This is a genomic window from Streptomyces sp. NPDC048254 (assembly GCF_043201895.1).
Taxonomy (GTDB): Bacteria; Actinomycetota; Actinomycetes; order Streptomycetales; family Streptomycetaceae; genus Streptomyces.
The window spans coordinates 681,525-737,762 of sequence record NZ_JBICZJ010000001.1 but is presented as its reverse complement, the minus strand read 5'-3'; the positions used below and the strand labels follow the sequence as shown (position 1 = coordinate 737,762).

50 protein-coding genes and 3 pseudogenes (2 of these 53 running past the window's edge) are annotated in these 56,238 nt (G+C 71.2%); 18 read left to right on the top strand and 35 right to left on the bottom strand.

Annotation, left to right across the window (positions count from 1 at the left end):
• Positions 1 to 4,724, top strand: the 3' portion of a protein-coding gene (locus ACGFZQ_RS03350) for an NB-ARC domain-containing protein (RefSeq protein WP_393838936.1). The gene continues 1 nt to the left of window position 1, outside the view; the window shows 4,724 of its 4,725 coding nt (coding positions 2-4,725); only part of the start codon is in view: it crosses the left edge, with 2 bases visible at positions 1 to 2; the stop codon is at positions 4,722 to 4,724.
• 3 nt (positions 4,725 to 4,727) lie between these two features.
• On the opposite strand, the gene ACGFZQ_RS03345 is transcribed toward ACGFZQ_RS03350, so the two are convergent.
• Entirely contained in the window at positions 4,728 to 5,585 is an 858-nt protein-coding gene (locus tag ACGFZQ_RS03345) for an NAD-dependent epimerase/dehydratase family protein (RefSeq protein WP_393838935.1), read from the bottom strand.
• 131 nt (positions 5,586 to 5,716) lie between these two features.
• On the opposite strand from ACGFZQ_RS03345, the gene ACGFZQ_RS03340 reads away from it, so the two are divergent.
• The 3 genes from ACGFZQ_RS03340 to ACGFZQ_RS03330 all read left to right on the top strand — a co-directional run bounded on the left by ACGFZQ_RS03340 (position 5,717) and on the right by ACGFZQ_RS03330 (position 7,274).
• Positions 5,717 to 6,565 (top strand): helix-turn-helix transcriptional regulator, encoded by an 849-nt coding sequence (locus tag ACGFZQ_RS03340; RefSeq protein ID WP_351731041.1) that lies wholly within the window; start codon positions 5,717 to 5,719, stop codon positions 6,563 to 6,565.
• Positions 6,566 to 6,679: 114 nt separating this feature from the next.
• A complete protein-coding gene (locus ACGFZQ_RS03335) occupies positions 6,680 to 7,015 on the top strand; it encodes a hypothetical protein (protein WP_393838934.1) in 336 nt (111 codons plus the stop codon).
• A 61-nt stretch (positions 7,016 to 7,076) separates the two neighbouring features.
• Positions 7,077 to 7,274, top strand: coding sequence for a hypothetical protein (locus tag ACGFZQ_RS03330; protein ID WP_393838933.1), 198 nt, complete (start codon positions 7,077 to 7,079; stop codon positions 7,272 to 7,274).
• A gap of 84 nt (positions 7,275 to 7,358) precedes the next feature.
• Here ACGFZQ_RS03330 and era read toward each other — a convergent pair whose 3' ends face one another.
• Positions 7,359 to 8,327, bottom strand: coding sequence for a GTPase Era (era, locus tag ACGFZQ_RS03325; RefSeq protein ID WP_351731032.1), 969 nt, complete (start codon positions 8,325 to 8,327; stop codon positions 7,359 to 7,361).
• 142 nt (positions 8,328 to 8,469) lie between these two features.
• On the opposite strand from era, the gene ACGFZQ_RS03320 reads away from it, so the two are divergent.
• Both ACGFZQ_RS03320 and ACGFZQ_RS03315 read left to right on the top strand, forming a co-directional pair.
• Complete coding sequence (locus ACGFZQ_RS03320) at positions 8,470 to 9,780, top strand: ammonium transporter (protein WP_393838932.1); 1,311 nt, start codon at positions 8,470 to 8,472, stop codon at positions 9,778 to 9,780.
• Entirely contained in the window at positions 9,777 to 10,115 is a 339-nt protein-coding gene (locus tag ACGFZQ_RS03315) for a P-II family nitrogen regulator (RefSeq protein WP_393838931.1), read from the top strand. The genes ACGFZQ_RS03320 and ACGFZQ_RS03315 overlap by 4 nt, the downstream gene beginning before the upstream one ends.
• Here the strand turns inward: ACGFZQ_RS03315 and ACGFZQ_RS03310 are convergent.
• The 7 genes and pseudogenes from ACGFZQ_RS03310 to ACGFZQ_RS03280 all read right to left on the bottom strand — a co-directional run bounded on the left by ACGFZQ_RS03310 (position 10,009) and on the right by ACGFZQ_RS03280 (position 16,110).
• Complete coding sequence (locus ACGFZQ_RS03310; RefSeq protein WP_393838930.1) at positions 10,009 to 11,067, bottom strand: WxL protein peptidoglycan domain-containing protein; 1,059 nt, start codon at positions 11,065 to 11,067, stop codon at positions 10,009 to 10,011. The genes ACGFZQ_RS03315 and ACGFZQ_RS03310 overlap by 107 nt on opposite strands.
• A gap of 79 nt (positions 11,068 to 11,146) precedes the next feature.
• Positions 11,147 to 12,481 carry a beta-xylosidase gene (locus ACGFZQ_RS03305; RefSeq protein ID WP_393838929.1) on the bottom strand — a complete coding sequence of 445 codons (1,335 nt, stop codon included), beginning with the start codon at positions 12,479 to 12,481 and terminating at the stop codon, positions 11,147 to 11,149.
• A gap of 154 nt (positions 12,482 to 12,635) precedes the next feature.
• Positions 12,636 to 13,103, bottom strand: a complete 468-nt coding sequence (locus ACGFZQ_RS03300) for a hypothetical protein (RefSeq protein WP_393838928.1) — start codon at positions 13,101 to 13,103, stop codon at positions 12,636 to 12,638.
• Between the two features lie 457 nt (positions 13,104 to 13,560).
• Entirely contained in the window at positions 13,561 to 13,911 is a 351-nt protein-coding gene (locus ACGFZQ_RS03295; protein ID WP_393838927.1) for a cytidine deaminase, read from the bottom strand.
• A gap of 60 nt (positions 13,912 to 13,971) precedes the next feature.
• Positions 13,972 to 14,942, bottom strand: a pseudogene (locus ACGFZQ_RS03290) (S66 peptidase family protein).
• Between the two features lie 131 nt (positions 14,943 to 15,073).
• Positions 15,074 to 15,283 carry a DUF397 domain-containing protein gene (locus ACGFZQ_RS03285; protein WP_393838926.1) on the bottom strand — a complete coding sequence of 70 codons (210 nt, stop codon included), beginning with the start codon at positions 15,281 to 15,283 and terminating at the stop codon, positions 15,074 to 15,076.
• On the bottom strand, positions 15,280 to 16,110 hold the full coding sequence (locus ACGFZQ_RS03280; protein ID WP_393838925.1) for a Scr1 family TA system antitoxin-like transcriptional regulator: 831 nt from the start codon (positions 16,108 to 16,110) through the stop codon (positions 15,280 to 15,282). Before ACGFZQ_RS03280 ends, ACGFZQ_RS03285 begins: the two co-directional genes overlap by 4 nt.
• Positions 16,111 to 16,469: 359 nt before the next feature.
• Here ACGFZQ_RS03280 and ACGFZQ_RS03275 point away from each other — a divergent pair, with 359 nt between their 5' ends.
• Genes ACGFZQ_RS03275 through ACGFZQ_RS03265 form a run of 3 tightly spaced genes read left to right on the top strand, consistent with a single transcriptional unit; the run spans position 16,470 to position 18,799 of the window.
• Positions 16,470 to 16,778, top strand: coding sequence for a hypothetical protein (locus ACGFZQ_RS03275; protein WP_393838924.1), 309 nt, complete (start codon positions 16,470 to 16,472; stop codon positions 16,776 to 16,778).
• Complete coding sequence (locus tag ACGFZQ_RS03270) at positions 16,775 to 17,638, top strand: radical SAM protein (RefSeq protein WP_393838923.1); 864 nt, start codon at positions 16,775 to 16,777, stop codon at positions 17,636 to 17,638. Before ACGFZQ_RS03275 ends, ACGFZQ_RS03270 begins: the two co-directional genes overlap by 4 nt.
• A gap of 18 nt (positions 17,639 to 17,656) precedes the next feature.
• Complete coding sequence (locus tag ACGFZQ_RS03265) at positions 17,657 to 18,799, top strand: methyltransferase domain-containing protein (protein WP_393838922.1); 1,143 nt, start codon at positions 17,657 to 17,659, stop codon at positions 18,797 to 18,799.
• A 39-nt stretch (positions 18,800 to 18,838) separates the two neighbouring features.
• On the opposite strand, the gene ACGFZQ_RS03260 is transcribed toward ACGFZQ_RS03265, so the two are convergent.
• The 4 genes from ACGFZQ_RS03260 to ACGFZQ_RS03245 are packed head-to-tail and all read right to left on the bottom strand — an operon-like array spanning position 18,839 to position 22,094.
• Positions 18,839 to 19,198, bottom strand: coding sequence for an MmcQ/YjbR family DNA-binding protein (locus tag ACGFZQ_RS03260; protein ID WP_351731019.1), 360 nt, complete (start codon positions 19,196 to 19,198; stop codon positions 18,839 to 18,841).
• Positions 19,195 to 20,496: a hemolysin family protein gene (locus ACGFZQ_RS03255; RefSeq protein WP_382540086.1), complete on the bottom strand. Its 1,302-nt coding sequence runs from the start codon at positions 20,494 to 20,496 to the stop codon at positions 19,195 to 19,197. The genes ACGFZQ_RS03260 and ACGFZQ_RS03255 overlap by 4 nt, the downstream gene beginning before the upstream one ends.
• Before the next feature lie 18 nt (positions 20,497 to 20,514).
• Positions 20,515 to 21,012 carry an rRNA maturation RNase YbeY gene (gene ybeY / locus ACGFZQ_RS03250; protein WP_351691360.1) on the bottom strand — a complete coding sequence of 166 codons (498 nt, stop codon included), beginning with the start codon at positions 21,010 to 21,012 and terminating at the stop codon, positions 20,515 to 20,517.
• A 14-nt stretch (positions 21,013 to 21,026) separates the two neighbouring features.
• Positions 21,027 to 22,094 (bottom strand): PhoH family protein, encoded by a 1,068-nt coding sequence (locus ACGFZQ_RS03245; RefSeq protein ID WP_393838921.1) that lies wholly within the window; start codon positions 22,092 to 22,094, stop codon positions 21,027 to 21,029.
• A gap of 251 nt (positions 22,095 to 22,345) precedes the next feature.
• Here ACGFZQ_RS03245 and ACGFZQ_RS03240 point away from each other — a divergent pair, with 251 nt between their 5' ends.
• Positions 22,346 to 23,035: an FAD binding domain-containing protein gene (locus ACGFZQ_RS03240; RefSeq protein WP_393838920.1), complete on the top strand. Its 690-nt coding sequence runs from the start codon at positions 22,346 to 22,348 to the stop codon at positions 23,033 to 23,035.
• Between the two features lie 256 nt (positions 23,036 to 23,291).
• Here ACGFZQ_RS03240 and ACGFZQ_RS03235 read toward each other — a convergent pair whose 3' ends face one another.
• Positions 23,292 to 24,467, bottom strand: coding sequence for a carbohydrate kinase family protein (locus ACGFZQ_RS03235; protein WP_393838919.1), 1,176 nt, complete (start codon positions 24,465 to 24,467; stop codon positions 23,292 to 23,294).
• Positions 24,468 to 24,563: 96 nt separating this feature from the next.
• A complete protein-coding gene (locus ACGFZQ_RS03230) occupies positions 24,564 to 25,547 on the bottom strand; it encodes a 5-dehydro-4-deoxyglucarate dehydratase (protein WP_393838918.1) in 984 nt (327 codons plus the stop codon).
• Positions 25,548 to 25,656: 109 nt separating this feature from the next.
• Between ACGFZQ_RS03230 and ACGFZQ_RS03225 the strand changes: the two genes are divergently transcribed.
• The gene (locus tag ACGFZQ_RS03225) at positions 25,657 to 26,436 is read left to right on the top strand and encodes an IclR family transcriptional regulator (RefSeq protein WP_393838917.1); all 780 of its coding nucleotides are present in this window, start codon (positions 25,657 to 25,659) and stop codon (positions 26,434 to 26,436) included.
• 70 nt (positions 26,437 to 26,506) lie between these two features.
• Here ACGFZQ_RS03225 and ACGFZQ_RS03220 read toward each other — a convergent pair whose 3' ends face one another.
• Positions 26,507 to 27,403: a recombinase family protein gene (locus ACGFZQ_RS03220; RefSeq protein ID WP_393838916.1), complete on the bottom strand. Its 897-nt coding sequence runs from the start codon at positions 27,401 to 27,403 to the stop codon at positions 26,507 to 26,509.
• A gap of 290 nt (positions 27,404 to 27,693) precedes the next feature.
• Positions 27,694 to 28,599, bottom strand: coding sequence for a helix-turn-helix domain-containing protein (locus tag ACGFZQ_RS03215; protein ID WP_393838915.1), 906 nt, complete (start codon positions 28,597 to 28,599; stop codon positions 27,694 to 27,696).
• 158 nt (positions 28,600 to 28,757) lie between these two features.
• On the opposite strand from ACGFZQ_RS03215, the gene ACGFZQ_RS03210 reads away from it, so the two are divergent.
• From ACGFZQ_RS03210 to ACGFZQ_RS03200, 3 genes are read left to right on the top strand one after another with little or no spacing between them, the layout of a single operon-like run.
• A complete protein-coding gene (locus ACGFZQ_RS03210) occupies positions 28,758 to 29,549 on the top strand; it encodes an SDR family oxidoreductase (protein ID WP_393838914.1) in 792 nt (263 codons plus the stop codon).
• Between the two features lie 40 nt (positions 29,550 to 29,589).
• On the top strand, positions 29,590 to 30,501 hold the full coding sequence (locus ACGFZQ_RS03205) for an SDR family NAD(P)-dependent oxidoreductase (protein ID WP_393838913.1): 912 nt from the start codon (positions 29,590 to 29,592) through the stop codon (positions 30,499 to 30,501).
• A 29-nt stretch (positions 30,502 to 30,530) separates the two neighbouring features.
• Positions 30,531 to 30,764: a tautomerase family protein gene (locus ACGFZQ_RS03200; RefSeq protein ID WP_393838912.1), complete on the top strand. Its 234-nt coding sequence runs from the start codon at positions 30,531 to 30,533 to the stop codon at positions 30,762 to 30,764.
• A gap of 416 nt (positions 30,765 to 31,180) precedes the next feature.
• Here ACGFZQ_RS03200 and ACGFZQ_RS03195 read toward each other — a convergent pair whose 3' ends face one another.
• From ACGFZQ_RS03195 to ACGFZQ_RS03170, 6 genes are all read right to left on the bottom strand, one after another.
• Positions 31,181 to 31,828 carry a hypothetical protein gene (locus ACGFZQ_RS03195; RefSeq protein ID WP_393838911.1) on the bottom strand — a complete coding sequence of 216 codons (648 nt, stop codon included), beginning with the start codon at positions 31,826 to 31,828 and terminating at the stop codon, positions 31,181 to 31,183.
• Between the two features lie 3 nt (positions 31,829 to 31,831).
• Positions 31,832 to 32,434, bottom strand: coding sequence for a DUF4158 domain-containing protein (locus ACGFZQ_RS03190; protein ID WP_393838910.1), 603 nt, complete (start codon positions 32,432 to 32,434; stop codon positions 31,832 to 31,834).
• Between the two features lie 286 nt (positions 32,435 to 32,720).
• The gene (locus ACGFZQ_RS03185; RefSeq protein WP_393838909.1) at positions 32,721 to 33,626 is read right to left on the bottom strand and encodes a TIGR03620 family F420-dependent LLM class oxidoreductase; all 906 of its coding nucleotides are present in this window, start codon (positions 33,624 to 33,626) and stop codon (positions 32,721 to 32,723) included.
• 40 nt (positions 33,627 to 33,666) lie between these two features.
• A complete protein-coding gene (locus tag ACGFZQ_RS03180; protein ID WP_393838908.1) occupies positions 33,667 to 35,781 on the bottom strand; it encodes a 3-hydroxyacyl-CoA dehydrogenase NAD-binding domain-containing protein in 2,115 nt (704 codons plus the stop codon).
• Positions 35,782 to 35,793: 12 nt separating this feature from the next.
• Positions 35,794 to 36,996, bottom strand: a complete 1,203-nt coding sequence (locus ACGFZQ_RS03175; RefSeq protein WP_393838907.1) for an acetyl-CoA C-acetyltransferase — start codon at positions 36,994 to 36,996, stop codon at positions 35,794 to 35,796.
• Between the two features lie 89 nt (positions 36,997 to 37,085).
• Positions 37,086 to 38,162 (bottom strand): AraC family transcriptional regulator, encoded by a 1,077-nt coding sequence (locus ACGFZQ_RS03170; protein WP_393838906.1) that lies wholly within the window; start codon positions 38,160 to 38,162, stop codon positions 37,086 to 37,088.
• Positions 38,163 to 38,253: 91 nt separating this feature from the next.
• Between ACGFZQ_RS03170 and ACGFZQ_RS03165 the strand changes: the two genes are divergently transcribed.
• A complete protein-coding gene (locus ACGFZQ_RS03165; protein WP_393839233.1) occupies positions 38,254 to 39,393 on the top strand; it encodes an acyl-CoA dehydrogenase family protein in 1,140 nt (379 codons plus the stop codon).
• A 485-nt stretch (positions 39,394 to 39,878) separates the two neighbouring features.
• Here ACGFZQ_RS03165 and ACGFZQ_RS03160 read toward each other — a convergent pair whose 3' ends face one another.
• A complete protein-coding gene (locus tag ACGFZQ_RS03160; RefSeq protein WP_393838905.1) occupies positions 39,879 to 41,579 on the bottom strand; it encodes a Tn3 family transposase in 1,701 nt (566 codons plus the stop codon).
• Positions 41,480 to 42,898 carry a DUF4158 domain-containing protein gene (locus ACGFZQ_RS03155; protein WP_393838904.1) on the bottom strand — a complete coding sequence of 473 codons (1,419 nt, stop codon included), beginning with the start codon at positions 42,896 to 42,898 and terminating at the stop codon, positions 41,480 to 41,482. The genes ACGFZQ_RS03160 and ACGFZQ_RS03155 overlap by 100 nt, the downstream gene beginning before the upstream one ends.
• Before the next feature lie 404 nt (positions 42,899 to 43,302).
• On the opposite strand from ACGFZQ_RS03155, the pseudogene ACGFZQ_RS03150 reads away from it, so the two are divergent.
• A pseudogene (locus ACGFZQ_RS03150) lies at positions 43,303 to 43,811 on the top strand (MFS transporter); the annotation flags it as partial.
• An 8-nt stretch (positions 43,812 to 43,819) separates the two neighbouring features.
• Here ACGFZQ_RS03150 and ACGFZQ_RS03145 read toward each other — a convergent pair.
• The 10 genes and pseudogenes from ACGFZQ_RS03145 to hrcA form a co-directional block, all read right to left on the bottom strand.
• Positions 43,820 to 44,812 (bottom strand): adenosine deaminase, encoded by a 993-nt coding sequence (locus ACGFZQ_RS03145; RefSeq protein ID WP_393838903.1) that lies wholly within the window; start codon positions 44,810 to 44,812, stop codon positions 43,820 to 43,822.
• Between the two features lie 20 nt (positions 44,813 to 44,832).
• Complete coding sequence (locus ACGFZQ_RS03140) at positions 44,833 to 45,738, bottom strand: ribonuclease Z (RefSeq protein WP_393838902.1); 906 nt, start codon at positions 45,736 to 45,738, stop codon at positions 44,833 to 44,835.
• A 15-nt stretch (positions 45,739 to 45,753) separates the two neighbouring features.
• Entirely contained in the window at positions 45,754 to 46,107 is a 354-nt protein-coding gene (locus ACGFZQ_RS03135) for a histidine triad nucleotide-binding protein (protein WP_393838901.1), read from the bottom strand.
• A 140-nt stretch (positions 46,108 to 46,247) separates the two neighbouring features.
• A complete protein-coding gene (locus ACGFZQ_RS03130; RefSeq protein WP_393839232.1) occupies positions 46,248 to 49,409 on the bottom strand; it encodes a S41 family peptidase in 3,162 nt (1,053 codons plus the stop codon).
• A gap of 109 nt (positions 49,410 to 49,518) precedes the next feature.
• Positions 49,519 to 50,085 carry a hypothetical protein gene (locus ACGFZQ_RS03125; RefSeq protein ID WP_393838900.1) on the bottom strand — a complete coding sequence of 189 codons (567 nt, stop codon included), beginning with the start codon at positions 50,083 to 50,085 and terminating at the stop codon, positions 49,519 to 49,521.
• A gap of 93 nt (positions 50,086 to 50,178) precedes the next feature.
• A pseudogene (locus ACGFZQ_RS03120) lies at positions 50,179 to 50,247 on the bottom strand (VOC family protein); the annotation flags it as partial.
• A gap of 326 nt (positions 50,248 to 50,573) precedes the next feature.
• Positions 50,574 to 51,332, bottom strand: coding sequence for a 16S rRNA (uracil(1498)-N(3))-methyltransferase (locus tag ACGFZQ_RS03115; RefSeq protein WP_393838899.1), 759 nt, complete (start codon positions 51,330 to 51,332; stop codon positions 50,574 to 50,576).
• A complete protein-coding gene (locus tag ACGFZQ_RS03110) occupies positions 51,329 to 52,447 on the bottom strand; it encodes a nitronate monooxygenase (protein WP_393838898.1) in 1,119 nt (372 codons plus the stop codon). Before ACGFZQ_RS03110 ends, ACGFZQ_RS03115 begins: the two co-directional genes overlap by 4 nt.
• Before the next feature lie 85 nt (positions 52,448 to 52,532).
• Positions 52,533 to 53,669: a molecular chaperone DnaJ gene (dnaJ, locus tag ACGFZQ_RS03105; protein ID WP_393838897.1), complete on the bottom strand. Its 1,137-nt coding sequence runs from the start codon at positions 53,667 to 53,669 to the stop codon at positions 52,533 to 52,535.
• Positions 53,670 to 54,686: a heat-inducible transcriptional repressor HrcA gene (gene hrcA / locus ACGFZQ_RS03100; RefSeq protein WP_393838896.1), complete on the bottom strand. Its 1,017-nt coding sequence runs from the start codon at positions 54,684 to 54,686 to the stop codon at positions 53,670 to 53,672. It abuts the gene before it with no gap.
• A gap of 163 nt (positions 54,687 to 54,849) precedes the next feature.
• On the opposite strand from hrcA, the gene ACGFZQ_RS03095 reads away from it, so the two are divergent.
• Together ACGFZQ_RS03095 and ACGFZQ_RS03090 are read left to right on the top strand one after the other, a co-directional pair.
• The gene (locus ACGFZQ_RS03095; protein WP_393838895.1) at positions 54,850 to 55,590 is read left to right on the top strand and encodes an MBL fold metallo-hydrolase; all 741 of its coding nucleotides are present in this window, start codon (positions 54,850 to 54,852) and stop codon (positions 55,588 to 55,590) included.
• A 34-nt stretch (positions 55,591 to 55,624) separates the two neighbouring features.
• Positions 55,625 to 56,238: the 5' portion of a DUF3097 domain-containing protein gene (locus ACGFZQ_RS03090; protein WP_393838894.1), read on the top strand. Its footprint extends 193 nt past the window's final position; only the first 614 of its 807 coding nucleotides appear in the window; it begins with the start codon at positions 55,625 to 55,627; the stop codon falls past the right edge of the window.

Sequence of the window (56,238 nt, the reverse complement as noted above, 5' to 3'; positions counted from 1 at the left end):
TGACTGTGCTTCGTGAACTGACCGAGTGCCTGGGAGACGAGGACGCGGCGCGGGCGCTCCTGGAGTGGGCGAAAGTGAAGGGCGTGACGCTCACGCCGGTCACTCCTCGCTGGAAGCCCTCCGGCAAGGGCTATACGGGCGCGGCGCTGGCGGCGGTGACGGTCACCCCGCGGCAGGGAGCCGTCGTGGTCAAACTGTGCCCCGCCGACCAGCGAGCGGAGCACGCCGTCCACATGCGGGCGTGGCACGTCTCCCGGCTGCGTGGGGACTTCGCCGAGCGGCATCTGACCGAGCAGGTCTTCGATCCGTACTCGGTGGGCGATGGGCGGATGCTGACGTTCCAGAGCCCGGCCGGCGGCAGTCTGCGGGACGTCATGACGCTGGCGCAGCTGTCCGGGGACGAGCTGGGCTGCGCCTTCCGTACCGTGGTCACGGGACTGGTCGACGACTGGAACAGGGGGATCGAGGACCGGCAGGCCGAGTCCGTCGCCCTCTCGAAATTCCTTCAGTCCGAACTCGGCGACCTGATCTCGGTGGACGGCGCGGTGACGCAGTACGTCGCCGGAGTCGACACGCGCTTGCCGGACACCGCGTGGATCGAGGTCGATGGCGTGGTCGTACCCCATCCGCTGCTCATGGCCCGGGGGAACCGGTCGTTGCCCGATCCGGAATTCCCGGTGGTGCGCGGCATGGCCCACGGCGATCTGCATCTGCAGAACGTCATGGTGCCCTACCGCAGAGGGACCCTCCGCTCCGACGCCTATCGGCTGATCGACCTGGCCGACTTCGCCGACACCGCTCCCCTCACCCGGGACGTGGCGACACTGATGTTGTCGGTGCTGGCCGAGAAGGCGCCCGTCGGCCTCCTACCGGAGCAGGAACTCGCGCTGCTGTCCCAGGTGGTGAAGCCACAGGACGCCCATCTCCGGCACATCGTCCCCTGGCTGGCGGACCTCCTGGACGGCGTGTACGCCGCCTGCACCGGATTCGTCCCGGACGGCTGGCGGGACCTGTGGTCGGACCAGCTGCTCCTGTCGGTCCAGGCGACGGCGTTGCGCTTCACCACGTACGAAAGCCTTCGCGACGACGGAAGGTGGCGGTTCTTCCGGCTGGCGGCCCACGCGGGCCGCGAGTTACTGGCACGACACGACGTGAAGCCGCCGCCGTCCGCCCCGGCGGTCCTGCCACCGGCCGCCACGGAGAAGACCGCGACCGAGCCCGGTGCCCGTCCCCCGGAGACCGCCCTCTTCCCCGGCCCGCGCACGAGCGGCGCACGGCGGTTCACCGGTGTCCCGCACATGGCCCCCAAGGTCGCGCCGGACTTCGTCGAACGGCCCGCGGAGGGCGATGCCCTGGTCCGGTCGCTGCTGGCCGCGGCACCGGCCGGCGAGGGCGGAGCGGCCGATGGTGGCGGGGGCGGACCGGCCGACGGTGACGGAGGCCCCGCCGCCGCACCCGCCACCGTGGGTCTGACCTCCTCCGTCACCGGAGTCCACGGAACCGGTGGGTTCGGCAAGACGACGCTGGCCGCCTGGGCCTGCCACCATCCGGACGTACGGGCAGCCTTCCCCGACGGCGTGCTCTGGGTCCAGCTCGGCCAGGACGTGTCACAGCAGCGGACCATCGCCGAGGCGCGCGATCTCGTCAGGCTCCTCACCGGCGCCGAACCCCCGGCCTACGCCACCGCGGAGGCCGCGGGCATCGAGCTGGGCAGGGCGCTGGAAGGGCGACGGGTCCTGCTGGTGGTCGACGACGTGTGGCAGCGGGAGGAGATGGAGCCGTTCCTGCGGGGCGGGAGCGGCTGTGTCCGGCTGGTGACAACGCGCAGGCGCGGCGTCCTGGACGAGTCGACGCCGCTGGTCCGCATCGACCGGATGTCCCCGGCCCAGTCCCTGAACCTGCTGACAGCGGGTATCGACGGAGCCGACAACACCACCGTGCTGCCGCTGTTCGAGCGTTCCGGCCGCTGGCCGCTCGCCCTGGGCCTGCTCAACGGCGTGCTGCGCAGCATGGTGCAGCGCAGCGGGATGGCCCTGCCCGATGTCGTACGCGGCATGATCGACGAACTGCGCCGCCACGGTCTGGGGAAACCCCTCGACGCCTACGCGGAGTCCCACCTCCGCACGGTGGAAGCCACCGTCGACGTCAGCCTCGACGAACTCGCCCGGATCCCGAACACCGGACGCGACTCCCTGGCCCGGCTGCTGGCCATGGCCTGTTTCCCGGAGGACCAGCACATCCCGTACCGCTGGCTCTCCCGGCTCTGGGGAGTCACCGAGCTGACCGCGCGGCGGGAGTGCGTACACCTGGACGACCACTCCCTGCTGGCCCAGCAGGACGCGGAGGGCGTACGGCTGCACGATGTCATCCGTGACGTGCTCAGACGCCGCGACCCCGAGGCGGTACGGCGGGCCCACCGCGCTCTGTTGGACGGGCACGCCCCGCTGTGCGACGGGGAGGGCTGGCATGCGCTGGGCGCACAACGGGCCGACCCCGCGTTCCTGGACAACGTCACCTACCACCTCGCGGGGGCCGACGACTCTGTCGCCCTCGACCGCACCACCACCGACTTCCGTTTCCTCGTCGAACGCGTCTGGCACAGCGGACCCGCGGCCCTGGCAGCGGAAGCGGCGCGCCGCCTGGACCGGTTCCTGCCTCCGGGCAGGGATCCCTATGCGATGGAGCTCGGCGAACTGGTCCACGCGGAGGCCCATCTGCTGGCCGGGCACACCCGGCGCATCGACCTGGCGGCCACCCTGTACAGCCGCTGCCTGGTCGCGAAGCCGGTGGTGGAACGGCTCCACCACACCGACGAGGTCCTCACCGATGGCCTGGTGGCCCGAGCCCCCTTCCCCGACCGTCCCGACGGACGGCTGTGGCGGGTGCTGACCGGTCACACGGGCCCGGCGCACGCCCTGTGCTGGCGGCCGGACGGCCGGGTGCTGGCCAGCGGCAGCGGCGACGGCACCGTGCGGATCCACTGGATCGAGGAGGACGGCAGACCGGACCTGGTCGTGGACGCGGCAGCCGGCTCCGGCGCGGTGATCGGTCTGTCGTGGAGCCCGGACGTGCTCCACCTCGCCGTGGGCACCGACTGGGGCGAAGTCCTGCTGGTGGACCCGGCGGAAGGGCGGATCGTACGGCGGCTGACCATCGGCGACGAGAACCGTCCACGCGTCCTGGCGGCCTTCGCCCCCGACTCCGGGGCAATCGCCGTGGCCTGTGGCAACGACGTACGGCTGTGGCACGCGCCGTTCTCCGAGGACAGCCTGGGCCCGCCGCTGCTCGGTCCCCGCGACGCCCCCTGCACGGCGGTGAGCTGGCACGCCCGGGGAGGGCTGGCTGTCGGCCGCGGCAACGGCCGGGTCGACCTCTGGCAGGAGGAGACGGCGGACGAACCGGCGGTACTCCTCACCAGCCACCCCGCGGTCCAGGACCTGGACTGGCATCCGGACGGCAATCTGCTGGCCGTCGTCGGCCACGCCGCGAAGGTGACCCTCATGGACTGCGGTGGCGGCCCCACCTCCCTGCGGTTCTTCGGGGAGGAGCTCGCCGGTGCCACCTGGGCCCAGGCACTGGCCTGGGTGCCGTCGGGGGACACCCTGCTCGCGGGCGACAACGACGGGACCGTATTCGTCTGGAAGCTCGCCTGGCAGAAGAACACGCCGCGCCTGGAGCTCACCGACAGCTTCTCCGCCCGCAGCGTCCAGGCCAGGACGATCGCACCGCACCCGCACGAGGATCTGATCGCCGTCGGCACCCGTCATCCCGCCGTGCGGCTCTGGATCCCCGACCGCCACCCGGACCCGGACGCGCGACAGGCCGACCGGGTCAACACCGTGGCCTGGTCCCCCCACGGGGCGCTTGCCGCCGGAGACGCGCTGGGCAGGCTGATGGTCGACCCGGGCGACATCCCGGGCCCTCCCACCCGGCTGCATGACGCGGTGTCCGGCCACGACGACAGACGGCGGACCATGACCTGGACCCCCGGCCACGGAGGTGAGCTGCGGGCCCTGGCCTGGGCTCCGGACGGGCGGCGTCTGCTCAGCGTCGGTGACGACGGCCTGCTGCTCCTGTGGGACGCGGACCGACGTGACGTGATCCTCACTCGGGCCCGGAAGCTGGCCTATCCGGCGGCCGTCGCATGGAGTCCCGACGGACTCTGGGCGGCCGCCGGGGACAACGCCGAGGTGCTGCTCTGGGAGACGACGGAGTGGCAGCGGGTCCACCGGATCCCGGTGGGCGCCAGTGTCAACGCGCTCGCGTTCTCGCCCACCGGGTCCCGACTCGCCGTCGCGACCTCGTCCATGGAGCTGCGCGTCGCCCACCTGGACGGGAGCGGCCGCCCTACAGGGACGGTGGCCGCATGGCAGGGTCACGCCAGCTCGGTCGCGGGGGTGGCCTGGTCACCCGATGGCCGAAACCTGGCGACAGCCGGCTACGACGGCCACGTACTGCTGTGGGATCCGGCCACGGGACTGCCGCGTCGCCGTCTCGAAGGGGACGGATCAGCGGTGTGGTCCGTCGCCCTGTCCCGGGACGGCGACCGCCTGGTGGCCGTAACCATGGAGGGCTCTGCCTTCCTGTGGGACACCGGGACGGAGGCCGTGGTGTGCCGGCTGCGCGTGGACAACCACCTGTCCTCCTGCTCCTTCCACCCGCACGACGACCGCGTCGCCCTCGGCGGCTCGGCCGGCCTCTACCTGTGCGAGGTCCTCCGCTAGCGGCTAGAGCGCCCCGGCGTCCCGGGCCGCCCAGACGCTCGGGTAGATCGGCCGGAAGCCGAGGTCCCGGCGGATCTTCTGGGTGGACATGATCCCGAACCACGGGTCGGGGTCGGTGTGGCTGTGCGTGCCCTCGGGCATCTCGACGCCGTTGAGCTGGTGCAGGTCCACGGCCGTGACGGGGGCGTCGTCGGCGATGTTGTAGAGCGGGCCGTTCACCGCCGGGGCGTACAGGAGGCGCAACAGCCCCTGCCCGACATCGGCGTGGTGGCCCATGTGCAGCCGCTGGGTCGGTGCCCAGTGCGCCGCCCAGCGCAGGGAGTCGGCGAGGTGGGGGTCGCCCTCGCCGTAGACGAAGGGCAGCCGCCCGATCCGCACCTCCATGCCGCCGACCAGCGCGAGCAGCTCCCGCTCGGCGATCGCCTTGGACTCGGGGTAGGCGCCCCACATCTCACCGCCGGGCCGGCTCTCGTCGTCCTCGGTCAGCGGGCGGCCGCGTCCGGTGCCGTACACGAGTCCGGTGCTGACCTGCACGAACCGCCGTACGCCGGCGCCGAGCGCGGCCCTCCCGAGGGCCACCGCCGCGTCCCGGTTGACGGCCCGCGCCTCCTCGTCCGGCACCCCGCGGAAGGCGGCGGCGACGTTCACCACCGCGTCCACCCCGGCGACGGCCTTGCCGAGCGCCTCCTCGTCCCGCAGATCGCCGACGACGACCTCGGCGCCGAGACCGGCGAACGGCTCCCCGCGGGCCGCGTCCCGTACGAGCACCCGCACCTGCTCCCCGGGCCGGGTCTGGGCGAGCAACCTGGGCACGAACCGGCGCCCGACCTGTCCCGTGGTACCGGTGACAAGAGTGATCATGGCTCTCTCCTTCTACGCCTTCGCTCTGACGCCACCACCCTCGGCTTCCTCGGACCCTGCCGGGAGAGACCTCCCGATCAGGGGACCGGCAGTCCCTGGATAAGCCGGCCGCCCCGGGCCACCCTGGAGGGGTGAACCGCCCCGAACTCGCCGACTTCCTGCGCCACGCCCGCACCCGCCTCGGCCCCGCCGACGTGGGCCTGGCCCCCGGCGCCCGCCGCCGCACCCCGGGCCTGCGCCGCGAGGAGGTGGCGTCGCTGGCGGGCATGTCGGCGGACTACTACACGCGTCTCGAACAGTCCCGGGGCCCGCGCCCGTCGCGCCAGATGCTGACCGCCCTGGCCCGCGCGCTGCGCCTGACGGAGGACGAACGCGACCATCTCTTCCACCTGACCGGTGAGGAACCCCCGCGCCGGGAGGCGACCGGCACCCATGTCCGCCCGGGGCTGCTGCTGGTCCTGGACCGGCTGCACGACGCGCCCGCGACCGTGATCACCGACCTGGGCGAGGTCCTCGCCCAGAACGCCCTCGCCAGGGCCCTGTACGGCGACGTCTCGGGCCGCCCGTCCCGGGATCGCAACGTGGTCCGCCGCTTCTTCCTGGACCCGGCGTCGCACACCCTGTTCCCGCCGGAGGACCGGCCGGTGCGGGCCCGCGAACACGTGGCGAACCTGCGCGCGGTGGCGGCGGCCCGCCCCACGGACCCGGAGCCGGGCGCCCTGGTGGCCGAACTCCGCGCTCACAGCCAGGAGTTCGCCGGCCTCTGGGCCCAGCACGAGGTCTCGGTACGCCGGGCATCGACAAAACGCTTCCGCCACCCGGCCGTCGGCCTGCTGGAACTTGACTGCGAGGTCCTGCTCGCCGCCGACCACCACCAGCTCCTCGTCATCCACACGGCCCGCCCGGGCACGGAGTCCTACGAACGCCTGCAACTGCTACGGGTGGTGGGACTGCAGGACATGACCCCTAGCCGCTCCTGAGCGCTCGGGTACCTTTGCCGGACGCACGCGCATCCACTCGACCTCGACCCTGCTCCAGTGGGCGGGCAAGTCGGCCGAGGTGTCCAAGGAGCGGTTTCCGAGGGTGCGGCACAAGTGAGCGGCGAGGACATGTGGGAAGCGGCGAAGCGGCGATACCCCCTGGGGAGCGCCGCGCGGGGCAGGGTGAAGGACCGTTTTCCGTTCGGGGTGTTCCTCGAACTCGACGACGCGCCAGGGGTCAACGGCTTCGTCGACCTCCTGTCGTACAACCCCGACGGCACGATCAACGACCCCTGGCCGACGTGTTCTCGGCTGGAGGTGGAGCGGGCGTGGGTCGCGCCGTATCTGCGGGAGCGGATCACCACGCCCGTGTACTCGGTCGCGGATCGCTTCGCGTCCTGGGAACGCCTGGTACGCCGGATGGAAGCCGGCCGGGCGGGCGGGCGGTGACGACTACTACCCGATCAGCGCGTACGGCAACGACCTCGACTCCCGGGACAGCCTGGACGAGGTGATGGAGGCCCTGCCCGCGGCGGCACGCGAGGGTGCGCTCGGCAAGCTGCTGGCCGAGCTGGACGCCCGCTTCGACGCGGCGAGCGTTCCCGACCCGGAGGGTTCGCTGCGCCCCGGGGTGCGGCCGACGAAGGACCACGCGCAACTGCCCCACCGATGGTGCCGCAAGCCACTGCGCACCCCTTGGGACGGCTGATGCGCATCCATTGGGACCGGCTGAGGGGACTGCCGTCGCGCCACCGCCCCCTTCCCGGACGCCCCGGCGGAGCCCCCGGCCCCCTCAGAACCCCAGCCGCCGTAGCTGCTTGGGATCCCGCTGCCAGTCCTTGGCCACCTTCACGTGCAGGTCGAGGAAGACGGGGGTGCCGAGCAGTGCCTCGATCTGCTTGCGGGACTTGATGCCGACCTCCTTCAGGCGCGTGCCCTTGGGGCCGATGATGATGCCCTTCTGGCTGGGGCGTTCGATGTAGAGGTTGGCGTGGATGTCCAGGAGGGGCTTGTCGGCGGGGCGGTCCGGGCGGGGGAGCATCTCCTCGACCACGACGGCGATGGAGTGCGGCAGCTCGTCGCGGACGCCTTCGAGGGCCGCCTCGCGGATCAGTTCCGCGATCATGACCTGCTCGGGCTCGTCCGTGAGGTCGCCCTCGGGGTAGAGGGCCGGGCCCTCGGGGAGGAGCGGGACGAGGAGGTCGGCCAGCAGGCTCACCTGCTTGTCGCCGACCGCCGACACCGGCACGATCTCGGCCCACTCGAAGCCCAGCTCCTTGCCCAGCTGGTCGATGGCGATCAGCTGCTCGGCCAGGGCCTTGGAGTCGACCAGGTCGGTCTTGGTGACGATCGCGATCTTCGGGGTCTTGCGGATCCCGGCCAGCTCCTTGGCGATGAAGCGGTCACCGGGGCCGAGCTTCTCGTTCGCCGGCAGACAGAAGCCGATCACGTCGACCTCGGCCCAGGTGGTGCGGACCACGTCGTTGAGGCGCTCGCCGAGCAGGGTGCGCGGCTTGTGCAGGCCGGGGGTGTCGACCAGGATCAGCTGGGCGTCCGGCCGGTGCACGATGCCGCGTACGGTGTGCCGCGTGGTCTGCGGCTGGTTCGCGGTGATCGCCACCTTCTGCCCGACCAGAGCGTTCGTGAGGGTGGACTTGCCCGCGTTGGGGCGCCCGACGAAACAGGCGAAGCCCGCCCGGTGGACGGTCTCCGACGATTCCGACGGTTCGGTTGACTGGCTGCGAACGCTCATGCCCCCCATTCTCCCTGATCCACGACACCCCGCCGCACCGTGAGAATCCGGTAACCCCGACGCAACGAAACGTCACGGAAACACAGCTGTACGCGACCGGAAACGCGTTCCGGTGAATCTCTGACGAGCCCCCACGACGTTGGAGACGCCCGTGATCCTCTCCGCCGCGCACGCCGACACCGGCGACACCGCCTGGCTGCTCGCCGCGACCGCCCTGGTCCTGCTGATGACCCCGGGCCTGGCCCTGTTCTACGGCGGCATGGTCCGTACGAAGAGCGTCCTCAACATGCTGATGATGAGCTTCGTGTCGATCGCGCTGGTGACGGTGGTGTGGCTGGCGGGCGGGTATGCGCTGGCCTTCGGGGAGGATGCCGGGGCGGGGCTCGTCGGCGGGCTGCGGCACGCCGGGATGCACGGGCTCGGGCCGGACAGCGTGCAGGGCACGGTCCCCACCCTGCTCTTCGCCACCTTCCAGCTCACCTTCGCGATCGTCACGGCCGCGCTGGTCAGCGGCGCGGTCGCGGACCGGGCGAAGTTCGGGGCGTGGCTGGTGTTCGTCCCGGTGTGGACGCTGCTGGTATACGTTCCGGTGGCGCACTGGGTGTGGGGCCCGGGTGGCTGGATCCTGCACCACCTCGGCGCCCTGGACTTCGCCGGCGGCCTCCCCGTCGAGATCACCTCCGGCGCCTCCGGCCTGGCCCTCTGCCTGGTCCTCGGCCCGCGGCTCGGGTTCAAGAAGGACGCGATGCGCCCGCACAACCTGCCGATGGTGATCCTGGGCGCCGGTCTGCTCTGGTTCGGCTGGTTCGGCTTCAACGCGGGCAGCGCGCTCGGCGCGAACGGTCTCGCGGCCGCCGCCTTCCTGAACACCATGGCCGCCGGCTGCACGGGCCTGCTGGGCTGGCTCTTCGTCGAGCAGAAGCGGGACGGCCACCCGACCACCCTGGGCGCGGCCTCGGGAGCCGTCGCCGGCCTGGTCGCGATCACCCCGTCCTGCGGCTCGGTCTCGCTGCTGGGCGCGCTGGTCGTCGGCCTCGCCGCGGGCGTGGTCTGCTCGTACGCGGTCTCCTGGAAGTTCCGGCTGAACTACGACGACTCGCTCGACGTCGTCGGCGTTCACCTGGTCGGCGGTGTCATCGGCACTCTTCTCATCGGCCTGTTCGCGGAGCGGGCCATGACCGGCGGCGCCGAGGGCCTCCTCTACGGCGGCGGGCTCGCCCAGCTCGGCAGACAGGCGGTGGCGGTGGTGGCCGTGGCGGCGTACGCGTTCGCGGTGACGTACGGCCTCGGCAAGCTGCTCGACAGGACGCTGGGCTTCAGGGCGAGCGAGGAGCAGGAGCACACCGGCCTGGACCTTACGGTGCACGCCGAGTCGGCTTACGATCACGGGGTCCTGGGCCACGGCGCCCCGGTCAGCGCGTCCGTCCTCCCCTCCGCCCAGAAGGTCAAGACCCAGCCATGAAGCTCGTCACCGCGATCGTCAAGCCCTACCGCCTCGACGCGGTGAAGACCGCCCTCCAGGGGATCGGGGTGCACGGCCTGACCGTGACCGAGGCCAGCGGGTACGGCCGGCAGCGCGGTCACACCGAGGTGTACCGCGGTGCCGAGTACCAGGTCGACCTGGTCCCCAAGGTCCGGATCGAGGTCGTCGTCGAGGACGCCGACTCCGAGCCGGTGATCGAGGCGATCGTCAAGGCCGCGCGGACGGGGAAGATCGGGGACGGGAAGGTGTGGGCACTGCCGGTGCAGACGGTCGTACGGGTGCGGACGGGCGAGCGCGGCCCCGACGCCCTCTGAGCAGCCGCGGCAGACCGCGGCCCCGGCGGGCCCGGGCGAGCAGCACGCCGCCCGCCACCCCGGCGGCGAAGGCCAGCCCCACCACCAGCCACGGCAGCGCGAGGAACGACGTGCTCGCCGACTCCCTGGTGCCGGTCGCGCTGGCCGTCAGCGTCACGTTCCCCCAGTCGAGTTGGGGCGCGTCCCGCCAGGGCGCGGTGAGCCGCACGCGCTCCCCCGGCAGCAGTTCGGCGGGGATCTGGGCGAGGTCGCGGCTGAGCAGCGTACGGCCGAAGAGCCCCTCGGCCCGCAGCCGCACCCTGGGGTTCAACGTGACGTTCCCCGTGTTGTGCAGGGTGTAGGAGACGGTCGCCGTGCTGTCGCCGAGGCCGGGCACGAGCGGCTGGTGGTGGGTGAGGTGCACGTTCTCGACGGCGACGGCCGGCAGCGTCGGCCCGCTCACCCGCAGATAGACCCGGGCACCGACGGCCCGCCGCACACCGAGCGCGAGGGAGCCGGCCCCCGGATCGACGCGCTCGTCCAGCGCCACGATCGCCCCCGGATGGTCCCCGGGTTCGGCGCCCTGGGGTACCCGCAGGGTGAAGGGGACGGTGACCGTCCGGTGCGGCGCCACGGTGACCCGGGCCTTCGCGATGCTCGCCCAGGCCCCCACCCCCCGCATCTTCTCCTTCACCGTCCGGACGGCGAACCCGCCGTCCCGCGCGGTGTTGTAGGCGTCGGCCGCGTACAGCCGGAAGGTGAGCGGTTCGCCGGTCTTGTTGGCGACGGCCACCTTGTCGGTGATCGTCTGCCCGGGGTCGAGGGAGAGATAGAAGTACGGCCGCGCGGCGATCTTGGAGGCGACCGGGTAGACGGACCAGCTGCCGTTGTCGGCGGCATGCGCGGGAGCCGCCGTGCACAGGAGTCCGAGGAGCAGGCTCAGGAGGAGGACATACGGCTTGACGCGACGCATGGGTGCGGCCCCCGGTCGGAAGCGGGTCGGGTGACGACCGGGTCTTTCGTGGAGGCCCGGTCGCCACAGAGGAGTTGGCTCAGGTGAGCGTCAGGGTCAGGACTCCGGAGTACGACCCCGGAGGCGTGAACGCCGGTACGTCCAGGGAGAGTCCGGCGCCGACCGTGAACTCGCCGCCGGTGACCGTGGCGTCCGGGGTCGACGCGAGGGTCGCCCCGGAACCGCCGACGGCGCCCGCGGAACCGGCCGCACAGGTGCTCGGGCTGCCCGCCTTGGTCGCACAGGACGGGGTCCAGCTGAGCTTCCCGGCGTCGATCTTGGCGCCGGGACCGGTGAAGTCGGTGACCTTGCCGGTGAGCGACCAGCCGGCCGGACCGCCACGGAAGTCCTTGACGGTGACGGTCTGCAGCGCCCCGGTGGACGCCCCGCCCTGACCGAAGTCGACCGCCGACAGCGCGACGGAGTCCCCGGCCTGGGACATGGACAGGGTCCCCGCCTTGACGGTGGTCGTCAGCTTCTGGCTGCCGTCCGGAACCGGCGTGGTGTCGTTGACGACGTAGGCGGCCGGACCGGCTCCCGCCGTGTCGCTCCACGCACTGCCCTCGTACGCCACGATCCCGGTCGTCGTCTTGTCGTTGACGGTGATCGGGGCGCTGAAGGAGCCGTCGGAGCCCGCGGTCGCGGTGGCCGTGTCCGCGGTCTGGCTGGTCCCGGACCGCCCGGCCAGCGTCACAGTCGCGCCCGGCGTGAAGTTCTGCCCGCTGACGGTCACGCTGTCACCGGGGTTCCCGGAGGCCGAACTCAGGCTGATGGCACGGTTGTTGACCGGCGTCGAGTCGGTCGCCGTGACGGTCTCCGACACCGGGGCGGGCGGGTTGGTGACCGTGCAGGGGGTGTCCAGCTCCAGGATGTAGCTGGTGTGGATGTTGTAGTCGCCGGGCGAGAGGGTGATGGCACCCGGCGAGGTGACCGTGAAGGTGCCGGTCATGGAGAACGACGGGAAGGTGCCGTAGCCGGGCACCGGGTCGTTCTTCTTCGGCCCGGTGACCGTGACGGCCCCGGTCTGCGCGCCGCCCAGCGTCACCTTCCCGGTCGGCGTCATGATGTCGGCCGGCAGGGCGAGGGCGGTGGGGTTGTTGGCGGCGGGCGTGACCACGGTGTAGGTCACCGTGACCGTGTCGCCGACCTTCGGGGTGGTGTCGTCCACCGAGATACTGGCGGTGGTGGTGCCGTCGATCGGCGGCAGGCCCGCGACGGCGGGCGGGATGCAGTGCGTGGCGAAGTCGACGTTCGTCCCGGCGGCACCGGCCGGACAGGCCAGCGCGCCCCCCGTCGTGACCGCGAGCGCGGTCGCCCCGAACAGTGAGATCCAGCGCCACCGTCGGGATCTTCGTGATCTTGGGGGTGAACCCATGGAAGCCCCCTCCTGAGGGATGCGGGCGCAGCGGCTCCTCTGCGCCGACAGGGGGCCATTGATGTGGAGGGCGCGTGAGAAGTCAATGGAGATGCCGCAGAAACCTGACGGTTCATCAGCTTCTGCGGCATCCGGAACGGACCCGTCAGCACACTCAGAAGACGAACGGGCCGGGGGACTGGGCGGCGCTGGACGTACAGGTGACGGTGACGCCGAAGATGACCATCTTCAGCGAGCCGCCGTAGAAGTCGAGGCTGTCACCGGAGGCGACGGTGCCGGGCAGCGGGCCGACGGTGACGGCGCTGCCGGCGGCCATGGCCGGGTTCACGGTGCCGCTGAAGACGACGTTGCCGCCGGTGGAGTTGGCCATGGTGAGCGTGGAGGCGATGGAGTTCGCCGACAGGGCGAGCGGGGTGGTGATCGCGCTGGAGGTGAGCGTGAGGGTGGCCGAGGTACCGCTCTGGGTCGCGGTGAGGGTGGCCGCGCCGCCGCCGAAGATGCCGCAGCTGGCGGTGACGGTGGCGGTGGTCGGAGTGACGGCGGCGGCCGAGGGCGCGAAGGCCAGTGCCGTGGCGGCGAGGGCCCCCGCCGCGAGTGCCGCACCGGTGGTCAAGCGTTTCATGGAGATCGGGCTCCCTTCCCGTTACGTGGGAATGCCATGTGGGGATGGCGACCCCGGTCCGGGTGGATGCGGGCACACCGCGGGGCCGAATCTGACGCACCATCACAATCTGACGGTCCGTCGGAACTTACGGTCCTATTGATACGCGAGCGACACAGACGTACAAGGTTGAAATTTGGCCGACTGTAGCGAGGGGGCGGCGGCGAGGGGTGGCTCGGGTGCGTGGGCGGATGCGGGTGGTGGGTGGCTGATCGCGCAGTTCCCCGCGCCCCCTTCAGGTGGGGCCAGGACAGGCGCCCCAAAGGGGCGCGGGGAACTGCGCGGGCAACCACGACGACGCCGCACCCACCCACACACCCCGGCCACCCCGGTCAACCAACTCCCGCCCCTCCCCTGACGGAGTCAGAGAACGCCTCGCTTCTCAGCGGAGCGAGTGGGGTGGGCAGGTGGGCAGAGGTCAGGCGGGGACAGTGAGCCGCACCTCTCCGTCCGGCCCCGCCAGCAGCACCGGCGTCCCCGGCCCTCCAAGATCCCGCACCGCGGCCAGGTCCTCCGCCGAAACCCCCTCGGCCCCCGATACCACCGCCGCCGCCTCCAAGGACTCCGCCCCCGACGCCACCGCCATCGCCACCGCCGTCCGCAGCGCGCTCAGCTTCAGCGAGGCCAACTCCACGGTCCCCGCCACATACGTACGGCCCGTGGAGTCCCGTACCGCCGCTCCCTCCGGCACCCCGTTGCGGGCCCGGGCCGAACGGGCCAGGGTGACGATCTTGCGGTCCTCAGGATCAAGCTCACTGCTCTCGGTCATGCCCCGAGCATACGAACCCCCCGCCCCGGCCCCGCTCTCCTCCCCCGCCCCCGGACGGAGTCAGCCGAGCGTCTGGACGATCTGACTCCGTTCGGCCGTGTGCAGCACCCGCCCCCGCGCGCCGTTCACCAGCGGCAGGTACGGCGGCACATGCCCGCACTCCACGTCGGCGACGACCGGCACCCCGAGCGGCCCGAGCGCGTCGAGCACGGCCTCGTGCTGGCTGAGAGTCGGGCTGCCGGGCGCCCTGGTGCGCCCGACGAGCACGGCGGCGGCCCGGTCGAAGAACCCGGCGAGCCGCATGCCATGCAGGTTCCGGCAGACGGTGTACGCGCTGTCCTCGCACGCCTCTACATAGACCAGCAGCGGTTCGTCCCCGGCGAAGCCGGCGGTGTCCAGGTACGGCGTCCCGGCGAGGCAGGCGAGGGTCTCGACGCAGCCGCCGATCAGCCGCCCCTCGACGTCCACGTTCCCGTCCCCGTCGAGCCGGGTCCAGGTGCCCTCGGCGTCCAGGGTGAGGTCCCGGATGCCGGGCTCGGCGATCCAGTCGTCCCGCCCTCGGCCCGGTGCCGCCCGGGCGGGGTCTGGGTGAACGGCGGCCCCTGCGGCGCGGCCACCACGTCCAGCCAGGACAGCAGCCCCTGCGGCGGCCGGTAGGGCGTCTCCATCAGGCAGTTGCCGTGCACGGTCGCGACCCCGGTGCGCAGGGTCAGCGGGGTGATGAGGGTCGACATGTCCGAGTAGCCGACGACCCAGGTCGGTTCGGCCCGCCTGAGGGCCTCGAAGTCGAGCAGGGGCAGCAGGTCGATTCCGGTCTCCCCGCCCCACGGGGGTACGACGGCCCGGATCGACGGGTCGGTCAGCATCGCGGTGAGTTCGGCGGCGCGCTCGGCGGCCGGTGCGCTCAGGTGCGTGGCGCCGTCCATGCACCGGCCCACCACCACCTCGTACCCGCGCTCCTCGACCGTACGGACCGCCGCGTCGAGCCGCCCGCGAAGCACCTCGGGCACCCCACTGGACGGCGAGGTCACACCGACACGGTCACCGGGCCGCAGGGGGCGCGGGAATCTGATGGTCACAGGACGAATTCGATCACGGATCCAGCACGCCGGACCTTCCCTTGCGACACTGCGCTCCGAAAGGTGCCCGACGCGGCCGGGGTTCAGGCGGCGCCGAAGCCTCCGGCCTTGACGCACCCCATGAACGAGGAGAACGCGTCGGCCGGGAACTGGAGCACCGGTCCGGCAGGGGTCTTGGAGTCACGGACGGGGACCACCCCGCGCGAGGCCACGAGGTTGGCGGCGACCTCGACACACGCGCCGCCGTTTTCGCTGTGCGAGGACGTGAACCAACGCGGGGACTCGGTCGTCACGGGATGCCGCCCTTTCGAAGCTCGTTGATCAAGGCCACGGACGTCGCCTGAGACGGCGCTTCGGCCTGCAATTGATGGTAGGTCCTCAACAGGGTCAGGACGAACGTGCTTTCGCGTTCGAGATGGCCACGATGGGCGGACTCGGCGTACGACATGAGCGAGCGGTCCGGCATCGTCAGCAGGTACACGGGCAGGCTGAACGGACGGCGGGCGCCCATGTCGAACGGGGCGACCTGGAGATGCGTGTGGGGCAGTTCGGCGAACTCCGCCAACCGCGCCAGCTGGGCGTCCATGACGGCGGGTTCGCCGATCGGCCGACGCAGGCAGCTCTCGTCAAGTACCGCGAAGATCAACGGCGGTGGAGTCCGGGCAAGCGCGGCCTGTCGCTCCGCCACGAGCATGACTTGCTCCTCCGCCTGCTCGGCCGTGATCGCCCCCCGCTTGACCGCGCCCTGCGCAAGCACCGTCGCGTACTCAGGTGTCTGGAGCAGACCGGGGACGACGCCCACCTCGTACAGCCTGATCTCCACCGCCTGGGACTCGTGGTCGACGTACTGCGGAAACCCCTCCAGCAGACCCGCGTTGCGGACCTTGCTCCACGCGCGCTCGAAGATGTCACCCGTCTCGAACGCCTTGTCGGCACTACGCGCGAGGCGCAAAGTCGGAAGTTTGCGACCGGTTTCGACCGACGACATATGCGTACTGGAATATCCCATCTTCTCGGCCATGACTTCCTGAGTCCATCCGCGCGCTTCCCGTGAGCTGCGCAGACGAGCCCCGAACGCCGCCTGCGGCGAGCTGTCGGGGTCCAACTCCCTGCGGTTCAAGGGGTTCTCACCAACCTTTCGTTCCTGTCAGGCAAGTTGAATGGTTCCCTACGGCAGGCCACGCTGAACCTCCCTGGTAGTGGATTCACTACGGAGAGGAGTCGCCCCTTGTGCGGCGAGAACAATTCAGCGCGACAGCAGGAGCCCCCACCCCTCCCGGCCACCGGCACCCTCCTGGCGGACGACCGGGATCGGGTCGGCGAGTTCCGCGGTGAGTGGATGGGGCGCTGGTCCCTGCGACCCGAGGGCGGCGGAGTCGAATGGACCGTGGACCCCGGGGAGGTACAGCCGGCCACCCCCGAACAGCGCTTGAGATTCGCGACAGCCCGCGCCAACGCGCGAAGCCGGGGTGAGGTGCTGTGACAGCCCCCGGTCGAGTCCTACGGCTTGTCGAGTGGACGTTGCGCCCCGACATGGACGCCGACGCCCCGCCGACCACCTACACGCTCCGGTGCCTCACCCTCACGGACGACGACGCCGAATGCGGCGCGCTGTCGGACACGACACCGGACCCGACCGGACCGCAGGACTGGGCGTTCGACCACCTGCGCAGGCGCCCCGGGCACACGAGCTTCGCCGAGCTGATCGAGCGTCCTTGGGTGATGTGGCACGGATTGGGACCTCAGCGGAACGACCACAGCGAACGCAAGGAAGGAAACGGCACATGACCGCCCTAGTCGAACTACCCATGTCTCCGCTCGCCGGAATCCGGTCCCTTGAACTGGAGATCACCGGAAAGTGCCAACTGCGGTGCGCGCACTGTCTGTCGGAGTCCAGCCCGCAGGCCACGCACGGCACCATGACGCCCACGGACTGGCGCTCGGTCATCACGGACGCCGCCGCACTCGGCATCCGGACCATCCAGCTCATCGGCGGTGAGCCGACCGCTCACCCGAACTGGCGGGAGTTCACGGAACTCGCGCTGTCGTTGGGACGGCATGTGGAGGTGTACTCCAACCTGTTTCACGTTCGGGACGAGTGGTGGGACGTGTTCGCTCTCGACGGTGTGACGCTCGGGACGAGCTACTACAGCGACGACCCAGAGGAGCACGACAGGATCACGGGCCGTGCGGGTAGTCACGCCCGTACCCGGAGCAACATCGGCGAAGCCGTGCGCCGTGGGATCACGATCCGGGCCGGAATCGTGGACGTCCTTCCGAAGCAGCGTGTCGAAGAAGCCCGCGCGGAGTTGGCGGCGATGGGCGTGGCCGGCATCAGCACGGACCGGGTGCGGGCTGTGGGTCGTGCCATGCCGCCCGGCACGAAACCGACTCTCAGTGAGATGTGCGGCCGGTGTACACGGGGCCGGGCCGCCGTCCTGCCGAACGGTGATCTCGCCGGCTGTGTGCTCTCGCGCGACTTCCCGGTGGGGAACGTGCGGGACACCCCGCTCGCCGATCTGCTCGGCGGGAAGGCGTGGGCGGACCTCGCCATGCGCATTCCCGCTCCGCGGGCAGCGTGTCCTCCGGATGACTCGGGCGACTGCGACCCTGCGAACACCGAAGCGTGCGACCCGGCGTACGACTGACCTGGAAGGCTCAGCGGCATGAACTGGCAGAGCAAGGCGACCGCCCTCGCGGACCTGGTGACCGATCCGGATTCACGGTGGCTCGCTCCCGTGGCACGGGTGCCCCGTCATGAACTGGTCCCCCGATGGTTTGACCGGGACGGTTCGGGCCAGTGGGCGTTGCGCGACGGCCCGAGTGCTCCGGAAGCATGGGCGGCTGCCGCCTACGCCGACCGTTCGCTGGTCACCAGGGTCGGCATACTGCACGCTGACGACGCGGATCCCGACGACCGGCCAACGGGAAAGCCCACGTCATCCGCCACGCACCCAGGTCTGGTGGTGCGGATGCTGCGCCACGGGCGACTCGGGGCCGGGTTGTCCCTGCTCGACCTGGGTACGGGAGCCGGCGGTCTGACCGCTTACGCCTGCTCCCGACTCGGAGACCGGAACGTCACGAGCCTGGACGTGGACCCGTACCTGGTGCGCGCAGCCGGAGAACGGCTGGCGGCCATGGGCTTTCAACCCAAGATGATCACATCAGATGCCACCGCCCATGTACCCGGCTCGTACGACCGGATCGTGTGCACGGTGGCGCTCGCTCCTGGACCGGGGCTCAGGCCGGTGCTCGGTGCGCTGCAGGCCGGCGGCCGGCTCGCCACCACCCTCGCGCGAACCTCCCTGATCGTGACCGGGTGGAAACACCACAACGGTGACGTGGTGGGCCGGGTGGAACGCGACACGGCCGGCTTCATGCCCACCCGGTCCGGCGACGACTACCCGCCCACCCTTGCCGAATTGTTCGCACTCGCCCGTGACACGGAGGGAGAATCACGGAGCACCGGCCGCTACCCCGTGGTGGACGTGGCCAACGCGTGGGAACTCCGGTCCATGCTGGAAGTCACCGCACCGGGCATCGAAGTCGGCTACGAGAGCAGCGGACGCGAGCGGACGGCATACCTGGTCCACCCGGACGGGTCATGGGCGCGGGCATCCGCCGAGTGGATCGACCCGCCGCAAGTGCACCAGAGCGGCCCGCAAAAGCTGTGGTCAGTCCTGGAACGCATCCGCAACCGCCTCAACGCGGAGGGGGCTCTGCCGTTGCTCGGTGCGAACGTCCGCATCACTCCCGACGGCGTATGCCACCTGTCCCGAGGACAGTGGCACACGTCGATGGGCGCATAGGTGGTCAGGCGCAAGGCCTGCCCTCACCCCGGTGGGCGGCTACGCCCGGTCCAGCCGCAGCCGCTCCGCTCTCGGCAGGCCGGCCACGACGAGGTCGTACGAGTCCTCGATGAGCTCTTTCACCAGCCGGTCGGGGAGGTCGCCGTCCACGGTCACGGTGTTCCAGTGGCGCTTGTTCATGTGGTAGCCGGGGATGATCAGGCCCTCGTGGTCGGTGCGCAGCCGGACCGCGTCGTCGGGATCGCACTTGAGGTTGACCTTCAGCGGGCGGGCGTCCATCCAGCTCAGCGCGAACATCTTGCCGAGGACCTTGAAGACGGAGATGTCCGGGTTGAACGGGAAGTCCTCCTCCGCCGCGTTGAAGGAGAGGCAGAAGGCGCGGAGCCGGTCGGGGGTCACTCGGGCTCGTCCTTCGGGTCGTCGGCCACCGGCACCGGCTCCACCAGCACGGTCACGATCTTGTTCCGGCGTCCGGCGGCGGCCTCCGCGGTCAGGGCCAGCCGCCGTCCGTCGGGGAGTTCGACCTGGGCGGCGGCACCCGCGATGGGCACCCGGCCGAGCGCCTTGGCGAGCAGCCCGCCGACGGTCTCCACGTCCTCGTCGTCGTACTCCTCCAGGCCGTACAGCTCGCCGAGATCCGTGATGTCGAGGCGGGCGGTGACCCGGTAGCGGTCGTCGCCGAGGTCGGTGACCGGCGGGAGTTCCCGGTCGTACTCGTCGGTGATCTCGCCGACGATCTCCTCCAGGATGTCCTCGATGGTGACGATCCCGGCCGTGCCGCCGTACTCGTCGATGACGACGGCGACGTGGTTGCGTTCCTTCTGCATCTCGCGCAGCAGGTCGCCGGCGTTCTTGGTGTCGGGCACGAAGAACGCGGGCCGCATGGCGGTGGAGACCAGGTCGGACTCGGCGTCCCGGCTGATGTGCGTCTTGCGGACCAGGTCCTTGAGATACACGATGCCGACCATGTCGTCCTCGCTCTCCCCGGTGACGGGGATGCGCGAGAAGCCCGAGCGCAACGCCAGCGTCAGGGCCTGCCGGATGGTCTTGTACCGCTCGATGACCACCAGGTCGGTGCGCGGCACCATGACCTCGCGGACGAGCGTGTCGCCCAGTTCGAAGACCGAGTGCACCATCCGGCGCTCCTCGTCCTCGATCAGGGACTCCTTCTCGGCGAGGTCGACCAGGGCCCGCAGTTCGGCCTCGGAGGCGAACGGGCCGCGCCGGAAGCCCTTGCCGGGGGTGAGGGCGTTGCCGATGAGGATCAGCAGGTACGGGATCGGGCCCATGATCCTGGCCAGCGGCAGCAGCACGTAGGCGGCGGCCGTGGCCGTGTTCAGCGGGTGCTGGCGGCCGATGGTGCGCGGGGAGACGCCGACGGCGACGTACGACACGAGCACCATCACGCCGATCGCGGCGAGCAGCGCCTGCCAGGTGGCCGGGATCGCCTGGAGGCAGGCGTAGGTGACCAGCGCCGCGGCCGCCATCTCGCAGGCGACGCGGACCAGCAGCGCCACATTCAGGTAGCGGGTCGGGTCGGCGGCGATCTGCGCGAGCTTGGCGCTGCCGCGCCGCCCGGACTTCACGGCCTCCTCGGCGCGGAAGCTGGAGACGCGGGCGATACCGGCCTCGGCGCAGGCGGCCAGCCATGCCACGACGACCAGGGCGATCGCTCCGGCGACGATCTGCGGACTCATACGAGGACGACCACCCGGCTAGGAGACCGTCGGCGCCGGGGAGGGACCGGTCAGGCCCTTCTCCCCCCGCCAGCCGTCCACGATGGCCGCCTGCAGCCCGAACATCTCGGCCTTCTCGTCGGGCTCCTCGTGGTCGTAGCCGAGCAGGTGCAGCACCCCGTGGACGGTGAGCAGCTGGAGCTCCTCGTCCATGGAGTGCTGGGTGTCGGCCTCGGCCCCCTGCTTCGCGGCGACCTCCGGGCAGAGCACGATGTCGCCGAGCAGCCCCTGCGGCGGCTCGTCCTCGTCCTTCGACGGCGGCCGCAGCTCGTCCATCGGGAAGGACATGACATCGGTCGGCCCGGGCAGGTCCATCCACTGGATGTGCAGCTGCTCCATGGCATCGGCGTCCACGACGATCACCGAGAGCTCGGAGAGCGGGTGGATGCGCATCCGTGCGAGGGCGTAGCGGGCGATGTCGAGGATCGCCTGCTCGTCGACCTCGGTTCCGGACTCGTTGTTGACGTCGATCGACATGGCGCTGTGCTTGTCTACTTCCCCTTGTGCCCGGACTTCGAGCGGCCGCCCTGATGCGTGCCGTTCTCCGTGCCGTGCTCGCTGTCGTACTGCTCGTACGCGTCGACGATACGGCCCACCAGCCGGTGCCGTACGACATCGTGGGACGTCAGCCGGGAGAAGTGCACGTCCTCCACACCCTCCAGGATGTCCTGCACCTGGCGCAGACCGGACTTGGTCCCGCTGGGCAGGTCGACCTGGGTGATGTCACCCGTGATCACGATCTTCGACTCGAAGCCGAGCCGGGTGAGGAACATCTTCATCTGCTCGGGCGAGGTGTTCTGGGCCTCGTCGAGAATGATGAAGGCGTCGTTGAGCGTACGGCCGCGCATGTACGCCAGCGGCGCCACCTCGATCGTCCCGGCCGCCATCAGGCGCGGGATCGAGTCCGGGTCGAGCATGTCGTGCAGCGCGTCGTACAGCGGGCGCAGGTACGGGTCGATCTTCTCGTAGAGCGTGCCCGGCAGGAAGCCGAGCCGCTCGCCCGCCTCGACCGCCGGCCGGGTCAGGATGATGCGGTTGACCTGCTTGGACTGCAGGGCCTGCACCGCCTTGGCCATGGCCAGGTAGGTCTTGCCGGTACCGGCGGGGCCGATGCCGAAGACGATCGTGTGCTTGTCGATCGCGTCGACGTACCGCTTCTGGTTGAGGGTCTTGGGTCGGATGGTGCGGCCGCGCGAGGACAGGATGTTCTGTGTCAGAACCTGGGCCGGGGTCTCCTCCGGTCCCTCCCCGTTCTCACTCGCCCGCAACATGGCGATCGAGCGTTCCACTGCGTCCTCCGTCATCGGCTGTCCGGTGCGGAGCACCAGCATCATCTCGTCGAACAGGCGCTGTATGAGGGCGACTTCACGGGCATCGCCGACCGCGCTGATCTCGTTGCCCCGGACATGGATGTCGGCCGCCGGGAAGGCCTTCTCGATCACGCGCAGCAGGGAGTCGCCGGATCCCAGCACGGTGACCATCGGGTGCTGGGCGGGAACCTCGAACTGAGCTCGGGCCTGCTGCTGCGCGGGAGTGTGAGCTGTGGGTGTCTGAGTCATGGGCCGGCGCTTAAGGCCTGCGGTTCCTCCTCATCACGGCCGCGTAGCTGAGGGCGGCCTCGCGATACCAAGCGTACGACGCGGGGCTGACAACGCCGTAGGCCTTTTCACAGCGGAAGGCGCCCCTGGTGCAGCCGTGAGCCCTGCATGCGCTCCTGCACGCCGGGGCAGAATCCGGGCCGTCACTGCCATACGTGGTCGCGGGGCCGCGTTCGCTCCACGCCACCTGTACGTACAGAAAGCAGGTAGCCGTGCTGCTGCGTCTGCCCACGTCGGTGTCCGAGGCCCGGGAATGCCTGGCCGAGGGGGCGATACCCGTCGGCGGTGCGACCCTCGTATGGGCCGTCTGGCAGCGGGACGGCTTCCCGGAACAGGCGGTGTCCCTGCGGAAGGTGCCGGAGGCGACGGCGATCGGGGCCGGGGTACTGGGCGGCGCGGTGCTTCTGCACCAGGTGGACGACCGGGTTCCGGAGGTGCTGCGGAAGGCGGCGAAGGGGGTCGGCACGGGCTCGGTACGCCGGACGGCGACGGTCGGCGGGAACATCGCCGGGTCGAGCCTGCGGGATCTGCTGCCGGCGGCGATCGTGCTGGACGCGTGGGCCGAGGTGCTCACGGCGGACGGGGTGGCCGAGGTGGACCTGTCCGAGCTGGAGGCGAAGGCGCCGGTGCTGCTGGCGCTGCGCTGGCGGGAGCCGGTGAAGGGGGCGTACGCGAAGGTGGCGGACCCGGGGGGCGGCGAGGTACCGACGATCGCCGCGGCGGCGGTGGACACGGAGGGTGTGCTGAGGGTCGCGGTGCGGGAGGGGTACGAGCTGAGCAGGGGGAGCTTGGGCGCCGAGGGGGGCGGGGTGGAGGAACTGTTCGCCGGGGCGTTGGCCGGGGTGTCGGAGGGGGGACGGGAGCTGCTGCGGGAGCAGGTTGCCGGGGTGCGCGGGGGGTAGTTCCGGGGTGGTGGCGCCCCGGTCGTCGACTGCGGGCCCGGTGGGGGCCGATCGCGCCCACGCCGTGGAGCCGCACATCGATACAGCCCCGCGCCCCTTACGGGGCACGTCGTAGCTGCGGGCAGTCGTGCCTCCCCCAGTGCCTTAAGGGCCTGGGAGGTGCCCCCAGGCGGCCCGGGTGGGCGCAGGCGGCACCCGGCAAGCGCCGGTAAGCGCCCCCCGGCCCTCAGCCCCCACGCACCCGCACCCTCGGAAGTCACCCCGCGCGCCCGAACCCGATCGTCGGCACCGCCCTCCGCAGGGGCCACGGCCTCACCTGGTCCTCCTCCGGGACCAGGCCCTCCAGGAACGCGTAGCGCCGCAGCGCCGCCGGGTCCTGCCCCGCCACCGACTGGACCTTCCGCCACCACGCCCCGATCTCCGACCAGCCCGGCGCGGACAGGGAGCCGCCGAACTCCTGGACGGAGAGCGCCGCCGTGAGGCCGGCGAAGGCGAGGCGGTCGGCCAGCGGCCAGTCCGCCAGCGTGCCGGTGACGCACCCGGCGACGAAGACATCACCCGCGCCGGTCGGGTCGAGGGCCTCCACGGCGATCGCCGGGACCTCCGCGGACTCCCCGGTCCGCCCGTCGACGGCGTAGGCCCCCTCCGCCCCGAGGGTGACGACGGCGAGGGGCACGTACTCGGTGAGGGCATGGGCCGCGGCGCGCGGGCAGTCGGCGCCGGTGTACCGCCGCGCCTCCTCCGCGTTCGGCAGGAACGCCTCGCAGTGTTCGAGATCGGCGAGCCCCGCGAGGTCCCACGCACCGGTGTCGTCCCAGCCGACGTCCGCGAAGATCCGGGTGCCCTCGGCGGCGGCCTTGGCGATCCAGGGGTTGCGTTTGCCGGGCGTGAGGGAGGCGACGGCGGCACGGGCGTGGGCGGGGTGGCCGGGGGCGTTCTGCTGCCGGAACAGGGTGTCGGCGGGCGGCTCGTGGCCGTGCGAGACCATGGTCCGCTCCCCCTCGTACGCCATGGACACGGTGACCGGCGAGTGCCAGCCGCGCACCCTCCGCGACGGGGAGAGGTCGATGCCCTCGCCCTGTTCGAGGGCGTCCCAGCAGTACTCGCCGTAGTGGTCGTCGCCGAAGGCCGCCGCGAGGGAGGTCTTCAGGCCGAGCCGGGCGAGGGCGGTGGCCATGTTGGCGATGCCGCCGGGGCTGGATCCCATGCCCCGGGCCCAGGACTCGGTGCCGCGCACGGGGGCGGAGTGCAGGCCGGTGAAGATGATGTCGAGGAAGACGGTGCCGGTGAGGTAGACGTCCCAGGGCGGATCGTCCGGCGTGCGCAGGCCGGCCAGCGGGTCGACCTGCGCGGCGCAGTGCGGTCTTGTTGCTCCTCTGTCGTCGTCGAGGTACTCCGGTTCCTCTCCGGCGAACGCGTTGGACGCGGTCACGGTGCGCTCCCTGGACGTGGTGCGGATCCGGCCAGTCTGCACCATGTCGGGACAGCGGCGGCGGCTCTCGCCGTACGACCGCCCGGACGAGCGTCGCTACCAGCGCGGCACGGTGGGTGTGGTCCACCCCGGCTCGGCCACCGGCATCGCTCCCACGAGGTCGAGTCCGGCGGTCAGCAGGGCCTTGAGGTCGGCCAGGTCGGCGGCCGAGGGGTCGGTGAGCGGGGCGCGCACCGGGCCGACCGGACGGCCGCGCAGCCGCGCAGCCGCCTTGACGAGGGACACGGCGTATCCGGGGACGCGGTCGCGGAGTTCGACGAACGGCACGTAGAAGTCGCGCAGCAGCTTGTCGACCGTGCCGTGGTCGCCGGCGCCGAGGGCGGCGAAGAAGGCGTCGGCGATCTCGGGGGCGAAGGCGTGCACGGCGGAGGAGTAGGCGGGGACGCCGACGGCGGCGTAGGCGCGGGCCTGGATCTCGGCGGTGGCGGCGCCGTTGAAGAAGAGGAAGCCCTCCGGGGCGGCGAGGGTGAGGCGCTGGAGCCGGTCCAGGTCGCTGTGCCCGTCCTTGAGCCCGATGACGCCGGGGATACGGGCGATACGGGTCAACGAGTCGGCCGTGAAGGCGACCTGTCCGCGCTGGTAGGCGATGAGCGGCAGGGACGTCCGGGCCGCGATCCGCTCCAGCTGCGCGACCAGCCCGTCCTGCGGGGCGGCGACGAGATAGTGCGGCAGCACGAGCAGGGCGTCGGCCCCGGCCTCCTCGGCGACCCGGGCGAACCGCACGGCCTGCGCCCAGCCGTACCCCACCCCCGCGACCACCGGCACCCGCCCGCCGGCCTCCTCGACGGAGACGGCCACGACCCGCCGGTACTCGTCCTCGTCCAGCGAGAAGAACTCCCCCGTCCCGCAGGCCGGGAAGAGCGCGCCGGGCCCGGCGGCGAGCTGTCCGCCGACGTACTCCCGGAATCCGTCCACGTCAAGGGACCCGTCGGCGTGAAAGGCGGTGAGCGGGAACGACAGCACCCCGCCCGCCATCCCCTCGCGCAGACTCCGCACCACATCCTCCGGCTGTCCGGCCACCGAATCCATCTCCGTATGTAGACATCATCCACGTATAAGGACCAAGACTAGATATGCGAACACCCCCCGTCAACGGCGCACACCGCCCCCGCCCCTCTACGATCTGCACATGTCCGAGACAGCAGGCGTCCGCGAGGTGAAGTCCGCAGCGCGCACGGTGGAGCTGCTGGAGCTCCTCGCGGCCCGCGGCGACCGCCCGGCCCGCCTCCAGGAACTGGCGGACGAACTCGTCGTCCCGCGCAGCTCGATGTACGCCCTGCTCCAGACGCTGATCACGAGGGGCTGGGTACGCACCGACACGACCGGCTCCCTCTACGGCGTCGGCATCCGCACCCTGCTGACCGGCACGAGCTACCTGGACTCCGACCCGCGCGTCCGCCTCGTACGCCCGTACCTGGACGAGGCGTCCGAGGCGCTGGGCGAGACGATCCACCTGGGCCGCCTGGACGGCCCGGACGTGGCGTACCTGGCGACCCGGGAGTCGCACGAATACCTGCGCACGATCAACAGGGTGGGCCGACGGCTGCCGGCCCACGCGGGCGCCCTCGGCAAGGCGCTCCTCGCGGAACGCCCCGCCGAAGACCTCCCCGAGGGCCCGTACGAGCCCCTGACCCCCAACTCCCGCACCACCCGCGAGTCCCTCACCGCCGACCTCGCCGAGATCCGCGCCCGCGGCTACGCGATCGACCGCGAGGAGGCCGTCCTCGGCATCATCGGCTTCGGCTTCGCCCTGCGGTACGACACCCCGCCCCAGGACGCGATCAGCTGCTCGGTAGCGGTGACCCGCCTGACCCCGGACCACGAGGCGGAGATCGTGACGGTGATGAGAGAGATCCGGGCCAGGATCGAGTCGGCAACAGCCCCCGGCGGCACGGCCAACTGGCGCTGACCGCGGCGCCTCCATCCAGGGGTCCACGTAGTTCTCGCCGAAAAAACAACGCTAAGGACTGAGCCCCAGGTCAGACCGTGGGCTCCAGAGTGGCTGTGGCCGTCTGTTCGTCGTGTTCACGCAGCATGCGCATGACGGTGGCCGGGGCTGGGTGCTGGCCGCGTTTCTTGCCGGTGCGGATGACGAGGCGGGAGGCGATCTCGCGCAGGGACAGGTGTTCCTGGTCGCGAAGTCGGAGGGCGGTGGCGAGCATGTCGTCGTCGGAGACCCTGACGCCACCGATGGCCTTGCCGTTTTTGCGGGCGGTCTCTTGTCCTTCGAGGGTCTTGTCGCGGATGTAGTCGCGTTCGGACTCGGCCATGGCGGCGAAGAAGGCGAACAGGGCGGCCCCGTGGCCGGACGGGTCGTGCTTTCCGGCGAGGGGGCCGGTGAGGAACTCCAGCTCGATTTCCGCGTCCCGCAGTTCCTCGGCAACCTTCAGCAGTTCCAGGGCGCCGCGGCCCAGACGCTTCATCTCGTGCACCACGAGGGTGACCTTCGCTCCCAGAGAGCGGTACTCGCGGGCCGCCGCCAGGGCCGCCTTCATTTCGGGGCGCTCGCGGACCCGGGTGCTGATCTGTTCCTGGAACAGCCGGTGTACGCCGGAGGCTTCGAGGGCGTCGACCTGGGACTGGATTTCCTGCGTCCGGGTCGAGATACGGGCGTACGCGAGCCGGACTTCCATCGGCACGGACGGCGCCGCGAGCTTCTGCACCGGCAGGGCCGTCCAGACGGAGCCGGGATGGCGTACGGCCGGGGTGGCGACGTGTAGTTCGGAGCGGAGCGCGGGGACGAGCTGGAAGCGAGCGGTGTGGTATTCGAGTGCGACCTTGCCGGAGGTGGTGCGGCAGGGCGAGCCCGCCGGGGCCTGGCAGGTGGACATCGGGCAGACGTGCGACTCGACGAGCCGGTACGGGGCGGTGATCACGCCGGGATCGTTTCAGGAATGCGTTTCACTGATCAAGGGGAAGGAAACGACCGGTGAAACAAATCGACCTGCGGCGATGCCGTCGGCTCCAGGTGTTGAAACTGGGACCACCTATGAAACACCCACACTGCCGCGCCCGGTCGACTTGCCGCTGTGGAGACCATCCCGGAGCGTGGGGAAAACGGGAATCAAGGGGGTCATCGTGGGCCCCGGGCCGGAGAACATATCTCTGTGGGGGTAGGGGCCGCCACGCCTTGCTGGGAAGGCGGTCCTCCCCTCTGCGGCGCGGGTCAGCGCTGCGATCCGGATTCCGCCGCGGACGACCTCTCCGGTGCCGTGCCCTCCGTGACGCCCAGCTCCTGGGTCCCTACGACAGACAGCAGTTCGAGCTGCTCGGCTCCCGGGCTTCCGGGCGGGGCGGTGAACCACAGCAGGCGTTGCCGTCCGTCCTCGCTGAGGAGGTTGTGGCAGTCGAGTTCGATGACGCCGAGCATGGGGTGGACGATCCTCTTGTGGTCCATGCGGCGCACCGCGACGTCGTGGGTGTCCCAGAGGGCTGCGAACTCCTGGCTGCTGCGGCGTAGCACGGCGACCATCTTCGTGACCTCCGCGTCCCGGCCGCGCCGGGCGGCCGCTGCCTGGAGGTCGGCCACGAACACCCGGGAGTGGTGCGGGTGGTCCTCGGGCGGGTACATCTCGCGCGCCTGCGGGTCGGTGAACCAGCGGTACACGAAGCTCGCCGCCGGGCCGCGGTGTGCCGGGGACTTGCCGAGCAGGGCCAGGGCCAGGTCGTTTTCCACCAGGGTTTCGTGCAGGTCGGTGATCACGCGCGCGGGGGTGTTGGACAGCCGGTCCAGGAGTCCGAGGAGCGCGGGCTGCACGTGTGCCGATGGTCCGTGTGCTGACGCGGGGACCGGCCGTTCGGCCAGGTGAAACAGGTGGTCGCGCTCGTCGCCGTTCAGGCGCAGGGCTCGGGCGAGGGCGGCCAGGGTCTGGGCCGAGGGCTGCACGCCGTTCTTTGCGCTGCCGCGTTCCAGCTCGGTGTAGTAGTCGGCTGACAGCCCTGCCAGCTGCGCGACTTCCTCGCGGCGCAGCCCGGGAACGCGCCGGCGCGGGCCTTGGGAGAGACCGACCTCGGCGGGGCGGATGCGGTCGCGGCGTGTCCTGAGGAAGGCACCGAGTTCTGGAAGGTTCACCCCTCCATGGTCGCTCGTACGCCAGAGCGCAGCCAGGGGGTGGCATCCCCTGGGTAGACGCAGCCCTGGCTAGGGACGGGGGACCGGCCGATCGTGGAGGACGCAGCAGGGCAACGGCAAGGCCGCGGCCCGACCCCCATCCACCACAGGAGTCAGCTATGCCCAGCCCCACTTCCCTCGACGGGACCGCTGCCTCGGCCCAGCCCTCCGCCTCACCCCGTGTCGCGATCGTCACCGGCGGCTCGCGCGGCATCGGCCGCCGGACCGTCGGCCGGCTGGCCGCCGACGGGTACGCCGTCGTGGTCGGCTATGCCGGCAACCAGGACGAGGCCGAAGCCGCCGTGAAGGAGGCCGTCACCGGCGGAGGCCGGGCGATCGCAGTGCGCGCGGACGTCGCCGACGAACGCGCGGTCGCGGCCTTGTTCGACGCGGCCGAAGCAGAGTTCGGCGGCGGCGGAGGCGTCGATGTAGTCGTGCACGCGGCCGGGCGGATGCACCTGGCTCCGATCGCCGAGCTGGACCTGGCCGTCCTGGACGACCTGCACCGCACCAACATCCGCGGCACGTTCGTCGTCGTCCAGCAGGCCGCCCGTCGTGTGCGGCCCGGTGGCGCGATCGTGACGTTCTCCACGTCCGTGGTGGGGCTGGCCTTCCCGGGCTACGGCGCGTACGCCGCCGGCAAGGGCGCGGTCGAGGCGCTGACGATGATCCTGGCCCGGGAGCTGCGGGGCCGGGACGTCACCGCCAACACCGTCGCGCCCGGCCCCACGGCCACCGACCTGTTCCTGGACGGCAAGGACGAGGAGACCATCGCCCGCCTGGCCGCCCAGCCCCCGCTGGAGCGTCTCGGTACCCCGGCCGACATCGCCGAGGTCGTCGCGTTCCTGGCCTCCCCGGCCGGCCACTGGATCAACGGACAGGTCATCCGCGCCAACGGCGGAATCATCTGAACCGCCCGCAGCCACCCATCGATCAACGAAAGGCCCTGTCATGAGGAACGACGAAACAGGGAAGGTCATCCTCGTCACCGGGGCCTCCAGCGGCATCGGAGCACTGTCCGTACGTGCTCTGGCCCTCGCCGGTCACACCGTGTACGCGGGCATCCGTCAGATCGCTACCCGCAACGCGACCGCGGCGGCCGACCTGACGCGCTACGGCACCGACCACCGGGTCGACGTGCACGCCGTCGAGCTGGACGTCATCTCCCAGGACTCCGCCGACGCCGCAGTCGACCGGATCCTCGTCGAGCGGGGCCGGCTGGACGTGGTCGTGCACAACGCCGGGCACATGGTCCTGGGCGCCGCCGAGGCGTTCACCACCGAGCAGCTCGCGGACCTGTACGACGTGAATGTTCTGGGCACCCAGCGCGTCAACCGCGCCGCCCTGCCGAAGTTGCGTGAGCAGGGCTCAGGGCTGCTGGTGTGGATCGGCAGCTCCAGCACCCGCGGCGGCTGCCCCCCATTCCTGGCCCCGTACTTCGCCGCCAAGGCCGCGATGGACGCCCTGGCCGTCAGCTACGCCGCCGAGGTGCTCCCGTTCGGCATCGACACCGCGATCGTGGTGCCCGGCGCGTTCACCACCGGCACCAACCACTTCGCAGGCGCAGGCGCACCCGCCGACGCCGACCGTGCGGAAGCCTACGACCAGCGTCACCGACCCCTTATGAGCGATCTGGGCAAGCGGCTGGCCGCGCTCATCCCTTCGGACGCCGATGTGGCCGAGGTTGCCGAAGCCGTCGCGCGACTGGTCGCGATGAAGCATGGCACTCGGCCTCTGCGCACCCACATAGACCCCAGCCGAGACGGCAGCGAAGTTGTCTCCGCGGTCGCCGACCGCCGCCGCGCCGACTTCTTCCGCCGCATCGGACTGGACAGCCTGCTCACCGCAGGCAGCTCCCTGTAACGCCCCACTGAGAGAAGGAACAACCAGCCATGCCTTTCGCGAACTTCAAGGTCCTCGAGAAGACCCTCACCCCGAAGCAGAAGGAGGAGATCGTCACCCGCACCACCGAGCTGTATGTCGAGCTCTACGGCGAGCGCGCCCGCAACACCACCATGGTTCTGATCGAAGAGGTCCCCGACGGCGGCTGGGGCATCTCCGGCAACGTGCTGACCCTCGCCATGCTGAGCGGCGAGGCGACACCGACCGACACCAGCGACGCCTGACCGCACCGGCCGGCATTCGGCCAGGACAGCACCTTGAAACCGAGGGCCCCCGGGTCGAGCGTCCGCCACACGGCCTCGTTCATCCGGGGGCCGGTGAGATCAGCGAAGCCCTTCATCGTGTCCCCGTACTCGATCGGTCGGCGGCGGTGTCCACCGGGGCGCGGGGACGGGGCACGGCAGCGGTCAGCGCCAGGTCGAGCCGCTTGTCCATGTCCAGGCGGAAGGTGCCGTACGGGTTGACGTTGGACCAGAACAGCGCGGTCAGGCCGCGCCGGTCCTCGTCGGATCGCGGCGTAGTGCACGGCGCGAGTGGCCTCGAAGTCGCCGGGCGGGTCGTCTTCCGGATTGCGCCAGCGGGCGGCCCCCTCGACGTAGATCTCACGGCGTCGCACGGCGTCCCGCAGCGCGACCAGGACTCACAGCTCGTACGGGATGCGCTCGACCTTGCCCTTGTCGTCGACGACGGCCTCGCGCCAGTCCTTGCGCACCACGCCGTCCATCGGCACGGCGTCCGTGGCGTCGTAGAAGCGGGTCTTGCCGTCGATGTCGGCGTACTTCTTCAGCAGCTTCATGGCGTACATCACCGGCCGGTAGGCGGTGTTGTTGCACTTGAAGCCGAGCGTGTTCAGCAGCGGCGGCAGCATCTGCCGGTAGTACGAGCTGTAGGAGGAGCGCAGCGTGGTGCGGACCTTGGCCTTGAAGACCTTCTCGTTCGCCTTCGCCTCGGCGACCAGCTCGCGCAGCGTCTTCTCCCCGACCACCGGGAACAGGGCCCGGCGTACGACCTCGTCGGGCTTGTCGACTGCGGCCGTCGCCAGCTTGAAGAGGATGCCCTCCTTGCCGCGGACCTTCTTCAACTCGGCGGTGAGCTGCTTCTCCACCCGCCGCTCTGCACGGGCGTTGATTTTGTGGACCAGGGCGACCAGCAGGTCGACCAGAGCGTCGGTGATCTCCGCCTGCCGTGAGGAGCACGGCGCTGCGAGCTGGGTGATCCGTACGTCCTCCGCTGTGTCGCGGAAGTCCGAGGGATACATCTTGATCGCCCGCGCCCGCCAGGCGGCCACCAGCTACTCCGAGCAGTCCGCGAACAGCCCGTCGGGCAGCCCAAACTTGCGCACGTCGTTGAGTTTGGTGATCTCCGTCAGTGAGGAGTCCAGGCCGACCGCGCCCGGGTCGCGCTTGAGCGCGGCCAGCAGGGCGGTGCCCGCTTCGTTGTCCTCGGCCACCAGGGACAGCAGCCGGGTCGTGCCCGCCTCGCCCAGGCGACCGATCGTGCGGGCGCAGAACGTCTTCTCCCACTTGCCCCGCGCCGCGACGAGCACCTTCTCGACCCGAGTCCGGCCCGGCGGCTCGATCTTCCGCGCCCGGCACTCCACCAGCTCGACCGGACAGACCTCCATGGCCAGCCACTCGGCCAGCGTCTTCTCGTCCGCGACCGTCGGCGGTCGAAATCCCAGGGCCTCACGGATCTGCTTGCGGTGGTACTCGGCGGTCCGGCCGACCAGCGTGTACTTCGCGAAAACGGTGGCCGGGACCTTCACCAGATCGGCGACGTACTCCACCGCGGCCGGCGGGACCTCTTCCAGCACATCGGGGAACCGGCCTTCCAGCTCGAAGAACTTCAGCAACAGGCTGAAGCCGAGCCGGGTCGCCCCACTCTTGTTCGCCACCAGGCCAAGCTGCTGGGCACGCCCTGGAGCGGCTGAGCACGGCCCGCGCGCAGGCGAAACCACCTTCCGCGACCGGTTCAAGCGCACGTACCGGGCAGTGGTGATGGGCTTTGCCGCTGTCGATTCTGGCCCGGATCCGGCGCGCTCCAGACGGTCCTGCCTGCGGTTCGTGCCACGGACGGCCTCGCCCCGGCATGGTCTTGAGCCGTCAGCCTCTGGCAGAGCCCGCTCAGAGATGCCCGACGCGGAGGGGGGCCCGAACGTATCGGGGTTGGAGCTGCGTTCGTCATGCGCCGACGAGTGCGGGTGCGAGCTCTCGCCACGGCTCGGTCGGTACGTCGAAGGGTGATTCCATCAGGACCTGGACGCAGACGTGGTCAGCCCCTGCGGCAAGATGCTCGCGTACCCGGCTGAGGATCGCCGCTTCGTCGCCCCATGCGACGAGTGCTTCGGCCAGCCTGTCGGAGCCGCCACGGACGAGGTCCGTTTCGTCGAAGCCGCCCCGCAGCCAGTTGTTGCGGTAGTTCGGCAGACCGGTGTAGATGTCCAGATGGGCGTGCGCCCGGCGCAGCGCGGTCTCGCGATCCGAGGTGAGCACGGCGCCCATCTCGACGGCCACGATCTTGTCCGGCCCCAGAGCCGCCCGCACCTCAGCGGTCTGTGCCGGTGTCACCAGGTAGGGGTGGCTGCCGTCTGCGAGTTCGCGTGCCACTTCCAGCATCCGGGGTCCGAGGGCGGCGATCAGGATGGGTGGGCGTGGTGCGTCGGCCTCTGGGGCGTAGAAGGTTGCTCCCGCCATCGCCGTGAGGTACTCGCGCATGGCGGAGACCGGTTTGGTGTAACTGCCCCCGCGCACCCGCTCGACCAGTGGCCGGTGGCTGACTCCGAGCCCGAGTACGAACCGCCCGCCGTGGGCTGCGGCCAATGTGCGGGACGCCGCGTTGGCCGCGACCGCGTCACGTGCCCAGATGTTGGCGATGCCGGTCGCCACGCGCATGCGTCCGGTGGCGGTGAGCAGCAGCCCTGCCTGGGTGAAGGCCTCACGGCCGTAGGCTTCGCCGAACCACAGGGTGCCCCAGCCCTGGGCTTCGAGCTCGGCCGCGATCTGCCCGGTCGCCGCCGGGGGTACGGCGTCCAGGCTCGCAGTCCAGATCCCCACGCGCCCGAGCCCTGCTTCTTCAACCACTGTCATGCTGTAATTCTCCAGACTCGATAGGTGACGGGGCACCCGGTCAGAAACACTCGCCGCGGTCGGCTTTTCCGCGCAGGGTGGCGGGGGGCCGGAAGCGTTCGCCGTAGGTGTCGGCGAGGTGGTCGGCGCGGTCGACGAATGCTTGTGGGCCGTAGGCGTTGATGAGTTGCAGGGTGCCGCCGGTCCAGGGGGCGAAGCCGATGCCGTAGACCGATCCAATGTTGGCGTCGGCGGCTGAGGTGAGGACGCCCTGGTCGAGGATGCGTACGGTCTCCAGCGCCTGGATGAACAGCAGCCTGTCGTGGATGTCCTGTTCGGGCACCGCGGCATCGTCCGGTTTGGTCCAGCGTTCGGCCAGGCCGGGCCAGAGCGTCTTGGGACTGCCGTCAGCCGGATAGTCGTAGAAGCCGGCGCCGGCTGCCTTTCCGGTGCGGCCGAGTTCACGGGCGAGAGTGTCGAGCAACTGGTAGGCGGGATCGGCGTACCGGGCACCGGGCTCGGCCTGGTCGCGGACCTGGAGCGGGAGGGTCAGGGTGACCTCGTCGAGGACGGCGAGCGGCCCGACGGCCATGCCGGCCTTTTTGGCGACGTTCTCGACCAGTGCCGGGTGGACGCCCTCGGCGACGAGTGTGGCGCCTTCGGTGACGTATGTGGCGAAGACCCGGGTGGTGTAGAAGCCGCGGCTGTCGTTGACCACGATCGGCGTCTTCTTGATCTGGAGGACGTAGTCGAAGGCGCGAGCCAGGGTGGAGTCCGAGGTCCTCTCGCCGCGGATGATCTCGACCAGCGGCATGCGGGCGACGGGCGAGAAGAAATGGAGGCCGATGAAGCGTTCGGGGTCCGGGACGGCGTCGGCCAGGCCGGTGATGGGGAGGGTGGAGGTGTTGGAGGCGATCACCGCGTCCGGCAGGGCTGCGGTCCCGGCGGCGGCCAGGACCGTGTTCTTCAGTCGGCGGTCCTCGAAGACCGCCTCGATGACCAGGTCGCATCCGGCGAGATCGGCGTCGTCGCCGGTGGGGGTGATCCGGTCCAGGGCGGTGGCGTGACGCTCGCCCAATGCCTCGGCGATCCGGATCCGGCCGTGCTCGGCGGCCTCGGCGGTGATGTCCTTCAGTACCACGTCGATCCCGGCGAGCGCGCTGACCTGGGCGATGCCCGCGCCCATCATGCCCGCGCCGAGCACGCCCACCTTGCTCGTACGGTAGGGGGCGTGGCCGGACGGCCGGGAGTGGCCCGCTTTGAGTTCGTTGAGCTGGAACCAGAAGGTGCCGATGAGGTTCTTGGCGACCTGGCCGGTCACCAACTCCAGCAGATAGCGGCTCTCGACCAGCAGGGCGGTGTCGAAGTCCAGCAGCGCGCCCTCCACCGCGGCAGCGAGGATCTTCTCCGGTGCCGGGTAGCAGCCGTGGGACTTCTTGCGGACGACGGCGGGGGCGGCGGCCAGCAGCCCGTACGACGCCGGGTCGAGCGGTTTGAGGTCGGGAACCTGGTGGCCGGGGGTGTCCCAGGGCTGTACCGCGCAGGGGTTGGCCAGCACCCAGGCGCGGGCCTTGTCCATCAGTTCGTCATGGTCGGCGGCGAGTTCGTGGACCCAGCCGGCGTCCCGGGCCTGGCCGGGGCGCAGCCGCCTGCCCTCGGTCAGCAGCGGCAGGGCGGCTTGGACGCCGAGCATCCGTACGGTGCGGGTGACGCCGCCCGCGCCGGGGAGGAGGCCGAGGGTGGCCTCGGGAAAGCCCAGGCGGACGGTGGGAGCGTCGAGGCAGACGCGGTGGTGGCAGGCGAGGGCGATCTCCAGGCCCCCGCCCAGCGCGCTGCCGTTGATGGCGGCGGCGACGGGGCGGCCCAGGGTCTCCAGGCGGCGCAGCTGGTCCTTGATGGCGGCCAGCTCGGCCGCGAAGGCGTCTGCGGTGTGCGGGGTGACGGTGATCAGGGCGTCGAGGTCGCCGCCGGCGAAGAAGGTCTTCTTGGCGGAGGTGACCACGACCCCGGAGATGTCGTCACGTTCGGCCTCCAGACGGTCGACGGCCGTGGCCATGGCCGTGCGGTAGTCGGTGTTCATGACGTTCGCCGAGCCGGGCAGGTCCAACGTCAGCGTGACGATGCCGTATCTGTCGCGCTCGTAACGGATGTGATGGGTGGTCATGTCGGTGGTCATGGCGTACGGCCCTCAGATCCGCTCGATGATGGTGGCGATGCCCATGCCGCCGCCGACGCACAGGGTGGCCAGCCCGCGGTGCAGGTCACGGCGCTCCAGCTCGTCGAGCAGGGTGCCCAGGATCATGCAGCCGGTGGCGCCGAGCGGGTGGCCGAGCGCGATGGCGCCGCCATTGACGTTGACCTTGTCCTCCGGGATGTCGAGGTCGCGCTGGAACTTCAGGACCACGGCGGCGAAGGCCTCGTTGACCTCGAACAGATCGATGTCGTCCAGGGTGAGCCCGGCCCGGTCCAGGGCCTTGCGGGCGGCCGGGGCGGGGCCGGTGAGCATGATGGTGGGCTCGGTGCCGATCACGGCGGCGGCGATGACACGGGCTCGCGGGGTCAGGCCGAGTTCCTGTCCTGCCCGCGCGTTGCCGATCAGCATGGCGGCGGCGCCGTCCACGATCTGCGAGGAGTTGCCTGCGGTGTGGACATGGTCGATGCGCTCGACGCGCGGATAGCGGTCGATGGCGACCGCGTCGAAACCAAGGTCACCGGGGAAGGCGAAACTGGGCTTCAGCCTGCCCAGGCGGCGCAGTGTGGTGCTGGGGCGGATCGCCTCGTCCTGGTCGAGCAGCAGGGTGCCGTTCTGGTCCGTGACCGGGACCAGCGAGCGGGCGAAGTAGCCCTTCTCCTGCGCCTCGATGGCCTTGGCCTGCGATGTCACGGCGAAGGCGTCGAGGTCGGTGCGGGTGAAGCCCTCCAGGGTGGCGACCAGGTCGGCGCTCACGCCCTGCGGCACGAAGCCGGTGGCGAGGCTGGTCTGCGGGTCGGTGATCCAGGCGCCTCCGTCGGAGCCCATCGGCACGCGTGACATCGATTCCACGCCGCCCGCGACCACCAGGTCCTCGAAGCCGGAGGCCACCTTGGCGGCCGCTATGTTGACGGCCTCCAGGCCTGAGGCGCAGAAGCGGTTGAGCTGGACCCCGGCCGGCCGGATGTCCCAGTCGGCCGCCAGCACCGCCGTACGGGCCAGGTCGGCGCCCTGCTCGCCGACCGGCGAGACGACGCCGAGCACGACATCGTCCACGGCCGAGGTGTCCAGCCGGTTCCGCTCCGCGACCGCCCGCAGCAGCCCGGCGGCCAGTGTGACGGGCTTGACGCTGTGCAGCGCCCCGTGTCTGCCTTTGCCGCGCGGGGTGCGGACGGCGTCGTAGATCAGCGCTTGGGTCATGACGGGACGGTACGAGCCGGGTCCGGGCGGGTGCCGTGACCGTGCCGCTCAAGGTCATTGACCCGGGCGTTCGCTCAGTGGCACGTCGCTCAGCCGCCAGGCTGGTAGGAGCGAGGCGCGGAACCGGTCCAGCGTTTGAAGGCGCGGTGGAAGGCGCTGGGCTCGGAGAACCCCAGCTGGTGCGAGAGGTCCTCGATGGAGACGGTGCCTTCGGCCAGCGCCGCGATGGCCACATCACGCCGCAGTTGGTCACGGATCTGCTGGAAGGAGGTGCCCTCCGCGGCCAGCCGGCGGCGCAGGGTCTGCGCGCTCACCGCCAGCCGCGCCGCGATGTCCTGCGGATCGGGCATCCGGTCCGGCAGCGACTGCCCGAGGAGCCGGCGCACCTGAGCAGCGGCGGTGCTGCCGTAGTCCAGGCGGGCGAGCACATCGCCCGGGGCACGGCGCAGGAAGGCACGCAGCCCTGCCTCGTCCTGGAGCACCGGTTGATCGAGGACCGCGCGGTCGAAGACGAGGGCGGTGTGCGGGGCCCGGAAAAAGCACGGGGCGCCGTAGAGCAGGTCGTACTCCAGAGCATGGCCAGGCGCCGGATACCCGAACTCCACCCGGGTGAGGTTGATCCTCCGGCGGATCAGCCAGCCCGCGACGCGGTGCAGGACGACGGTGGCGGATTCGGCGAGGTAGTGATCGGGATCGTCGAAGGCCGTGAAATCGAAGACCACCCGCGCTTCGTCGTGCGCGTCGGTCTCCTCCCCCGGTTCCTCCTCCAGCCCCTCCTCCAGATGGAACCGGGGCCCGCCGGGGAACAGCCGGTAGAAGGTGCTGCCACGGTCCAGCGCGGACCGCAGATCGGGGCTGCAGTGCACCACGGCATGGCACATCATCGCGAAGGTGCCCACCTTCAGGGGCTGTGGTCCGAGGCCCTGCAACTCGTCGTCGAGTGCCTGCCACACCTCCTTGGTGAGCCGGGCGAACTGCTGGGGCGACACCCGGGCGAGCGGGACTTCCAGGAGACGTGGCGAGATGGCCGCCCGTTCGAGGAGTGCGGTGATGTCCACGCCGTGCCGCTCGGCGCCGCGCAGCGAGGCCCGCACGTGGTGGATGGCGACCGAGCGGGCGGGCGCGCCGTGTGCGCGTGGTGGGTCGTCCTCGGGAGGTGCGGCCATGGCAGGCGATCGTACGGGACACAGAGGTCAATGGCGGTGAGCGCTGCGGTCATGACGGCCCGGTGTGCGGCCCGCCTACCGTCGGACCATGATCAGAGACGGTTATTTCGACGATGCCCACGAGGCGTACCGGACCGCATGGCGCGGCTTTGTCGAGCACGAGGTCGTGCCGAGGCAGGCCGGCTGGGAGCGAGAGGGGATCGTCGGCAAGGACATCTGGCGGATCGCGGGCGAACAGAACCTGCTGTGCCCATGGGCCGATCCCGACTACGGCGGCCTGGGCCTGGCCGACCTGCGGTACGAGCAGATCATGATCGAGGAACTGGCGGACGCCGCCGAGTCCGGCTTCGCGGTCCCTCTGCACTCCGGCATCGTCGCCCCGTACCTGGCCGCGTTCGGCACCGAGGACCAGAAGACCCGGCACCTCACCCGCGCGGTCTCCGGCGAGACGCTGCTCGCCATCGCGATCACCGAGCCCGGTACCGGCTCGGACGTGGCCGCCATCCGTACGCACGCGGTGCCTGCCCCGGACGGGGACGGCTGGCTGCTCAACGGGGCCAAGACCTTCATCTCCAGCGGCATCAACGCCGATCTCGTCATCGTCGCCGCCCGCACCGGCGAGGACCACTCGATCGGCCTGTTCCTCGTGTCCGCCCACGCCCCCGGCTTCACCCGGGGCCGCAGGCTCGACAAGCTCGGCCTGCGGACCTCGGACACCGCCGAGCTGTTCTTCGACGACGTCCGCGTCCCGGCCGCCGACGTGCTCGGCGGGCCGGATCAGGGCTTCGTCCTGCTGATGCGGCAGTTCGCCCTGGAACGGCTCGTCGTCGCCATGGGCGCGGTGGCCCACGCAGCGGCGGCACTGCGGGAGACGGTCGCCTACACCAAGCAGCGCTCCGCCTTCGGACGTCCGCTGGCGAAGTTCCAGGACACCCGCTTCCGGCTGGCCGCGATGCGGGCCCGGATCACCTCCGCCCAGGCCTTCGTCGACGCCTGCGTCCTCGCACACAACCAGGGCACGCTCACCGCCGACGAGGCCGCCGAGGCGAAGCTCGTCACCACCGAACTACAGGGCCAGGTCGTCGACGACTGCCTGCAGATGTTCGGCGGATACGGCTACATGTGGGAGTCCGTGATCTGCCGCAGATACGCCGACGCCCGCATCCAGCGGATCTACGGCGGTACCTCCGAAATCATGAAGGAGATCATCAGCCGTTCCATGGACCTGTAACCCCCGACCGGACTGCCCACGCAGCGCCTCCGGCAAGCAGGCGGCAGAGCGTGGCGCACTACTGGCCCATGCGTCATCCCGAGGCCGTGCCCGCCGACCGCACCACAAAAATGGCCAGCTCCGACATGCAGCCCTCCACCCCGGTGGCAGGGGCCTGGCCATGACGTGAGCTGCGGGCGGGCTTGCCGTCCACGGCCACCGGCTGTGTGCTTGCGGGTCGGCACCGGTCAGATCGGCCAGACCGCCCGAGCAGACACGGCCGAGGACCCGTCGGATCGTGGCTCCGCACTGTGCGCCGCCTTCCCCAAGTCACGCTGACCCCCTCAGCTTCTGCGTGCTTCCTGAGCTCGAACTGCACCAACGGCAAGGGAGGCGACAGCGGACCAGGTGGACTACGCCGGCCACCGCGCTGGTCCACTCCTCGTCGTCGGGCATCATCTGATGCATCCGAGGCGCGCAGCGGACAGCAGGCCCGTGTCCGGCTGTTACAGCCCGGCGCCGGGATCGTCCGTGTCCACGGTCCGCAGCGGCCGGTGTCCCCGGTCGTCGAGCTGGGCGAGTTCGCGCTCGTAGTCGACAGTGATCGAGCCGTAGTAGTTGACGACCGAGCTGCGGGCCGGGGAGATGTGCGCCAGCACCTCGGCGTCCACCTCACGGCCGGCGGTACGGAGTTCATCGAGGGCCAGGCCCATGTACTCGGTGTGCCAGCAGACCACGCTGTTGGTCACGACGGTCAGGCACCACGCCTGTTCGTTCTGGTGCTCGGGCTGGCGGCGGGCGACCTTGCCCTCGCGGGCGTAGTGGAGCTGGCGGCGCAGGGCGTGGAGGGACTCGCCCTTGTTCAGCTGGCGGGCGATCTTGCGGCCGTAGCCCTCGTCCGACAGGTACTTCGCCGCATAGATCGTTCTGCGGATCGCCCCGTACTCCTTCAACGCGGCGGCCAGCGCGTTCTGCCGGGAGGAGGCGGACAGCTTGCCGACGATCAGGGAGGCGGTGGCGTGCCCGTACTTCAGCGAGCCCGCCAGACGGAGCAGGTCGTCCCAGTGGTCGGCGACCAGGTCCAGGTTGGCCTTCTTGGTCAGCAGTGGCCCGGCGGTCGGGAAGCGTTCCTCGTAGTCGGCCTTCGCGCCCATCCGGTACAGGGTGATCTTGCCCAGGTCGCGGATGCGGGGCGAGAGCTGCTTGCCGACCAGGTCGAAGAGACCGAAGTTGACCAGGGTCACACCGTGCGTATCGGTCGCGTGCTCGCTGATCGGCAGGTCGGTGGCGTTGCCCAGGATCTCGTCCAGCACGTAGTGGGCCTCGCGGTGCGTGGCCACGATGACCTTCGTGCCGAAGGTGGAGTGCTGATCGGAGACATGGGTGTAGGTCGAGATGCCCTCCGAGACGAAGTACTTGTTCAGGTGCCGGGCGGTGATCGACTTACCCCGGGTGGGGAACCGCTGCCCGTCCGAGGACGACAGCGTGCCGGACCCGAACATGGTCGTCATCGGCAGCCTGTGGTGGTAGTTGACCAGCACGATGTTCGCCTCGCGCAGCGTCTCCTCCCGGATGTACCACTCTGCGCTCCACGCCAGCACGTCGTACGGAATGCCGCAGGACGCGGCCATCCCGTGCAGTCCGAGGTTCGTGGAGAGCCCGATCAGGCAGGCGATCAGGTTCCTTTTGAGCTGCGGGGAGCGGACCTGTTTGCCGCCGGCGTGGGTGAAGCAGTCCAGGAAGCCGGTGTGCTGGTCCATCTCCACCAGCAGCGAGGCGATCGGCACGTTCGGCAGCATCTTCTCCAGCTCGCCGTGCAGCTCCTCGGCCTCGCTGGGGATGTCCTCCGCCGTCAGCGGCGAGATGACCAGCTCACCGACGTCGTTCAACCGCACGGGCCCGTCACCGCGCTTGAGTACCCCCTCCAAGTCGGTGAGGGGCTCGTCCAACTCGTCCATCACCAGCGGCAGGGCCTCGGAGAAGTCGGGGCTCTTGCCGACCAGGCGGCAGAACTCGGCCCGGTGCGTCTCCCACTGGGCAGGCTTGAACAGGTAGGCGGCCGGGTTGTCGTAGCGGCGCGAGCCCGGCACGTACACGTCGCCCGACCTCAGGCCGTCGCGCAGAGCGAGCAGCGTGCACAGCTCCCAGTAGTGCCGGTAGGCGGTCGCGTCGCCCTTCGCTGCGGCCTCGTCGAGGTAGCCCTGCACCGGGTCGGCACGAACAGCGTGGGGGCGTCTTCGGGGACGTTGCGGGCGCCGGTGGCGTTCAGCTCCCGCAGGATGCCCAGGGCCTCGATCAGGGGCTTCGCCTCTGTGCCGCCCTTGAACCGCACCGTTTCCAAGACCTTCGGGGCGAACTGCCGGATGTAGGTGTAGGAGCCGTCCAGCAGCGCCAGGTGCCCGTGGTCCCGCGGCAGCCGCACGGTGGCCCCGGCGTGCGCGGCCCGCAGTCGGCTCATGCCGATCTTCCCACGCAGCAGCGTCCCGACCTCCTCGTCCGGAATACCCGTGTCCGCGAGGACGGGCAGGATCTCGTCCAGCAGGACGAGCCGGTCCTCCGACAGCTTGGCCCGCTCGGCGAGCACCTCGCGCAGCTTGATCTTCGCCCGCGACTCCGAACCCGACAGGGTCTGGTCGAAGAGCTGCACCACCGAGTCCAGGACATCGACCGCGGACTGCGCCAGCAGCGTGAGCAGGATCGGGTGACGCCGGTTGGGCTCGCGCCGCACCAGGGCCTGCGCGGTCAGACGGCGGCCGATCTGGGCCAGGTAACGGCGGCGTTCGGCGGGCAGCGCGGACAGATCCAGTCTGTCCGCGCCAAGGCCGCGCAGGAACAGCAGCTTCTCGACCTCGCCCTTCACGCTCGTCGGCGATCCCTGCACCGGTCCCGTCACCATCCAGTGCAGCCGCGTCGAGCCCAGCGTCGGCTCGACCACCAGCAACCCGTCCAGCCCCCGCACCTGCTCGCCGGTGAGCAGGTGGGCCACCCTGCCGTGGGTCTCCTCCTCCGCGGCCTGGCGCGCGGTGGCGACCTTTTCCAGCAGCGAGACGACACCCGGCCGGATTACCTTCGCCGAGCGCAGGTACTCACACCCCAGCCGGAACAGCAGGCTCGGGGAGTCGTGCTCCATCGCGCGGGCCAGCAGGAACTCGTCCAGCTCCTTGAACTCGATCGCTTTTGCGGGCTTCCACGACAGGTACTCGGCAATCTCCCGCAAGTGATCCGTGCGGGTCTGCCCGCGCTCTCCGTAACCCGCCAAGTCGGCGACGGCGACCCCGAGCTGCCTCGCCAGACGCCCCACCGCCGCAGGCGGCGCGGAGGGGACGTCGTCGGGAACGAACCCCAGCCAGGGCAGAGTCGAGAGTTGGACGGCGGCGCCGAGTACGTTCTGGGCCCGGCGGAACTTGCCGAGGAACGCCTGATCGGCCGCCGTGAGAGTGAAGTAGCGGATCAGCTCGTCCTTGCCGATCGCGGGGAAGGACCGTAAGCCCTCCAGCTCCTCGTCAGAAAACACCCGCGTGGCCATCGGCCCCTCCCGCCCCATTCGATCAGCACAATCGGGCACCACCGATACCCGGCCGGGAGGCGCGGGCAGACGAAAACCCCCGAACTGGCGGCGCCAGTTCGGGGGTTGCTCTACTCTTTCGCGCTCGTGACGCGAGCTGGTCCCTCATCGCACAGGTTCACCATGGTCGGGTCGACCTTGATCTGCTTCGAGCGCCGCACCGCACCCAGCACCGCGGCCGGCAGCTTATCCGGCCACTCCTCCAACTCGAATCAGGCCAGATCAGGAGCCGCTGCACGGCATAGCGTTGTTTTTTCGGCGAGAACTACTGGGACCCCATCCAGAGGCGCGGGACTTGTCGGCATGCGGCTCCGCAGCCCACCCAGGGGCGCGGGGCTGTATCGATATGCGGCTGGGCCGCGTGGGCGCGACCGAGCGAGGTGACCGTCGGCGTGGTGTTCGCGGTGCCGAGACCGGTCTGCTGGGCGTGGTCGGCGCGGGCGCGCTCGGCCCGCGGCTCGGCCAGGCCCTGCCGATCGGTCTCGGCACCGCCCTGATCGCGGGCTGTATCGCGCTCAGCGCGTCCGCCACGGACCTGACGACGTTCGCGTCCGGCGAGATCGCCTGGAACCTGCTCTACCCGGTCGTCCTGTCGTACGTCATCGGCCTGGCCGCCGCCCTGGACCCGCGGGGCCGCTGGGCGGTGCTGGTCGGGTCGGCATCGTCGCTGGGGACGGCCGTCGGCCCGATGACCGGCAGCCTGCTGTCGGCCCGGGCCGGTTTCCCGGCGATGGGGACGGTCCTGGCGGTGGGCCTGCTGGCGGTCGCGGTCCCGCTGACGGCGGTGGCGCTGCGCCGCAGGACCACCACCGTCACGACGACGACCCACCCGGCACGCACCGACGAAACGGTACGGCTGGACGTCGCCGCTTAGGGCCTGTCCTAGCCGAACTCGTAGGCCTCCACCTCGGCGAGGTACCGGGCCCGCAGCTCCTCGTCGTCCTCCAGGAAGGACGCGAGGAAGGAGTTGCGGGCCAGTTCCCGCAGCCGCTCCTCGGGCAGGCCCAGGGTGTCGGCGACCGCGCGGAAGTTGTCGTCGGCGTAACCGCCGAAGTAGGCCGGGTCGTCGGAGTTGACCGTGCACAGCAGGCCCGCGTCGAGCATCGCCGGCAGCGGATGCTCGGCGAGCACGTCGACCGCGCGCAGCCGCACGTTCGACAGCGGGCACAGCGTCAGCGGGATCCGCTCCCGCACCAGACGGGCCACCAGGTCCGGGTCCTCCATGCAGCGCAGCCCGTGGTCGACGCGCTCCACGCCGAGCACGTCCAGCGCCTCGGTGATGTAAGCCGGCGGCCCCTCCTCGCCGGCGTGCGCCACGCGCCGCAGCCCGAGGTCGGCGGCGGCCTCGTACACCTCGCGGAACTTGGCCGGCGGGTGTCCGACCTCGGCCGAGTCCAGCCCGATCCCGGTGATCCGGCCGAGGTGCGGCCGCGCGGCCTCCAGTGTCTCCAGCGCCGAGTCGGCGGACTCGTCCCGCAGGAAGCACATGATCAGCCGGGTGGAGATCCCGTGGTTCTCGACGCTCCGGCCGAGTGCCCGCCACAGTCCGTCCACGACCATGCCCATGGGCACGCCCCGGGCGATGTGCGCCTGCGGGTCGAAGAAGATCTCGGCGTGCCGCACACCCTGCGCGGCGGCCCGGCCCAGATAGGCGTTCGCGAGGTCCTCGAAGTCCTGCTCGGTGCGCAGGACGGCCATGAGCTCGTAGTACAGGTTCAGGAAGGACTGCAGGTCCTTGAACCGGTACGCCTCGCGGAGGGCGTCGGTGTCCGCGTACGGCAGCTCTACGCCGTTGCGCGCGGCGAGCCGGAACGCCAGCTCCGGTTCCAGGGTGCCTTCGATGTGGAGGTGCAGTTCAGCTTTGGGGAGGGGCATCAGAGCATGGTACGGCCGTTTCACCTGCGCTTCGGAACCGGCACTCGGAGCAGGTCGTACGCCACGGTCAGCTCGCCCTCGTAGCCCGCGGCCCGCGCCTGCCGCTCGAACTCCTCGGGTTCGGGGTAGCGCTGGCTGAAGTGGGTCAGCACGAGGTGCCGTACCCCCGCGTCCCGCGCGACGGCCGCCGCCTGTCCGGCGGTCAGATGGCCGTGTTCCGTGGCGAGTTCGGCGTCCTCGTCGAGGAAGGTGGACTCGATGACGAGCAGGTCGCAGCCCTCGGCGAGCGCGTGCACGCCGTCGCAGAGCCGGGTGTCCATCACGAACGCGCACCGCTGCCCGCGCCGCACCTCGCTGACCTGGTCGAGGGTGACGTCCCCGAGGACGCCGTCGCGCTGGAGACGGCCGACGTCCGGGCCGTTGATGCCGTGCGCGGCGAGCCGTTCGGGCAGCATGCGGCGGCCGTCGGGTTCGACCAGCCGGTAGCCGTAGGACTCGACCGGGTGGGACAGCTTCCTGGCCTGCAGCGTGTACGACGGGGTGACGGCGAGGTCGCCGTCCGCGTCGACCGGGGCCTCGGTGATGCCGACGGTCTCCCGGTAGGCGGTGGCGTACCGGAGCCGGTCGAAGAAGCGCTGCCCGGACTTCGGGTAGTGCGCGGTGACCGGGTGCGGGACCTTGTCGAGGTTGATGCGCTGGATGATCCCGGCGAGGCCGAGACAGTGGTCACCGTGGAAGTGGGTGACGCAGATCCGGTTGAGGTCGTGCGCGGCGGCCCCGGCCCGCAGCATCTGCCGCTGGGTGCCCTCGCCGGGGTCGAAGAGGATGCCCTCGCCGTCCCAGCGCAGCAGGTAGCCGTTGTGGTTGCGGTGCCGGGTGGGAACCTGGCTGGCGGTGCCGAGGACCACCAGTTCACGGACGGACACGGTGACTTGCCCGGGTTATCCGGGCGGCCACTGCAGGCCGCGGCCGCCGATGATGTGCGCGTGGGCGTGCCAGACGGTCTGGCCGGCGCCGCTGCCCGTGTTGAAGACGATGCGGTAGCTGTCCAGCTTGTCCTCGTCGGCGACGGCCTGCGCCTCACGCAGTATGTCGGCGGCCACGGCGGGTTCGCCTGCGGCGAGCTCGGCCGCGGTCTCGTAGTGGACCTTGGGGATCACCAGGACGTGGGTGGGTGCCTGGGGGTTTATGTCCCGGAAGGCAACGGTGGTGTCCGTCTCCCGGACGATCGTCGCGGGGACGTGGCCTGCGACGATCTTGCAGAACAGGCAGTCGTCCTGGGGTTCCCCTGCCATGTCTTCTCCTCGACCGGTGATCAGTTCCGGGGGCATCGTAGTCGGTTCGGCTGCGGGCCGGTGGGGGCTGGTCGCGCCCACGCGGCGGAGCCGCACGACGGCACGGCCCCGCGCCCCTGGGTGGGACCCGGCGCCCCTCCCTACATCGGCAGCGTCGGCGGAGTCTTCGCCGGAGACGTCTCCAGTGCCTCCAGTGCTATCCGTACCGCCTCGTCCAGTTGCGGGTCCCTCCCCGCGGCCCAGTCCTGCGGGGTCTGGACGACCTCCACGTCGGGGTCGACGCCGTGGTTCTCCACGCCCCAGCCGTAGCCCTCCAGCCAGAACGCGTACTTGGGCTGGGTGACCAGGGTGCCGTCGACCAGGCGGTAGCGGCTGTCGATGCCGATCACGCCGCCCCAGGTGCGGGTGCCGACCACCGGGCCGATGCCCAGCGCCTTGATCGCCGCGTTGACGATGTCCCCGTCCGAGCCGGAGAACTCGTTGGCGACGACGACCACCGGGCCCCGGGGCGCGTCGCTCGGGTAGCTGAACGGGCGCATGCCGCGCGGCAGGTCCCAGCCGACGATCCGGCGGGCCAGTTTCTCGACGACGAGCTGTGAGGTGTGCCCGCCGCGGTTCTCCCGGACGTCCACGACGATGCCCTCGCGGGCCATCTCCACGCTCAGGTCGCGGTGGATCTGTGCCCAGCCCGGCGCCTGCATGTCCGGTACGTGGAGGTAGCCGAGGCGGCCGCCGGAGAGTTCGCGCACACGGGCCCGGCGGTCGGCCACCCACGCGTGGTAGCGCAGTGGTTCCTCGTCCGCGACCGGGACGACGACGGGGTGGCGCAGTTCGCCGCCGCCCGCGGGGGACACGGTCAGTTCGACGGCCTTGCCGGCGGTGCCGACGAGGAGGGGGCCGGGTCCGGTCACCGGGTCGACGGGGCGGCCGGCGACGGCCACGATCGCGTCGCCGGGGCGTACCGCGACGCCGGGTGCGGCGAGCGGGGAGCGGGCGCCGGGGTCGGAGGTCTCGGCGGGCAGGATCCGGTCGATGCGCCAACTGCCGTCCGGGTGCCGGGAGATGTCGGCGCCGAGGAGGCCCTGGCGGGCGCCGCGGCCGTAGCCGCCGTTCGGGGTGACGTAGGCGTGCGAGGTGCCGAGTTCGCCCTGGACCTCCCAGAGCAGGTCGACCAGGTCGTCGTGGGTGGCGACGTGGTCGACGAGCGGGCGGTAGCGGTCGAGGACGCCGTCCCAGTCGACGCCGCCGAGGTCCGGCCGCCAGAACTGGTCCCGCATGATGCGGCCGGTCTCGTCGAACATCTGCCGCCACTCGGCGGCCGGTTCGACGGTCTGCCGGACCCGGGACAGGTCGACGGTGATGTTGGTGTCGCTGTCGTCGTCGTTCGAGGCACGCCGGTCGCTGGGTACCACCTTGAGCTTGCCGTCGGCCCACAGCAGGACGCGTTTGCCGTCGCCGCTGACCTCGAAGTGGTCGGCGTCGGAGGCGAGGTACTCGATGCGCTGCTGGGCGAGGTCGTAACGTTCCAGCTCGGTCTTGGGGTCGGGGTCCTCGGGGTGGGCGCGGGAGGCGCCGAGCACGCCGCGCACCGGGTGGCGCAGCCACAGGACGCCGTCCTTGGCGGCGCGCAGGCCGGAGTAGCGGCCGGCCTCGACGGGGAAGGGCACGATCCGGTCGGCGAGGCCCTCCAGGTCGATCCGGGTGGCCGGGGTGCCCTCGGCGTCCGGAGTCTCGTCCTTGTCGGGGGTCTCGAAGGGGCGGCCGTGCCGCTGCGGGCCGAACGGCGAGGGGGTGGTCGCGGCCAGTGTGATCAGGTGCGGCCGGTCGCCGACCACGAAGGCCAGGTCGAAGACGTGCTCGTCGTAGACCGGGTCGAAGGAGCGGGTGGAGAGGAAGGCGAGGTGTTTGCCGTCGCGGGTGAAGACGGGGTCGTAGTCCTGGAAGCGCAGCGGGGTCGCCTCGGTGACGGTGAGGTCGGTGGTGTGGGCGACACGGAGCTGGGCGAGTCCGCCGGCTCCGGGGTGGGACCAGGCGAGCCAGCCGGAGTCGGGCGAGAACGTCAGCCCGGAGACGTCGCCGTCCTCGCTGCGGTCGACCTCGCGGACCTCGCCGGTCTCGCGTTCGACGAGGAGCAGCCGTCCGTCGTGGGCGGCGACCGCGACCCGGCCGCCGTCGGGGGCGACGGCGAGGTCCAGGACCCGGCCGAGCTGCCCGGCGGCGAGCCGGCGCGGGGTGGAGCCGGGCACGGCACCGGTGGCGGGGGCGAACTCCAGGGCGTCGTCGCCCTCGGCGTCCGTCACCCACACCACCCACTCCTCCGCGTCCGCGCGGAAGGTGACGGGCAGCCGGGCGCGCACCCCGGGCTGGGCGGCCAGCGCACGGGCCGGCCCCGACCGGTGGGTCACCCAGTGCACGCCGCCGCGCACCAGGACGGCGCTGCCGCGCGCGGTGTGGTCGGGCGAGGCGGAGCTGAACCAGCGGGCCGCGTTGACCGGGCGCGGCTGCCGGTCCACCCGGGACCCGCCGAGCCGGATGTCCAGCCGGCGCGGCTCGGCGCCCTCCAGGTCGTCGAGGAGCCAGAGTTCACCGGCCGAGGCGTAGACGACCCGGGTGCCGTCACCGGCCGCGTGCCGGGCGTAGAACCCGTCGAGGGGGGTGTGCCGGCGCAGGTCGGAACCGTCGGCGAGGGACGAGTACAGCGCGCCCGTTCCCTCGTGGTCGGAGAGGAAGGCGATCCGGTCGCCGGCCCACACCGGGTATTCGAGGTTCCCGTCCAGCTCCTCGTGCAGCCGCACGAACTCCCCGGTACCTTCGCCGTCGTGGACGTCCCGGTCGATCCACAGCTTGCCCGCCGTACCGCCCCGGTACCGCTTCCACCAGGCCGCCTCCCGGCCCATCGGCGCGGACAGCAGCACGGTGTTCGGCCCGAAGGCGACATGGCCGACCGGGCCGTACGGCAGGACGGTGGACGGCCCGCCGTCGAGCGGGACGGTGCGGGCCCAGCTGCGCCGGAGGCTGGACTGGCCGTAGGTGCTGATCACGAGGACCTGCCCGTCGGCGGTCCAGCCGCGCACCTGGGTGCGGGAACTCCCCCAGTGCGTCAGGCGTTCGCTGCTGCCTCCCTCCACCGGGGCCGTGTGCACCTCGGGGGCGCCGTCGCGGGTGGAGGTCCAGGCGACCGTGGTCCCGTCGGGCGAGATGCGCGGCATCGTCACGGGGACGTTGTCGGCACTGACCCGCCAGGCCCGGCCGCCGTCCAGGGGCGCGAGCCACACGTCGTCCTCGGCGGTGAAGGCGACCATGTCGCCGTGGACGTGCGGAAATCGGAGGTAGGACCGCGGTCCTGTCGCTGCACCCTGAGTCACCCGCTCAGCCTATGCATCGCGGCACGATCGCGGTGGCCGATTTCGATCACTTGCCCTGCACCGGCCTGCACTGGGGGTCGCTCTCGCACCAGACGGTCTTCGTGACGGTCACGGTGGGGCCCGGCTGCTGTCCGTAGGTGGGTGGCCGGTAGGTGCTGTACGCCGGTCCGGGCTTGGCGTCGCAGTTGCCGAGGCCCTTCACCCGGAACCACTCCTTGCCGCCCACCTTCGCGACGAGGTTCCCGCGCACACAGGCGCCGCTGACCGCCTTCGTGACCCGCCCGGTGACCGTGATGTCCCGGCCGTCCTTGGTCCGGCCCCGGCAGTCCACGGAGACGACGGTGGTCTCGGACGCCGAGGGCGTCCTCGGGGCCGCCGAGCCGTAGTTGCCGGTGCAGGTGAGCCAGCTGACGTCGACGTGCTGCCGTTTCAGCTCGGCGGTGGCGGTCCGGTCGGTGGTGTACGCGACGGTCGCGGAGTTCAGATCGGTCGGCTGACAGCCCACCACACCGCCCACGGCGACCACCGCGAGCCCCACCACCGCCGCCGCCCTGGTCACGCTCGCCCGGCGCGTCACACGCCGCCGGCGCCAAATCGGCCTCAATGCCCCCATGGAGGGCAGCCTGCCACCGTCGACTCCGTGACGGTAGGGGGCATACGGCCACTCACGTGTTCGGAGAGGTCCCCCTGGCGGCCGACGGGCTCCTCAGGTGCGCAGCAGCAGCCACTCCTGGAGTTCCACCAGGTTGCCCTCAGGGTCCTTGAGGTGGGCGACCCCTGCCACCGGAGACCGTCACCGGCTGGCAGCAGGGGCCACAGAAGCTCCCCGCACCTCGGCGTAGAAGCGTTGACGCCCTCACCTGCGATAGCAGGCGATTCCGGTCCGTGCCGTGCGTGGCACCACCACGGGTTCCTGCTTCGCAGGCCCTCGCCGTTCCCCAGGGGGAGCCGGTCTTACGGGACCTCCACAGGCCTGACTTCCCGCCCGTCCGGCGGTAGATCCTGTCGGATGAGACGACCGTAGCAGCGCGGCTGACTCAATCCTGCGAGTTCAACCGCGGTTTCCACCTCAGGGGGCGGGCCTCGAACAAGCGACCGACGTCACGACCACCGGCCGGTGCGGCCCAGCAGCAGGGCCGCGGCGGCGGTGCCGGCGGTCGATGTGCGCATCACGGTAGGCCCCAGGGTGTACGTCTTCGCACCCGCCTCCTCGAAGAGCGCCAGCTCGTCCCGGGCGACGCCCCCTTCGGGCCCGACGACCAGCACGATCTCGCCCTCGGCGGGCAGCCTGGCCTCGGCGAGCGGGTCGCTGCCGTGCTCGAAGTCGGAGTGGAGCACGGCGGCCAGGTCGGCTCCGGCGAGCAGCGCGGCGACCTGCCTGGTGGTCGCCGCGTCCGCGATCTCCGGGAAGCGCACCCGGCGGGACTGCTTGCCGGCCTCGCGGGCGGTGGCCCGCCACTTCGCGAGGGACTTCAGACCCCGGTCGCCCTTCCACTGGGTGATGCAGCGGGCGGCCTGCCAGGGCACGATCGCGTCGACGCCGACCTCGGTCATGGTCTCCACGGCGACCTCGCCGCGGTCGCCCTTGGGGAGGGCCTGGACAACGGTGATGCGGGGGCTCGGCCCGGGCTCCTCGATGACGCTCTCCAGGCCCGTCACCACCAGCCGGTCCTTGCCCTCGGCGGCCCGTACGACACCCTCCGCCCAGCGTCCGCGCCCGTCGGTGAGGATGACGACCTCGCCGGGCTGCAGCCGCTTCACGGAGACGGCGTGCCGTCCCTCGGGACCGTCCAGGACGACCTCGCCGCCGGGCAGGTCGGGCACCACGAGCGGGTCGAGCACGAACACCGGGGCGGTCATCGGCCGTCCCCCTCGTACCCCTCGTACCCCTCGGGCCCCACGGGCCCTTCGCCCTTGCCCGACAACGCTGTCGACGCGGCGGCGAGTTCCGCCGTGAGGGTCTCCACCAGCTGCCCGGCGGGCAGCGGGCGGGCCAGCCGGTGCCCCTGCCCGGCCCACAGGGCCATGCCCTGCGCGTCCCCGGCCTTGGCGGCGGCCTTGCGCAGCGGGGAGGTGAGGTGGTGGACCTCCGGGTAGGCGGCGGGCGCGTACGGGCCGTGCTCGCGCATGAAACGGTTGACCAGACCCCGGGCGGGCCGCCCGGAGAACGCCCGGGTCAGTTCGGTCCGGATGAACAGCGGGTCGGTCAGCGCCCGCTTGTGGAGGTCGGTGGCGCCGGACTCGGGGGTGGCGAGGAAGGCCGTGCCCAGCTGGGCGGCGCTCGCCCCCGCAGCCAGCACGGCGGCGATCTGGCTGCCGCGCATGATGCCACCGGCGGCGACGACGGGGATGCCGACCGTCTCCCGTATCTGGGCGATCAGCGCCAGCAGCCCGATCCCGGAGCCCTCGTTCTCCTGCACGTCCCGGTGGGTGCCCTGGTGACCGCCGGCCTCCACGCCCTGGGCGATCACCGCGTCCGCCCCGGCCCGCTCGGCGGCGAGAGCCTCCTCGGCGGTGGTGGCGGTGACGAGGGTGAAGGTGCCCGCCCGGCGCAGGGAGTCGAGGACGTCCCGGCCCGGGACGCCGAAGTGGAACGAGGCCGCGGCCACCGGGTTGTCGAGCAGCACGGCCAGCTTGGCCTCGTACCCGTCGTCCCGGCCGCTGTCGGGGTCGCCGAGCTCGGTCTTGTACCAGGCGGCCTCACCGGCCAGCTGATGCGCGTAGACCTCCACGGCCCCGGTCTCGGCGTGCTCCGTCTGCGGCATGAACAGGTTCACCCCGAAGGGACGGCCGGTCAGCCCGCGCAGCTGCTTGATCTCCTGGTACATCCCGTCGGCGGTCTTGTACCCGGCGGCCAGGAACCCCAGCCCGCCCGCCTCGGACACGGCGGCGGCGAGCTGCGGCACGGAGACCCCGCCCGCCATGGGGGCCTGCACGATCGGAAGGGGGAAGAGATCGGTCAGTGCGGAGGACATGACGGCATGTTGTCACGTCCTCCGAACAAGACCGAATCGGGCCGTACCTCTGGCACATGCCAGATATGTCCGGGCCGCGAAGGGGTCACCGCCCGTTGAACGCGTCCTTCAGCCGGCTGAACAGTCCCTGCTGACCCGGCTGGAACTGCCCGGTCGGCCGTTCCTCGCCGCGCAGCTTCGCCAGCTCGCGCAGCAGCCGCTCCTGCTCGGGGTCGAGCTTGGTCGGGGTGGTCACCTCGACATGGACGAGGAGATCGCCGCGCCCGCCGCCGCGCAGATGCGTGACACCGCGCCCGTGCAGCGGGATCGACTGCCCGGACTGCGTGCCCGGCCGGATGTCGACCTCCTCCATCCCGTCCAGCGTCTCCAGCGGCACCTTCGTACCGAGCGAGGCCGCCGTCATCGGGATGGTCACCGTGCAGTGCAGATCGTCACCGCGCCGCTGGAACGTGGAGTGCGGCAGCTCGTGGATCTCGACGTACAGGTCACCGGCGGGACCGCCGCCGGGCCCGACCTCGCCCTCACCGGCGAGCTGGATCCGGGTGCCGTTGTCGACACCGGCCGGGATCTTCACGGTCAGCGTCCGCCGCGACCGCACCCGCCCGTCACCGGCGCACTCCGGACACGGCGTCGGCACGACCGTACCGAAGCCCTGGCACTGCGGACACGGCCGCGAGGTCATGACCTGGCCCAGGAAGGACCGCGTCACCTGCGAGACCTCACCACGGCCCCGGCACATGTCACACGTCTGGGCGGAGGTGCCCGGCGCCGCGCCCTCACCGTTGCAGGTGTTGCAGACGATCGCCGTGTCGACCTGGATGTCCTTGGTCGTACCGAAGGCCGCCTCGTCGAGCTCGACCTCGATCCGGATCATCGCGTCCTGGCCGCGCCGGGTGCGCGAGCGCGGACCGCGCTGCGACGCGGTACCGAAGAACGCGTCCATGATGTCCGAGAAGTTCCCGAAGCCACCGGCCCCGAAGCCGCCCGCGCCCGCGCCGCCGCTCTGCGAGAGCGGATCGCCGCCCAGGTCGTAGACCTGCTTCTTCTGCGGGTCGGAGAGCACCTCGTAAGCGGCGTTGATCTCCTTGAACCGCTCCTGGGTCTTCGGATCCGGGTTGACGTCCGGGTGCAGCTCGCGCGCGAGCCGACGGAAGGCCTTCTTGATCTCTTCCTGCGACGCGTCGCGGCGCACGCCGAGAACGGCGTAGTAGTCCGTGGCCACTTACGACTCCGCCAGGATCTGTCCGACGTACCGTGCCACCGCTCGTACCGCTCCCATCGTTCCCGGGTAATCCATGCGGGTCGGTCCGACCACGCCGAGCTTGGCGACTGCCTCGCCGCCCGAACCGTAGCCGACCGACACCACGGACGTGGAGTTGAGTCCCTCGTAGGCGTTCTCGTGACCGATGCGTACGGTCATGCCCGAATCCCCCGCCTCGCCCATCAGCTTGAGGAGGACGACATGCTCCTCCAGAGCCTCCAGGACGGGCCGGATCATGAGGGGAAAATCATGTCCGAAGCGGGTGAGATTGGCGGTGCCGCCGATCATCAACCGCTCCTCGTTCTCCTCGACGAGCGTCTCCATCAGGGTGGAGAGCACCGCCGAGACCGTGCCGCGGTCCTCGGCCTCGAAGGCGTCCGGCAGATCCTCCACCAGCCGGGGCACGTCCGAGAACCGGCGTCCCGCTACCCGGCTGTTGAGCCGCGCCCGCAGATCCGCCACAGACGTCTCCCCGAAGGGCGCCGGGCAGTCGACCATCCGCTGCTCGACCCGCCCGGTGTCGGTGATCAGCACCAGCATCAGCCGGGCCGGCGCGAGCGCGAGCAGCTCCACATGCCGCACGGTGGACCGCGTCAGCGACGGATACTGCACGACCGCGACCTGCCGCGTCAGCTGCGCCAGCAGCCGCACCGTCCGCGCCACGACGTCGTCGAGGTCGACGGCGCCGTCGAGGAAGTTCTGGATGGCCCGCCGCTCGGGCGCGCTCATCGGCTTGACGCCGGCAAGCTTGTCGACGAACAGCCGGTAGCCCTTGTCGGTGGGGATCCGCCCGGCGCTGGTGTGCGGCTGGGCGATGAACCCCTCATCCTCCAGGGCGGCCATGTCGTTGCGCACGGTCGCCGGGGAGACCCCGAGGTTGTGCCGCTCGGTCAGCGCCTTCGACCCCACCGGCTCCTCGGTGCCGACGTAATCCTGGACAATGGCGCGCAATACCTGAAGCCTGCGTTCACTCAGCATCCAGCGCCACACCTCCAGAAAGTCGTCCCCGCGGCCTTTCGGGTCTTTCGCCTGGCACTCTGCGATCCCGAGTGCCAGCGTCCCCGGCCCAGTGTACGGCCGCCGGGTACCGACTGGGCAAGGTCGGTGAGGACCCGGGGCGTTCTGCCGTTAGCGTCGCGGTATGACGGTGACTTGGGAAGAGCTGGGCTGGGAGCGGGTGGCCGAGGGGGTCGGGCGGTGCCGGCTGCCGGGCTGGGACTGCACGGCCGGGCTGGTCCTCGGGGCGGGCCCGGTCCTGATGGTGGACGCCGGGTCGAGCCTGGCGGAGGGCGCGCGGCTGCGTACGGAGGCACAGCGGCTGGCCGGACGCCGTGTGACCCATCTCGCGCTCACCCACCCCCACTTCGACCACGTCTTCGGCACCCCGGCGTTCGCGGGCGCGGACGTGCACGCGGCGGCGGGCGCGGAGGCCGTCTTCGCGCACGGCCGCGAGGCGCTGCGCCTGGACGCGATCCGCAACGGCCTGCCGGCCCCGGAGGCCGAGGAGGCGGCCGACGCGCTGCCCCTGCCCCGCCGTCCGGTCTCCGGCGAGTGGACCCTCGACCTCGGCGACGGCCGCCGGGCCCTGCTGGCCGACGTGGGCCCCGGCCACACCTCCCACGACCTCGCCGTCCTCGTCACCGGCGTCCCCGGCGACCCCGGCGTCCCGGCGGTGGTGTTCTGCGGGGACCTGGTGGAGGAGTCCGGCGACCCCCAGGCCGGCCCCGACGCCGTACCGTCCCACTGGCCGGCCGCCCTGGACCGCCTGCTGGCCCTCGGCGGCGAGGACGCCCTGTACGTGCCCGGTCACGGAGCGGTCGTGGACGCGGAGTTCGTACGACGGCAACGCGACGCCCTGGCCGCCCGTTTCGGCGTGTCGTGACCACGCCGCCGCCGCTTCTCCTATCGTCATCCGAATGCGCCAGTACTCCGCCGACCTGACCCCACCGTGGAAGAAGCCGAAACCGGCACCGGAGGTGGCCGCCGAGCCCGGCCTGGTCGTCGAGGAACCCGGCACCGGATTCTGCGGCGCGGTGATCCGCTGCGAGGCGGGCACGGTGACGCTGGAGGACCGCTTCGGCAAACACCGCGTCTTCCCGCTGGAGCCGCGGGGCTTCCTCCTGGAGGGCCGAGCGGTCACCCTCGTACGCCCCACGTCGGCCGCCCCCGCACGTCCCGCCCGTACCGCCTCCGGCTCGGTCGCCGTGCCCGGCGCACGCGCGCGCGTGGCCCGCGCCGGCCGCATCTACGTCGAGGGCCGCCACGACGCGGAGCTGGTCGAGAAGGTCTGGGGCGACGACCTGCGCATCGAGGGCGTGGTCGTGGAGTACCTGGAAGGCGTGGACGACCTGCCGTCGATCGTGGCCGAATTCGCACCGGGCCCGGACGCGCGCCTCGGTGTCCTGGTGGACCACCTGCTCCCCGGCACGAAGGAGTGGCGCATCGCCCAGTCGGTCACCAGCGCACACGCCCTGGTCGTCGGCCACCCGTACATCGACATCTGGGAGGCGGTGAAGCCCGCCGCCCTGGG

Coding starts and splice junctions, on each gene's coding strand:
- ACGFZQ_RS03345 (WP_393838935.1), bottom strand. CDS start 5,585: ATGATCACTCTTGTCACCGGTACCACGGGACAGGTCGGGCGCCGGTTC.
- era (WP_351731032.1), bottom strand. CDS start 8,327: ATGGGGGGCATGAGCGTTCGCAGCCAGTCAACCGAACCGTCGGAATCG.
- ACGFZQ_RS03315 (WP_393838931.1), top strand. CDS start 9,777: ATGAAGCTCGTCACCGCGATCGTCAAGCCCTACCGCCTCGACGCGGTG.
- ACGFZQ_RS03310 (WP_393838930.1), bottom strand. CDS start 11,067: ATGCGTCGCGTCAAGCCGTATGTCCTCCTCCTGAGCCTGCTCCTCGGA.
- ACGFZQ_RS03305 (WP_393838929.1), bottom strand. CDS start 12,481: ATGGGTTCACCCCCAAGATCACGAAGATCCCGACGGTGGCGCTGGATC.
- ACGFZQ_RS03300 (WP_393838928.1), bottom strand. CDS start 13,103: ATGAAACGCTTGACCACCGGTGCGGCACTCGCGGCGGGGGCCCTCGCC.
- ACGFZQ_RS03295 (WP_393838927.1), bottom strand. CDS start 13,911: ATGACCGAGAGCAGTGAGCTTGATCCTGAGGACCGCAAGATCGTCACC.
- ACGFZQ_RS03270 (WP_393838923.1), top strand. CDS start 16,775: ATGACCGCCCTAGTCGAACTACCCATGTCTCCGCTCGCCGGAATCCGG.
- ACGFZQ_RS03265 (WP_393838922.1), top strand. CDS start 17,657: ATGAACTGGCAGAGCAAGGCGACCGCCCTCGCGGACCTGGTGACCGAT.
- ACGFZQ_RS03255 (WP_382540086.1), bottom strand. CDS start 20,496: ATGAGTCCGCAGATCGTCGCCGGAGCGATCGCCCTGGTCGTCGTGGCA.
- ybeY (WP_351691360.1), bottom strand. CDS start 21,012: ATGTCGATCGACGTCAACAACGAGTCCGGAACCGAGGTCGACGAGCAG.
- ACGFZQ_RS03245 (WP_393838921.1), bottom strand. CDS start 22,094: ATGACTCAGACACCCACAGCTCACACTCCCGCGCAGCAGCAGGCCCGA.
- ACGFZQ_RS03225 (WP_393838917.1), top strand. CDS start 25,657: ATGTCCGAGACAGCAGGCGTCCGCGAGGTGAAGTCCGCAGCGCGCACG.
- ACGFZQ_RS03210 (WP_393838914.1), top strand. CDS start 28,758: ATGCCCAGCCCCACTTCCCTCGACGGGACCGCTGCCTCGGCCCAGCCC.
- ACGFZQ_RS03205 (WP_393838913.1), top strand. CDS start 29,590: ATGAGGAACGACGAAACAGGGAAGGTCATCCTCGTCACCGGGGCCTCC.
- ACGFZQ_RS03200 (WP_393838912.1), top strand. CDS start 30,531: ATGCCTTTCGCGAACTTCAAGGTCCTCGAGAAGACCCTCACCCCGAAG.
- ACGFZQ_RS03185 (WP_393838909.1), bottom strand. CDS start 33,626: ATGACAGTGGTTGAAGAAGCAGGGCTCGGGCGCGTGGGGATCTGGACT.
- ACGFZQ_RS03180 (WP_393838908.1), bottom strand. CDS start 35,781: ATGACCACCGACATGACCACCCATCACATCCGTTACGAGCGCGACAGA.
- ACGFZQ_RS03175 (WP_393838907.1), bottom strand. CDS start 36,996: ATGACCCAAGCGCTGATCTACGACGCCGTCCGCACCCCGCGCGGCAAA.
- ACGFZQ_RS03170 (WP_393838906.1), bottom strand. CDS start 38,162: ATGGCCGCACCTCCCGAGGACGACCCACCACGCGCACACGGCGCGCCC.
- ACGFZQ_RS03155 (WP_393838904.1), bottom strand. CDS start 42,898: ATGGCCACGCGGGTGTTTTCTGACGAGGAGCTGGAGGGCTTACGGTCC.
- ACGFZQ_RS03145 (WP_393838903.1), bottom strand. CDS start 44,812: ATGCCCCTCCCCAAAGCTGAACTGCACCTCCACATCGAAGGCACCCTG.
- ACGFZQ_RS03135 (WP_393838901.1), bottom strand. CDS start 46,107: ATGGCAGGGGAACCCCAGGACGACTGCCTGTTCTGCAAGATCGTCGCA.
- ACGFZQ_RS03130 (WP_393839232.1), bottom strand. CDS start 49,409: ATGGTCGCCTTCACCGCCGAGGACGACGTGTGGCTCGCGCCCCTGGAC.
- ACGFZQ_RS03125 (WP_393838900.1), bottom strand. CDS start 50,085: ATGGGGGCATTGAGGCCGATTTGGCGCCGGCGGCGTGTGACGCGCCGG.
- ACGFZQ_RS03115 (WP_393838899.1), bottom strand. CDS start 51,332: ATGACCGCCCCGGTGTTCGTGCTCGACCCGCTCGTGGTGCCCGACCTG.
- ACGFZQ_RS03110 (WP_393838898.1), bottom strand. CDS start 52,447: ATGTCCTCCGCACTGACCGATCTCTTCCCCCTTCCGATCGTGCAGGCC.
- hrcA (WP_393838896.1), bottom strand. CDS start 54,686: ATGCTGAGTGAACGCAGGCTTCAGGTATTGCGCGCCATTGTCCAGGAT.
- ACGFZQ_RS03095 (WP_393838895.1), top strand. CDS start 54,850: ATGACGGTGACTTGGGAAGAGCTGGGCTGGGAGCGGGTGGCCGAGGGG.